This is a genomic window from Hyphomonas sp. UBA3195 (assembly GCF_002366485.1).
In the GTDB taxonomy this organism is placed as follows: Bacteria; Pseudomonadota; Alphaproteobacteria; order Caulobacterales; family Hyphomonadaceae; genus Hyphomonas.
The window spans coordinates 30,453-87,961 of record NZ_DEXB01000028.1; the positions used below are offsets into that span (position 1 = coordinate 30,453).

Below are 57,509 nucleotides of genomic sequence, written 5' to 3' on the forward strand. Positions count from 1 at the left end.
GAATATGGCGGCGCGGGCCTCGGCCTGACCGAAGCCGCGCTGATGATGCAGACCGTCACGCGCACCGGCGCGGGCTATTCCGGCGCCTCGGCCATCCATCTCAACATTTTCGGGCCGAAGCCCCTGGAGCGCTTCGGCAATCCGGAACAGAAGCGCGAAAACCTGCCCAAGATCATCTCTGGCGAGGAGAAGATGTGCTTTGCCGTGACCGAGCCGAATTCCGGCCTCGACACGTCCAGCCTCGAAACCAAGGCCGAGCGCACGAACACCGGCTACACGATCAATGGACGCAAGATCTGGACGACTGGCGCCCAGCGCGCCGACAAGATCCTGATCATCGCGCGCACCACGCCCAAGGACCAGTGCGCCAAGCCGTATCTCGGCCTCTCCCTGTTCTACACAGACCTCGACCCGAACAAGATCGAGCGCCAGCCGATCCCGAAAATGGGCCGCAAGGCGGTCGAGTGCAACATGCTCTATATTGATGGGCTCGAAGTGCCGAAAGACCACCTGATCGGCGAAGAAGGCGAAGGCTTCAAATACCTGCTTCAGGGCCTGAACCCCGAGCGTGTCCTGTTCGCGGTGGAATCCATCGGCCTCGGCTTTTCCGCGCTGGAGCGGGCCGCGACCTATGCGAAAGAGCGCGTCGTCTTTGGCCGCCCGATTGGCCAGAATCAGGGCATCCAGCATCCGCTGGCAAAATCCTGGGCCGAACTCTCCGCCGCCGAACTGCTCGCCTACAAGGCGGCAGGACTCTACGATGCCGGGCAGGATTGCGGCGCCGAGGCCAATTCCGCGAAATACCTTGGCACCGAAGCTGGCTTCCGCGCCTGCGAGACCGCCGTGCTGACTCATGGCGGCATGGGCTACGCGAAAGAATACCATGTCGAGCGCATGATGCGCGAAGCCATGCTCGCCCGCATCGCCCCGGTCAGCCGCGAAATGATCCTCAACTTCATCGCCGAACGCGTGCTGGGCCTGCCGAAGAGTTACTAATTGATCCGGGGAGACCACCCGGCCTGTCCCCGGCCCTTTAACGTCAAAACCCCTGACCTGCCGCGCAGGTCAGGGGTTTTTTCTACGCCCTATCCAACCGGACTTGGCGCCGTGGCAGGATTGGCTGCATGGACACGCTGTTTGCCCCTGTCGGCCCGCTCAAGCCGCATCTGGAACCCTACCGGTTCTGGATCTGGCTGCAGACGGTCGCCCTGCGCCTGTATGTGCGGGCGCTGAAGGGCCGGGGCGTTCCGTTCATGACGGTCATCGACCATCGCGGCACCGTGTATCTTCAATGGATCGGCGACGCGCCGCATGAGCGCGAACCGGACCCGCTGGCCTTCACATGGTCAAAGGCTTTCCGCCTTGCAATCGGCGATCTGGACTCCGCCCATCCCGGCGAACACCGTGACCATGTGCGACTTGATGCGGGCGAACCAAGCTGCCAGATGCCGTTCAGCCAAAGCTACGCCCTGCCCGGTCCGGACCCCTGACCGCACCACCTTTCACGAAAATACAAACTCCCCCGAAGCGCCCTCACAGGCGTCGCACCTGCTGGCGCGGCCAGCCTACATGTTGTCGGCCTTGGTCATGTGCTGGAAGAATTCTTCCTTACTGTTGGTACGCGGATAAGGCTCGGCGGGCACCGGCTTACCCAGGAAGGCGCAGAGTGGTTCCCAGCCATCCTTGGCCGAATGGACCAGAAGGCGCTCGGCGGGAATGGTCGCCTTCACTTCGGCTTCGTGCGCGTTGAAGGCGGCGATCAGGCTGTCCTTGTCTTTCGCGCCGCCAAAGCTGCGCTCCAGCACTTTTGTCACCATCTTGAACCATTCGGTCGCTTGCGGCGGCCATGTGTCCGGCGCCCAGACGGTGGCGAGAATGGTCTCGGATATGCTGCTGTACCAGCTCTCGGCGGAACGCGTCGAAAGGATGATCTTCGCGTCCGGATAGGCCTCGGCCGTCTCCTGCCAGAAGGCCGCGGTTGGCCAGTCCACGGCGGAATTGTACCCGTCATAGATGGCGCCGAAGTCTGGTGTGCCCGCCAGCGCAGCATTCCAGAGCGGAACCTGTGCCTCGCCATTCTCGATGACCTCGATCATGTGATGGCACGGCCCGAAGCCAAGTTGCTCGAGCGCCAGTTTGAGCGACATCGTGCCTGTGCGCCCGAAACCGGCGCTGATTACGGATAGTGTCATTGAATTTGTTCCCTTCACAGCCTTTCAGGCGTCCCTGCTGTTTCCATAGCATGACCATGAGGCGGGCGGTAACAAGAAATTTGCCTTGCAGGGCGAAGTCGATCAGGCGACCACCTGGGTCGGGACCGACAGCATGGATCCCATGCCGTCGAACTTCAGCTCGCCGGTCAGGTAAGGCAGCATCTTCTCGGCAATCAGGGGCTTGGTGAAGATATAGCCTTGGACCAGATGGCACCCGGCCGAGCGCACATGGTCCAGTTCCTCGCGGGTCTCCACGCCTTCCGCCACACAGGCAATCGACAGCGACCGGCAGAGGCGGCTGATCGTCCGGACAAGGCCAAAGCTTTTCTGATTGTGGTCGATTGACGAAATGAAGCTTCGATCGATCTTCACAATATCGAATTCCAATTCCTGCAAGTACCGCAGGGACGAGAAGCCCGTGCCGAAATCATCCAGCGCGATCTTCACACCCAGTTCCCGGAATTTCAGCAGGTTGTTGTGAACTTCGGTGAAATCCGTCAGCAAAGAGGATTCGGTCACCTCAATCGAAATGCGCTGGCGCAGGCTCGGCGGCTGGCGGATCAGCATCGAGGCAAGCAGGTCCGTACACTGCCGGCTGTTCACATCCTGCGCAGACAGGTTCACCGCAATCCGCGCCGTTTCCGGCCAAACCTTCAGTTGGGCAATCACCTTGCGGAAGACTGCCAGAGTCATTTCCTGGGTCATGCCGGCTTTCTCGGCAATCGGCACGAACTCGCCCGGCGGCACCATACCAATTTCCGGACTGTCCCAGCGCGCCAGTGCCTCGCAACGCCGAATGGCCCCATCGCGCGTGTCGATGATCGGCTGGAAAACCAGATGAATTTCCTTGTCGAGATCCGCATTCTTGAAGGCTTGATGCACAAGCACTTCGCGGCGTTTGCTGGCGGCATGATGAGACGAAAACTCGACCACGGGGCCGGACGTCGCTTCCTTGGCGCGGAACAGGGCAAAATCCGCCTGCTCAAGCAGGTCTTTTGCCGAGGCGACATCAAAGCTGCGCGAAGACATGCCGACCGAGGCCGATACGCGGCTGATATCTCCACTCGGCAGGACAACCGGGTGACTGATCGAAGCGACCAGTTCCAGCGAGAACTTCATGGCTTCCTCGCGCGATGTGTTCCACGGCAGGACGTACGCGAACTCATCCCCGCCAAGGCGCGCGACCGAACCACCATAGCGGGCCGCCGCTGCCTTCATGCGGTTTGCTGTTTCCACCAGCATGGCATCCCCTGCCGAATGTCCGAACACGTCATTCAAAGGCTTGAAGCCGTCCAGGTCGACCAGTCCGACAATCGGCAATTCCCCATTCGGGCTGCGCTCGAAGAAAAGGTTTATCTGCTCGAAGAAGCGGCGGCGGTTCGGCAGGCCGGTCAGGGTATCTGACAAGGCCAGGAAGCGATTGGATTCCGCCAGGCCCGAAGCCCGCTCATTCTCAGAGACCAGCTCATTGTGCAGCATCACCGATTCCGCGATGCGCTGCTTGTAAGTCAGGGACACTTTCAGGAATGCCGCATACGACACCGCCATCGGCACGGCCATATAGCCATAGTAAAACGGATCATGGCGCACGAAGACGAAGCAGAATATCAGCAACGTCCCCGACAAGCCAGCTGCCACAATACGCGGGCGCGGCATTGAGCACATCATGCCAACCGGGCCGATCAGGCCGGTAAACAGAGCCAATTGCGCTTCCTGCCGACCGATCGCGTAGGGCCACAATAGAGCAATCCAGCCTCCGATGACCGCAAAGATGATCAGCGAGCCAATTTCTATCACCACGAAATCACGCTGGGCGCGCAGGGGATCTGTGAATTCAGCCTGTGAATCGCGCCAGTGATTGATCCGCAGGATACTCCCTACGATGAACAGGCATGGCAGGCCGAGTGTCAGGTATAACGGCGCATGGTTCAGGAAGCTCATCCCGAGCGACAGCGACGCGACACACAACATCGCGTAGAGCGCTGACAAATTTCTCGAGGTCGCGCGCATTTGCTCCATGACGACCGCTTCTTCGAGCGTTCGCGCGTTCTGGAGCATTGTACGGTAATGCTTGATGTCGGATATACTTCGCATATCAGCCTGTTCTGTTCTGCGGTAACCAATAGCGACAGTTCCATAAAGCCCGGTTTAGTGGGGAAATGATTCCACTACTTTCCATTAACCATGTCTTCATTCCCATTTCGGGCCATCAAGTTGCGTCTGGGCTCTTGCAATTCCCGCATTCGCTGGCAAACAGCATCACATGACCGACACGCTCCCAGACCGCCTCGCCCTTGATCCAGACAGCAAGTTTCACGATGCAGATTTGCTGCAACGCGAAATCGGTGTCCGCTTCAATGGAACCGAGAAAACCAATGTCGAGGAGTATTGTGTATCTGAAGGCTGGATCCGCGTTGCGGCTGGCAAGGCGCTTGATCGCAAGGGCAAGCCTCTCACGCTGAAGCTAAAAGGCGATGTCGAAGTCTGGCTCAAGGATCAGCCCGAGGGCTGAGGCCGCCTTCAGGCTTTCCACTTTCCCACATCCCGGACTCCGCATAGACTCCCGCTCGGGAGGAAATCGTCATGCCGTATCTGATTGCCGGGCTGGTTGTGTTCTTTGGGGTCCACCTGTTTTCCGCGTTTCGAAGCCGAAAACCGGGAGAGGATCTGAAACAACGCATAGGCTACGGCCCCTATATGGGGCTCTACAGCCTGATTTCGTTGATCGGATTGGTCCTGATTATCTATGGCTATGACGCAGCGCGCTGGATGGGATCGCTCTATTTCGCGCCCAGTTGGGGCTCACACGTCAACATGGCGCTGATGCTGCCAGCCTTGATCTTTCTCGTCGCTGCCAACCTGCCGACAGGCCGGATCAAGAAAGCCCTGAAGCACCCCATGTTGGTGGCGGTGAAGCTCTGGGCGCTTGGTCACCTTCTGGCCAATGGCGAGTGGAACTCGATCATCCTGTTCGGCAGCTTCCTCGCCTATGCCGTGATCGACCGGATCGCAGTGAAGAAGCGCGGCGACAATGGCCCGCCGGCTGATGTGGCGGTGTCCAATAAGGGAGACATTGGCGCACTGGTGATCGGGACCGGCGTGTATGTCGCGTTCGTCTTCCACCTGCATCAATGGCTGATCGGCGTGCCTGTCGTGCCGGGAGTGTAGTCACATGGATGCGCAATGCGCTTGCGGCGCCCTGAAAGTCACACTGCCTGACGATATCACGCCGGCCGTTGTCGCCTGTCACTGTGCCGCGTGCCAGCGTCGCACCGGCTCCCCCTTCGGAGTGGGGGCATATTACCTGCTCACTGCTTTGACCATTACAGGCAAGGCTACCCCCTGGACACGCGAAGCTGACAGCGGGGGTACCTTCACGACCTATTTTTGTCCCACTTGCGGGTCTACCGTCTACTGGGTCACGGAAAAGCACCCGGAAGCAGCAGGTATCGCCGTAGGGGCGATCGCAGATCCGCGCTTTCCCGGGCCGATCCGCTCGGTCTGGGAAGAAACCCGGCATGAGTGGGTGGACATACCCACCGCCCTGCAGCACTTCCCCAAAGGCCGCAGCTGATCCGGCAGCGCCGGAGCGACCGTTCACATGCGCTTGCCCGCCGGTCTGAGGCAGGCTAAGTCGCTGGCCATGTCGAAACAAACTCGTATTTCCCGAAAAACCGTCAAGGATATCGCCGCCGCCAAAGGGGGTGAACCGCTCGTCTGCCTGACGGCCTATGACGCGCCAATGGCCGAGATCATGGACCCGCATGCCGACCTGATCCTCGTTGGCGACAGCGTCGGCATGGTGGTCCATGGCCTGCCCTCGACCGTTGGCGTGACGATGGAGATGATGATCCTGCACGGTCAGGCCGTGATGCGCGGCAGCCAGCAGGCCTTCGTCGTCGTCGATATGCCCTTTGGCAGCTACGAGACGAGCGAAGATCAGGCCTTTTTGAATGCCGCCCGCATCATGAAGGAAACCGGCTGTCAGGCGGTCAAGATCGAGAGCGGCGCCTATGCCGCTACCCAGATCGCCCATCTTGTGGAGCGTGGCATTCCGGTGATGGGCCATGTCGGCCTGCGCCCGCAGGCGGTGAATGTCGATGGTGGCTTCCGCGCCAAGGGCCGCACCGAATCCGAACGCGACATCGTGCTGAACGAGGCGCGCGCTGCAGACGAAGCGGGCGCATTTGCCATTGTCATCGAAGGCGTTGCGCGCGATCTCGCCGACGAGATTACCAAGGCCGTCAGCTGCCCCACAATCGGCATCGGCGCGTCCGCCAGCTGCGATGGCCAGGTACTGGTCACACAGGACATGTTGGGCCTGTTCGACTGGGCGCCGAAATTCGTGCGCCGTTACGCCGACCTCCGCAGCGAGATCGACACCGCCCTCGGCCAGTTTGCTGTCGACGTCCGGTCCCGCGAATTCCCCGGCGAAGCCGAGACCTATTCCCTGCGAAAACCTGAGGCGAAACAGCCCTGACACGTTGCAGCTGGGCGCAGGCGCGTCTAGGTTCCCCCCGAAGTCAGATTACCCGATCGGAGCGCCACGTTGAGCGACATTTTTGACGAAGTCGATGAAAGCCTGCGCCAGGACAAGATGGAAGGCCTGTGGACACGCTACAGGCCCTTTATCTATGGCGCGGCAGCGCTGCTCATCGGGGCGGTGGCCCTGAATGAATTCGTGTTGCGCCCACAGGCTGAACAGGCCCGGGCAGAACGCGCGCTCGCCTTCGAGAACGCCCTGACCCTGCTGGAAGAAGACAATTACGTCGAGGCCGAAGCCGCGTTCCGTGAATTGGCCGAAGGCAGTGGCAAGATCGCACCTTTGGCAGCGCAATACCTGGCGCAAACCCAATATGAGGGCGGCGGCGACGCCAATGGCGCAACCCGCACCCTATCGGCCGTGGCTGCCGTGGAAGGCAGCCCGTATGAGCGCCTGTCCATCCTGAAGACGGCGTATTTCTCGGTCGACACCCAGTCCATGGCAGACCTTGAAGCGACGCTCGGCAGCCTGGTCGAGGATGAAGGCCCGCTCGGCGCGCTTGCCCGTGAACTGATCGCGGCGAAAGCTTTCGAGAGCGGCGACATTGCCCGCGCCCGGACCGAGTTCAACCGTCTCCGCTTTGATGCGGCTGCGCCCGAAGGCGTGAAGCGCCGCGCCGAGATCGCCCTTGCTGCGATCCCGCCAGCGCCAGCTGAAGAAACGACCGCAAGCGACACTGAGACACCAGTTGAGGGCGAAGCGCCCGCTGAAACTGCCGATATCGAGGAGACCGGCCAATGAGGCTTTCACGCCCACTCAAGCTGACCGCAACCGCAACGGCGTTCATCGCCCTGACGGCCTGCAGCAGCATTCCGTTCTTCGGCAATTCCGGCAATGACGACAAGGAACAGCTCGACAAGGCTGGCCGCGTCACGATGGTGCTCGCGGAGGAAGCGGTTGAGGCCAAGCCTGAGCTGGCCACGGAATCCATCGAACTGTTGCCTCCCACGGATATGGCATCCTGGCCGGAAGCAGGCGGGACCCCCGCCAAGGCACCAGGCCACGTCAACGCAGCGCCTGACCTGAAAATCGCCTGGCGCAATTCGGTCGGCAAAGGCTCCAGCAACAAGTCTGCCGTGACCACGCCACCGGTCGCCAGCGAGACTGCCATCTACACGCTGGATGCGGACCAGACGATCTATTCGACGGAAATCTCCAGCGGCCGCACGCTCTGGAAAAAGGAACTCAAAGGCCTGACCAAGCGCGACAAGACCGCGCTCGGCGGCGGCCTTGCCGTGACAGATGATACGCTGATCGTCGCAAGTGGCTTTGGCTATGTCACACGCGTCAGCGCCGAAGACGGGACCGAATTGTGGAAGCGCGAGCTTGGCGTGCCCATGACGGGTGCCCCCACCGTCAAGGACGGCACGATCTTTGTCGCCTCCAACAATAATGAAGTGTTCGCGCTGGACCTTGAGACCGGCGAGACCGATTGGAGCGATCAGGCAATTGCGGAATCCGCCCGCGTCCTCGGCAGCCCAAGCCCGGCCGCCATCGAAGACTTCGTGATCGCGCCTTACTCCTCTGGTGAGATCATTGCCTATCTCGCGAATAATGGCCGTCGCCTCTGGACGGATGCCATTTCGCAGGCCGGCCGCTTCACACCGATTTCCGAGATCAACGATATCGGCTCACGCCCGGTTCTGGCCGGTGGCCTCGTCTTCGCGTCGAGCCAGTCCGGCATCACGGTCGCGATTGACGGGCGCAGCGGCAATCGCGTCTGGGCGCGCCCCATCGGCTCGACCCAAGCCCCAGCGCTCAGCGGGAAATTCCTGTTTGTCATCGGCACCAATGCCACGCTGGCGGCGCTGGATGCTGGCTCAGGCGACGCCTATTGGGTCACCGAGCTGCCGCAGTACAAGAACGAGAAGAAAAAGAAGAAACGTATCAGCTATTCCGGTCCGCTTCTTGCGTCGGGACGCATCCTGATCGTTTCGTCCTATGGCGAGCTGCTCGCCTTTGATCCGCAGACGGGCGAACAGACCGCGTCTCTGGATATCAAGGACACGACTTACATCGAACCCATCGCCGTGCAGGGAAAAGTCTTCCTGCTGACCGATGAAGCAAAACTGGTTGCGATTCAGTAGCAGGCTGCGCCGGGCTGGCGCGCCTCGCCTGAACGCATAGGAGCGGGCCCCGCCATGCCTTTGAAACTCGCCATCGTCGGACGCCCCAATGTGGGCAAGTCGACCCTGTTCAACCGCCTCGTCGGCAAGAAGATCGCGCTGGTCGATGACCAGCCGGGTGTGACGCGTGACCGGAAGCAGGCGGAAGGGCGTCTTGCCTCCCTGCCATTGGTCCTGATCGACACAGCGGGCTATGAGACCTCCTATGACGACAGTCTCGAATCCCGCATGCGCCAACAGACCGAGGCCGCCATTGCCGAGGCTGAACTGGCCCTCTTCCTGATTGATGCCCGTGTCGGCGTCACCCCGGAAGACGAGAACTTTGCCGCCTTGCTGCGCAAGGCCAATATCCCGATCGTTCTGGCGGCCAACAAGGCTGAAGGCAAACAGGGCACGGTCGGCGTGATGGATGCCTGGTCGCTGGGCCTGGGTGAACCGATTGGCTTGTCTGCCGAGCATGGCGAGGGCATGGCCGAACTTTACGAAGCCATTCGTCAGGCACTGGGCGAGGAAGCGTTCGAGCTCGCCCTGCAGGAGGCCGAACTGGATTATGATCCCCGCGCCGCCGAGGACATCATCGAGAAGCTGGCCCATATCGATATCGACGATTTCTCTGTGTCCGATGATGATCTCGTCGCTGCCATTGAAGCGGCGGATGTCGACGTTGAACCCGAGCCACAAAAAGACGACAAGCCGATCAAACTGGCCATTGTCGGCCGCCCGAATGCCGGCAAGTCCACGCTGATCAACCAGCTGCTACAATCGGACCGCCTGCTGACCGGTCCCGAAGCCGGCATCACGCGCGACTCCATCTCTATTGACTGGGAATGGGAAGGCCGCCGCATCCGCCTGGTCGATACCGCTGGCCTGCGCCGCAAGAACAAGGTGCAGGAGCGCCTTGAACGGATGTCGACTGGCGAGACGATCCGCTCGCTGAAATATGCAGATATCATTGCCCTCGTCATGGACGCACACGAGGCGATGGAAAAACAGGACCTGCTGATTGCCGACCTCGCCCTGCGCGAAGGCCGCGGCGTCGTGCTGGTCATTTCCAAATGGGACACGGTGAAAAAGCCGGATGAAGCCGCCAAACATATCCGGGATCTTGCCAACCGGCTGATGCCGAATGCTGGCGGTGCACCCGTCGTGTTCCTGTCCGGCCTGACTGGTCGGCATACGGACAGGCTGATGCCAGCCGTGGTCAAGGTCTATCAGGATTGGACCGCACGCGTGAAGACGGGCGATCTGAACCGCTGGCTGCGCCACACGGTTGAGCGCCATCCGCCGCCAAGCGTTCAGGGCAAGCGCATCAAGCCACGCTACATGGCCCAGATGAAGGCGCGTCCGCCGACCTTCGTGCTCATCGCCTCGCGCGGTGACCAGATGCCGGAAACCTACAAGCGCTATCTGATCAACAATCTGCGCGATGCCTTTGACATGCATGGCGTGCCGATCCGCCTGTTCGTCCGGCAGGGCAAGAACCCCTATGCTGACAAGGCCGACGGCGCGCGCAAGCCCCAAGGCAAGAGCCCTTATCGCGGCAAGCCGATCAAGAAGGGCTAGCGCGCTCGCACACATATCCGTGACTGGAAACGACTGGCGTACCTGCCTAGGGTCGCCCCGATCAATGCGGAGACTCAAATGTACCAGATGCAGGATGTGGTGAAAACCTATTACGGCGAGACGCTGACAAGCTCGTCGGACCTGAAGACCGATGCCTGCACGACGGAGTCTCGTCCAGCGGCGCATGTCTCGGCCGCCCTCGCCGCCGTCCATGATGATGTGGCCGCGAAGTATTATGGGTGTGGCCTCGCCATCCCGGCCGCGCTGGAAGGTTTGAAAGTGCTGGACCTTGGCAGCGGGGCCGGACGCGACGTGTTCGCCCTGGCCAAGCTGGTTGGCCCGACCGGCCACGTCACCGGGGTCGACATGACGGATGAGCAGCTGGACGTCGCCCGCGCACATGAGGCCTGGCACGCCGAGCAATTTGGCTACGACTCGCCCAATACGCGCTTTGTGAAAGGCGAACTGGAAAAGCTGGGCGAGCTTGATCTTGAGCCCAATTCCTTTGACCTCATCATCTCCAATTGCGTCATCAATCTCTGCACGGACAAGCCGGAAGTCTTCCGGCAGACCCACCGCCTGCTGAAACCCGGCGGCGAGCTCTATTTCTCGGACGTCTATGCCGACCGGCGGATCCCGCAGGAGTTGATTGATGATCCGGTCCTGTATGGCGAATGCCTGTCGGGGGCGCTCTACTGGAACGATTATGAAGCCATCGCGATGGCGGCTGGCTTTGCCGATCCGCGCGTCGTCAACCATCGCCGCCTTGCCATCATAGATCCGAAATTGAAGGCAAAGGTCGAGCCGATCCGCTTTGCCTCGGTCACAGCACGCCTGATGAAGCTCGACGGTCTGGAGACGGCCTGCGAGGATTACGGCCAGGCTGTCATCTACAAGGGCGGCGTCGAAGGCATGGAGCGCGTCTTCATTCTGGATGCTGAGCACGAGATTGAAGCCGGTCGCGTCTTCCCGGTCTGCGGCAACACGCTCGCCATGCTCATGGAAACCCGCTTTGCGCCATTCTTCGAGGTGGTCGGCGACGGCAAGATCCATTTCGGCGTCTTCCCCGGCTGCGCCGCGCCGGACGTATTTGCAGAGACGCAAGACGCCAGCGGCCCCGCGCCGGTGGGCGGCTGCTGCTAGCGCGCCCTACTCTGTCGGGTCGACATTGCCGCGGAGGGATTTGATCTCGCCTCGGCGTTTCTTTGTGGCGATGCGGCGTTTGACGCTGCCATAGGTCGGCTTGGTCTTGATGCGCCGTTTCGGGCGACGGCTGGCACGAAGGATCATCTCGGCAAGCCGCTTGCGCGCAGATTCCCGGTTGAGCGCCTGGCTCCGATGCTCCGAAGCCTCCAGCATCAGTCGGCCATCCTTGGTTATCCGGTTGGCATACAGTTTGGCGAAGCGCGCCTTCACATCAGGTGGCAGAGATGACGCTTCGACGTGCCAGGTCAGCTGTACCGCAGTCGACACCTTGTTGACGTTCTGCCCGCCTGGCCCGGACGCGCGCACGAATGCCTCCGACACTTCCCATGCAGGCAGTGTCAGTTCGTCATTTATGCGGATGTCGCCGAATTCAGCCATGGAGTTTCCTTAACACGGTGTTCAGCCAGAGTTCAGCCCCGCAGGCCTAGCCTGACTGTCATAAGCCCGCAGGATGCGGGAAATGGCTGCCCCGGAAACGGTTTCCAAGGGGCCAATCTTCGGAGGCTTTGCCCGATATGAAGCTGTTCAAGACACTCACCACATTGGTGGCCACAACGGCCACGATCGGACTTCTTGCCGCTCCCGCTGCCTATGCAGAACGGGGACGCGGCGATCACAATCGCGGCGGCGGTTATCATGATGGCGGCCATCGCGGTGGAGACCGGGGACACCGGGACAATGGTCGACGCGACAATGGGCACCGCGGTGACCATAATCGTGGCAATCGAGGCTATAATAATGGCCACAATAATAGAGGCCATTACAATCGCGGCCACCATGCCCCGCGCCGCGACTACCGCCCCGCGCCGCGCCATGTCTATCGCGCGCCCGCGCGTTCGCATCGCCATTATGCACCGCCCCGTCACAATTATGTGCGCTACAGCCGGGCTTATGGTCCCTATTATCGTCGTGGCTACCAACCGCGCTACCATGTCGGTGGCTGGTATCGCCCGCACCAGCATACGGTCTATATCCGCGACTATCACACCTACGGCCTCTACGCGCCGCCACCGGGACACTACTGGGCGCGGGACCATCATAGCGGAGATGCGATTCTCGCCTCCGTCGCAACGGGGGCCATCATCGGACTGGTTGTCGGCGCGCTGGCCTATGATTGACACATGATCAGCGTATGAAAACTGAACGCGCCCGGGCCCAAGGTCCGGGCGTTTTTTGTGCGTCATGAAACAGTCATTCAAAAAAGCCGCGAAGTTAACTTTGTAATGGCGCAAATCATGCTTAACTTTGATTCGTCCGGAACGGTTCTGGACAAAGTTCGTGCCTGTTGCACGCTTGAAAGGAGGTGATTCATGTCGAGTGAGAAAACCAGAGGGATCAACAAGTTTATATCCTGTGGTGCCCGGCCGGAGCAGCCTCCTGTCGGCGCATAGAGATATTTGAAGGCACGCTGAAACGCTGCCAGACTTGTTGGGTCCCGAGGACTCACGGAAGCCGCCCCAGAGGGCGGCTTCTTTGTTTATGGAAACGGCATGAACGCTCCGACTTACCTTTTGCCTGAAACAACGCTATTTGCTGGAAAAACACCTGAGCGGAGAGACCCAGATGAACGTGCTGACCCACAAGACTTCCGGCTGGACCATCGGCACCGGCAAACCGCTTTCAGTGATTGCGGGCCTCAACGTCCTCGAAGACGAGGGCCTTTCCCTTGAAGTTGGCACCGAGCTGAAGCGCGTTTGCGAACAATTGGGTCTGCCCTATGTCTTCAAGGCCAGCTTCGACAAGGCGAACCGTTCCTCGATCAAGTCGTTTCGCGGCCCCGGGCTTGAGAATGGCCTGAAAATGCTGGCCAGCGTAAAGGCCAAGCTCGGCGTGCCGATCTGCACCGATCTGCATGAAGCCGGTCAGGCCGAAGCCGTCGCAGAGGTGGCCGACATCGTCCAGATCCCGGCTTTCCTGTGCCGCCAGACTGATCTGGTTGTCGCCACCGCCAAGGCCACTGCCGCAGCGGGCGGGATCATCCAGGTCAAGAAAGCCCAGTTCATCGCACCGTGGGATACAAAGAACATCGTCTCCAAGATCGGTGAAGCTGCAGATGTCGGCGTGATCCTGTGCGAGCGCGGCTCCAGCTTTGGCTACAACAATCTCGTCGTCGACATGCTCGGCATTCCCGAGATGCAGAAGCTCGGCTGCCCGGTGACCATCGACGCGACCCATGCTGTCCAGCTTCCAGGCGCCGACCCGCGCACGGGCGGCGCGTCCACCGGCGGGCGACGCGACGGCGTGGCCATCATCGCCAAGTCGGCCATTGCCGCCGGCGCGGATGGCGTCTTCCTCGAATTCCATACCGACCCGGACAAGGCCCTGTGCGATGGACCGAGCTGCCTGCCGATCTCGTCGGCCGAAGGCCTGCTCAGCACATTGAAATCCCTGCATGAGATCGTGAACGCGTGATCAGGGAGGCTGTAGCATCAGACCGGGAGGCTCTTGCTACCATCCTCTATCGGGCGAGCCGTGACGTGTTCCCGCTGGCTGGCATCGAACGCGTTGATGCCGCCGAGTTTGACCGCCAAACGGCTGGCGAGAGCATTTTGGTTGCAGAAAAGGATGACCGACCGGTCGGCTTTTCGAGCGTCTGGGACCCCGACCACTTCCTGCATCATTTCTTCATCGACCCGGCCTATCACCGCCACGGCATTGGGCGGTCGCTGATGGTTGCTACAATGATGCGCTATGGCAGCGCGCTCTCACTGAAGTGCAATACATCCAACACCACTGCCCGCACGTTTTACCGTGCAATGGGCTGGATCGAGACGGACGAACCTGGCGGCACCAGCGAAGGGATTGGTGACTGGATCTGGATCCGAACACCCGCCGCCGCATCCGCGCTCGGCCTGTTGCCCGAAGGCCCTGACGCATGACCCGCCTTATCGCCTTCAACAAACCGTTCAATGTGCTCTCCCAATTCACCGACAAGAGTACGCTGGCGAGTTCGCGTGAGACGCTATCGGACTATATGGACGTCCCACGTGTCTATCCCGCTGGCCGGCTCGACCGGGATAGTGAGGGCCTGTTACTCCTGACCGATGACGGCAAGCTGCAGGCCCGCATTTCCGATCCGAAAGCCAAGATGGCCAAGGTCTACTGGGCCCAGATCGAGGGTATTCCGGATGACAAGGCATTGCAGGCCCTCCGCTCCGGAGTAGACCTGAATGATGGTCGCACCGCTCCTGCAAAGGTGAGACGGATGGACGAGCCAGGAGATCTCTGGCCGCGCGACCCGCCAATCCGGTTTCGAAAATCGGTACCAGATTGCTGGATCGAACTGACCATTACCGAAGGCCGCAACCGACAGGTCCGGCGCATGACCGCCGCAGTCGGGCATCCAACCTTGCGCCTTGTGCGTGCGCAAATCGGCAACTGGACCCTGAATGGCCTTGCCCCCGGCGAGTGGCGCGACATAAAGGGCTGACCCCCAACCCTTCACAGGCCGCATAACACAGATTAGCAAACGGCACTCCACAGGCCCGGTCGCGACCGGATGAAACAGATGGAGCGCCGCATGGCCCTGACACAATCTTCGAGCTGGTTTGAGCAGAATGCCCCCGACTGGGCGCGCGAGTCCGCAACCTTCATCGGAAACATCTGGAATGATGGCGCTTATGGTCTGACCTATGGCGAGATCACCATCGCTGTTGTGATCATCATGATCGCGCTGATGATCCGCGGCCTGTTCGCACGGCTGATCGTGAAGACCATCATGCGCCTGGCGTCCGGCACCAAGTCGGGCTTTGATGACGCGCTCGTTCAATCCATCGCGACGCCGCTCAAGATCGTCCCGGTCATCATCGGTATCTATATCGCGCTGCAGGTGACCAATATTTCCGGCGAGGCGGAAATCTACGCGACTCGCATTCTGCGCTCGATCATCACGCTTGCCGTATTCTGGACGCTGTCTCGCGCGGTGCATGCCTTCGAATATCTGTTCGCGGGTCTGAGAGACGCCCTGTCGCCCGCCGCCGTCGACTGGATGGTCAAGGCGTTGCAGATCATCTTGATCGTACTGGGTCTCGGCGCCGTGGCGGAGCAATGGGGAATCCAGATCGCGCCCCTGCTGGCCGGCCTTGGCGTGCTCGGCATCGCCGTCGGCCTCGGCGCGCAGGACTTGTTCAAGAACCTTATCTCCGGCTTGCTGATCATTTCAGAGAAGCGTTTCATTCCCGGCGAGTGGGTCAAGGCAGACGGTGTGGTCGAAGGAACGGTCGAGAAGATCAATTTCCGTTCGACCCTTATCCGCCGGTTCGACAAAAGCCCGGTCTATGTTCCCAACAGCGCACTGTCAGATGCGGCCGTGACCAATTTCTCGCGCATGACGCACCGGCGCATCAAATGGGTGGTCGGCGTGGAATATCGCACGACCGTGGACCAGCTGAAATATATCCGCGACGAAATCGAGGCCTGGCTCTGGAATGATGACCGGTTCGCCAAGCCGCCGGAAGCCGCATTGTTCGTGCGTGTGGACAGCTTCAATGCCAGCTCCATCGACTTCCTGATCTACACTTTCACCCACACGAAGAATTGGGGCGAGTGGCTGGAGATCAAGGAAGAGTTCGCCGTCGCCGTGATGGACATTATCGAAAAGGCGGGCACGGGCTTCGCCTTTCCGAGCCGCACCATCTACCTTCAGGAAACCGACCCGCCGGAAATCATGGCTCCGCCCGCGCGCAGCGAAGGCGTCGCACGGGCGCAAGCCGCCAAGGAAGGCATGCTCCAGGTCGGCGGGATTGGCGAAGCCAGCGACGATGGCTAATCGGGTCGCGGCTTACTTCACCCATACGCCAGGTGCATTGGTGCGATAGCCGAGCGCGCGATAGGCCGCATCGATCAGGCTTTGCGCGCGGTCATTCACGAGAATGCCGCTGCCCATCTGGTTCATCGTGTAGCTGAAGGCGAGGCCCGCTTCGGGATCGGCGAAACCGATGGAGCCGCCTGCGCCGACATGGCCGAAGGCCTGCTCGCCCATGATGACGCTGGTGCCGGGGCCGAGGTTCAGCTCGCGATTATCCATGGACTTCATGAAGCCCGGGCCGAACCGGGTCGGGACCAGAAGCGTCGCATCTCGTTGCGTCGCTGTTGTCACCATGCTCATGGCCTTCAGGCGATCAGGCGAGACGAGCGTGCCGTCATCGGTTGCCAATGGCGTATACATCGCCACCTGTCCGCGCGCGTTCGAGAGGCCGCCCCCGCCGCCGATTTCAGCGGCTTGCGACTTGCGGTTATTGAAGTCCCAGCCGCCATTGTTCATGAAGCTCTTGTGCTGGATGGATTCCGGCTCGGTCACCAGCTTGATGGCAAACTCGGTTGGAACATCGTCCGGCTTCGGCGCATACGGAATGATCGGCGCGATGTGAACGTCTTCGGTCTCAGGCAGGCCCAGCCAGAAGCGCGCGCCGGTCTTGTCGGCCACTTCCTCGCGGAAGAAGGTGCCGAGCGACTTGCCGGACACGCGGCGGACCAGTTCGCCCACCGTCCAGCCGAAATTGATCATGTGGTAGCCATTGCGTGTGCCCGGTTCCCAGAAGGCTTCCTCATCTTCCAGTCGCTGGATCATGTAGTCCCAGTCCTCGAACCCGCCTGGCCGGACCGGGTCGCGCAGGGTCGGCAGCGCGCTTTCATGGTTCAGCATCATGCGAACCGTGGTCTTCTCTTTGCCGTTCTTGGCAAACTTCGGCCAGTAGTCGGCGACCAGCGCCTCGGGATTCAGCTCACCCCGGTCGATCAGGATATGGGCGCACAGCGCGGTGGCGGCCTTGGAACAGGAAAAGACGATGGAGATCGTATCCTCACGCCAGGCATCACCAGTTTCCGGGTTCGCCATGCCGCCCCAGAGGTCCACCTGCGTTTCGCCATTCACTGACAGGCAGACCGAGGCGCCAACCTCTCCACGCTCTGCAAAGTTGCGTTCGAATTCTTCCTTCACGGCGGCGAATTTTGACTCGCACGCCCCGCCAATGGATCCTGACATGTGTTCCCTCCCGAGGATTTTATTGATGCCAGTGTGATGCGCCCTCCCCACGGGAAGGCAAGCCCTATGGCAGGGCCGGGAGGTAGCGTTTCTTCAGGCGCGCCGCGCCAAGCAAAGCTGCCAGAGCGCAGATCTGGACAACCATCACCACAATCCGATTGTCTTCAAACCCGTTGGAGAGAATGAAGTAGCTGGCCGTAAAGACCGCCACGACATGGCCGCTATACACGAACAGGGAATTCCGGCCGACCATTACCAGAGGCGGGAATCTCAACACAGAATCCACCACAGCCCGCGCCCACATAAGGGGCTTTGCCAAGTCTTCCCGGTTCAGCAGGAAGTAGAAGATATACGAGATCGCAGCGAGACTGATCAGGCCGATGCCAGACACATTCCGGCGCTTTGGCTCAACCAGCCATTCAGGCGACCCAAGCATGCCTCGCCCGGCTTCCGCAACTGCAAAGGCCACTGTGATGGCAAGCGCCGCGTAGAAGACCGGATAGCTCGTGGGCAGAATGCTGGATTTGAAATGGTCCCAGCCTTCCGTCTTGTACCGGTAGCCGAGATAGAATCCGCCATAGAAAATGACCGCGTAGGACAAGGGATTGAAGATACCCGTCAGAGACAGGAAAGGCCGCGTGTCGAAAACATGCGCGAAGATCCAGCCCAATACCGCTTGATCGAAACCCGCCGCAGCAACCAGCCAGCAGGCCGCAAGAATTCCGAAGAACAGGCGCGTCCGCGTTGTCTCCAGCAACCAAAGCCCGACCGGAATGAACAGCATCAGCATCATGTAAAGGATCAGAATGCCGAGATAGAGCGGCTGCTTGGCGAAGGTGAAAACCTGAAGGCTCTGCACGAACAGCGGTGTTTCGAGGTCTGGTACATATTGGGAATCCAGCCGCATCGGCCAGGCCGACACAAACAGGTACAGCATCGAGAGTGCGACGATGATCTGATAGAGATAGACCCAGCGTAGCCGCTTCAAAACGGCCAGTTCGCAGGCGACCATACCGCCTTTGAAGAAGGGCCGAAGATAGCTCAGCGCGCAGACAAAACCGGACAAGAGAACAAAAAACTCGCCATCCCAGACAGGCGAGAAATTCCCGTGATGAAACCGGATCACAGGCGTCCAGTGCGTGAAATTGAAGTGTGCGATGAACATGGCAATGAGCAAATAGCCCCGCGCCCCATCGATATGCACTAACCGCGCCGCCTTCTGCGCTGGCGCCGTGGTGGCCGATCCCGTCGTCAAAATCGCATCGGTCATCTCGTCACCTCTAGACCATGCTTGCCGTAGCGTTACTCCTAGTGGACCATTGTGACAATCCGAACGCGATCAGCGAATTTCCTTCGAAAACAGCATGTTCCTGCACAAGGTTTATGCGACTTCGGCCACCGTCTTGAGATCGCAGGCAAAGAAATGCCCGCAACAGGACGTTGCGGGCATTTCTGAAATCGTACTGCCAGTATTCTATGCCGGCTCTTCAGCAGAGCCTTTCTTGGCGACAGGCTTCTTCTTCGGCTTCTCGGCAACATATTTGAAGGCGAGCTTTTCCTCATCCTTCTTGTCGATGTCGATCTTGACCACGCCGCCCTTCTGGAGCGAGCCGAACAGGAGTTCTTCCGCCATCGGCTTCTTGACGTGTTCCTGGATCGTCCGCGCCAGCGGCCGGGCGCCCATGTCGGCGTCGAAGCCGCGCTTGGCGAGCCAGTCGCGTGCAGGCTTGGTGATCTCGATGGAGACGTTGCGATCTTCCAGCTGGACTTCGAGCTGAAGAATGAACTTCTCGACCACACGATCAATGATCTCTGGCGTCAGGCCGCCGAAAGTGATCGTCGCATCAAGACGGTTACGGAATTCCGGCGTGAACAGACGCTTGAGTGCCTCTTCCTGCTCGTCGTCCTTCTTGCCACGGCCAAAGCCGATGGAGTTCTTCGAGGCATCGGACGCCCCGGCATTCGTTGTCATGATCAGGATGACATTCCGAAAGTCTACCTTGCGGCCATTGGCGTCCGTCAGTGTGCCATTGTCCATGACCTGAAGCAGGATGTTGAACAGGTCCGGATGCGCCTTCTCGATTTCGTCGAGCAGCAGCACGCAGTGCGGATGCTGGTCGACGCCATCGGTCAGCAGGCCGCCCTCATCATAGCCGACATAGCCCGGAGGCGCGCCGATGAGACGAGAAACGGTGTGACGCTCCATATATTCCGACATGTCGAAGCGCAGCATCTCGACGCCCATGATGGAGGCGAGTTGTTTGGCAACTTCGGTCTTGCCGACGCCGGTTGGACCGGTGAACAGGTACGAGCCAATTGGCTTGTTCGGTTCACGCAGGCCGGCACGCGCGAGTTTGATGGCTGCCGAAAGCGCCGTGATGGCATCGTTCTGGCCAAACACGACCCGCTGCAAATCGGTCTCCAGTGATTTGAGCGCGGCTGCATCGTCGGTCGAAACCTGTTTGGGGGGGATGCGGGCGATCTTGGCCACGACTGCCTCGATATCCTTCTGCCCCACCGTCTTCTTGCGTTTCGACGTAGGCAACAACCACTGCGCGGCGCCAGCCTCGTCGATCACATCAATCGCCTTGTCCGGCAATTTGCGGTCGGTGATGTAGCGATCTGCGAGTTCAACTGCCGATTTGATGGCATCATTCGTGTAGCGCAGGCCGTGGAAATCCTCGAAGCGGGACTTAAGACCCGTGAGAATCTTGATCGTATCCGGAACAGTTGGCTCAACCACATCGATCTTGCGGAACCGGCGCGACAGGGCCCGGTCCTTTTCAAAATGCTGTTTGTATTCCTTGAAGGTGGTCGACCCCATGCAACGCAGGCCACCGGACTGAAGCGCAGGCTTCAGCAGATTTGACGCATCCATCGCGCCGCCGGAGGTCGCCCCAGCGCCGATAATGGTGTGGATCTCATCAATGAACAGGATAGCTTTTTCCTGCTGCTCCAATTCCTTCATCACGGATTTGAGGCGTTCCTCGAAATCACCGCGATAGCGCGTACCGGCCAACAGGGCGCCCATGTCGAGCGACCAGATAACAGCCTCGTCCAGAATTTCAGGGGCTTCACCATCGACAATCTTCTTGGCCAGGCCTTCGGCGATCGCCGTCTTGCCCACACCGGGATCGCCGACGAGGATCGGATTGTTCTTGCTGCGACGGCAGAGCACTTCAATGCAGCGGTTCACTTCCATGTCCCGGCCGATCAGCGGATCGATCTTGCCGGAGCGCGCCTTGTCATTCAGATTCACACAGTAAGCGTCGAGCGCCTCATGACCCTGCTTGACCGGCTCTTCTTCCGAAGCCTCCGCACCGCGTGGACTGGATGGGCGCGACATGCCCGGCTGCTTGGCCACGCCATGCGAGATGAAATTCACCGCGTCATAACGGGTCATGTCCTGCTCCTGCAGGAAGTAGGCAGCGTGACTTTCACGTTCAGAGAAGATCGAGACCAGCACATTCGCGCCGGTAACTTCGTCGCGGCCCGAGCTCTCAACGTGAAGAATGGCGCGTTGGACAACACGCTGGAACGCAGCGGTCGGCTGAACGCGGCCTTCGCCTTCATCCACTGTCAGGCTGGAAAGCTCTTCGTCAATGTATCGGCTGAGGTCGGCGCTGAGGGCGTCAATGTTGACCTTGCAGGCGCCCATCACTTCGCGGGCATGCTCATCTTCCGTCAGCGCCAGAAGCAAATGTTCCAGTGTGGCGTATTCATGATCACGCTCTGATGCGAACGTCAGGGCCTTTTCGAGTGCGGTCTCTAGGGAGGGGGACAAACGTGGCAAGTGACTGGCCTTCCGGAGTGAGTGTTTCTAGTCGTCTTTCTCCATGACACATTGGAGAGGATGTTCATGGCGTTTGGCAAGGTCCAATACCTGCGCGACCTTTGTTTCGGCCACTTCATAAGTATAGACACCGCACAACCCCACGCCCTTTTGGTGGACATGAAGCATGATGCGCGTGGCCTGTTCCCGGGAACGATTGAAGAAATGTTCCAGGACGTAGACGACAAACTCCATCGGCGTGTAATCGTCATTCAACAGAAGCACACGGTAGAGCGACGGCTTCTTGGTCCGTACGCGCGTTTGCGTGGACAGACCGAAATTCGTCCCATCATCATCGCCAGCCTGCCCGCCCCCTGGTGGGTCGCCGGGTCCGGGCCGATTTAGCCGTATTGGATCCGTGCTGGAATGGTTCAGGTCACCGCTCATAGTTACCAAGATATACGTTCTTGCCCGACTTTGAAGAGCGGATACGCGGCAAAAGCACAATCTGCCTGAATTCAGGTCACCTGGAGACTGGCGAGGAGGTCATTCACACGCTTCGCATTCGCGCCCATATCGCTATAGCCCACGCGGGATGCAGAATAGACTGCGAGCGTGGATTTCCCGTCTGAAGGCAGGATGGCGATATCCACATCATCCTTGAATTTGAACAGTTTCGACACCGCGATGAAGCTGATGCGACCCGCCTGGGCGTCGAGCGCCTTCAGCCTCCAGTCCTTGCGCATGGCCACAAGGGCCTCGACCTGGCTGAACAGACTGTCTGTGCTGCAGAAGAAAATCGGGCCTTCTTCGTCCGGGCTAGCCTGGTCAGCAAAGCCCGCCGGTGCGACCAGATACGTGTTCGGCGACTTGGGCCGCTGAAGGGTTTGGAAATCGAGAAAATCGCTCATGCACAACTGTAGGAGCAAGCGCAACGGATTCGCCAGCGCATTCTGCATCTGACATTGAACAAAGTCCGGGCAAAAAAAGAACCGGGCCAAACAGGCCCGGCTCAAATTATCTACGCCACTCTACGCCCCAGAGCCCGCTAGCCTGGCCGGGAAACAAGAAAGCGCTTACTTGGGTGCGAAAGCCATGAACGGCTTCGTCGCGTCGCGCCAAGCAGACATGCAGAGTTCAGCCTGTGCGCTGACTTCGGACGTGTAAGCCGAGAGAAGGTTCTTGGCGAAGCCGGACTGTATTTCCATTGCTTCGCGTGGATCCTTTGCGCCGGTCAGCGACTGCGTGGCTTCGACACCCTGTTCGAGCGTGCGAGCAAAGAAGTCCATGTTGCGGGCGCCAATCGTGCGCATCATTTCCGAAGAAGATGCTGCTTGTTCTGCGAGGGCTTTCATGCCGCCTTCCGCATAACCACCGAACTTGCCTGCGAGACCTGTCATTTGTTCCATGCCTTCATCAATCATTTTTGTTGCCGAATCTGCCACACGCGCTTCCGCTTTGGCTTTCGGAGAAGACTTGGGAGTGGTCTTTTTTGTTGTCGCCATGGGGAGGATCCTTTTCACGCTGGATACCCTAACGTAGCGTAAAATCCGAGCAATTGCAACAATTATTGTGCGGCGCAGCATTTTTAAATTCGCATGAAAATTGCAAGGCTTGAAACCTGATTACAGATTTGTGAGGCTGGGGCCTGCGTTAAGATGTGGTCAACCGATTTGACGGACTCTAGTTTAATCCTCGGGTGCCGGGGTTAACTCATTTTTGGAGAGAACATGATGCGGCTCGCACTACCACCTGTCCTGAAAGCACTCACTATAGCGGTGGCGCTGATGGCGGCAGGCCTGTTTGCCCAATCTGCTCACGCCGAAAAGTACGCCTCCATCGTGATCGATGCGGATACTCATGAAGTACTTCATGCCCGCAATGCCGATGAAGCGCGTTATCCGGCCTCCCTCACCAAGGTCATGACCCTCTACATGCTGTTTGACGCGCTGAAGACCGGCGAGGTCACCCTGGATGAGCGGCTCGTTGTCTCGCGCCACGCGGCGAGCCAACCCCCTTCAAACCTCAAGCTTCGCACCGGCTCGACCATGACAGTTCGCGACGCAATTGGCGCGCTGGTCAGCAAATCGGCCAATGATGTCGCTGTGGTTGTGGCTGAGCGTCTCGGGCGCACCGAAAGCCGCTTTGCCCAATTGATGACTGTGAAGGCCAAATCGCTCGGAATGAACCATACCCGCTTCATGAACGCGTCGGGCCTGCCCAACACACAGCAGCTGACGACCGCGCGTGACCTTGCCATCCTGGCCGATGCGATGCTCACCGATCATGCTGACTATTATCATTACTTCTCGTCCAGCAGCTTCCAGTGGGCTGGACGTACCTACAAGAACCATAATGAGTTGCTCGGCAAAGTAGACGGCGTCGACGGCATCAAGACTGGCTATACCCGCGCCTCCGGATTCAACCTGATGACGTCTGCCAAGCGCGATGGCAGCCGCATTATTGCGATCATGCTGGGCGGGAACACGTCCCGGTCTCGCAACGCGCATGTCGAGGATCTTGTTGAAGCTGCATTTACGACGCTCACCGATCCTGCGCATGACACACAGCTCGCCTTTGCCGGCGTCCTGCAGCCTGTACACCCGAACGATGCTGCAGAACCAATGCTGAATGGAAAACGCATCAGCGTGATCATTGCGGAAGGTGGCGGTGACGCAGATGACGACAAACTGGTCGTGGCTGAAACGGCACCTGCTCCAGCGCCAACGCCAGAGATTGTCGAACACACAAAGATGGAAACTCCGGTTGAGCCGTTTGTGCAGCCCAAGACCCACATCATGAGCGTATCGGAATACGAAGCGCGCCAGATGCAGATCGCGAAGTAACGCCTGAGTTCACGGTTCCAATCTGAAACGCAGCCCTTGCAAGCCCAGGCGGGCTGACCCAGAAGGCTTTCCAGCCATCAGGAGCGAACAGACGTGACCCGTGAAAGCGACATCGATATTGCGCGCAATGTAATTCGCATTGAACGCGAAGCCCTTGAGCAACTGGAAGCCGGTCTGGACACGGCCATCGAAAAGGCCGCTGACCTCATCATGGCCACGGATCGGCACATCATTGTGGCCGGCGTGGGCAAGTCGGGACATATCGGCCAGAAGATCGCGGCCAGTCTCGCATCGACGGGCACGCCCTCATTCTTCCTCCATCCGACCGAAGCCAGTCATGGTGACCTGGGAATGATCGTTCCAGGCTCAGTCGTGATCGCGATATCCTATTCGGGCGAGAGCCGCGAACTGGTCGATCTGATCCGCTATTGCCGCACCAATTCGGTACCCCTGATCGGCATGTCACGCGCGGCAGAGTCGACGCTTGGTCGGGGGTCGGATGTATTGCTGACGCTGCCAACCGTTGCGGAAGCCTGCCCCAACGGGCTCGCGCCAACATCCTCAACGACCATGGCGCTCGCACTTGGTGATGCGTTGACCATAGTCCTGATGGCGCGACGAGGCTTTTCACGGGAAGAGTTCGGGTTCCGTCATCCGGGGGGGAAACTTGGCCGCTCCCTCCAGACTGCCGGCGACTATGTGGCGGATCGCACAGACGATATACCATCGGTCAGCGAAACCGCGGCTGTCGAAGACGTCATTCTGGCCATCTCGGAAGGCCGCAAGGGATGCGTGGCCGTACTGGATGCGACTGGCGTGATTGTGGGAATGGTCACCGACGGCGACTTGCGACGTGCCATGCTGGCAGGAAAGCTGACCGGAAATGCCGCCGCGATCATGACGCCATCGCCCCGCACGATTTCACTCGACGAGCGCATGTCCGCAGTCATCAAGAGATTGACCGAGCATCGCATCTCCAACGCATTCGTTGTGCAAGATGGACGCCCGGTCGGGATTGTCGACATGAAAGACCTTCTCGCCGAAGGCTATGTCTGATTGGCCTACTTGGTCAGTTCGAACCGGATATTTACTTGGGCCGAATAGCCAATTTCACCGCCTGAAATCGGCGTGGATGCCATATCGGCAGATTCGTGCATCGCCATCATCCTGCCCATCGGTGCAGGCGAAGGTTCATTCCCGCCACTTTCGGAGATGTTGACGATGCGCGACACGCGCATGCCGACAGCTTCAGCGTAGAGTTCAGCGCGCGCAGTTGCGTCCGCAACGGCCTTGCGCCGCGCTTCGTCACGCGCATCACTGGCATCTTCAAGCGCGAAATTCAGGCCCGAGAACGTGTTACCGCCTGCGACAACGAGGCTATCAAGCGTTTCACCCAAACCATCCAGATTGGTCACTTTGACGGTCAGCTGGTTTGACGCCGAATAACCACGCAGAACCTGTTTGCCGTTGCGACGCCCATTGGCATCGGTTTCCTCGACATAGTCGTAAACCGGATTGAGAGAGATGTTCGACGTCTGCATGTCCTTGTCGGCGACGCCTGCGGACTTCAGCGCGTTCATCATGCTGGTCATCGCCTCAGCCTGCGCCGCCATTGCAGCAACTGCGGTCTTGGCTTCCTCGTTTACACCGGCCGTGATGTAGGCAATGTCCGGCGCGCGCTTCACATTGGCGGTCGCGGAAATATCCAACGTGGTTTCGGGCTGGATCGAATTGGGGTGGTAGGTCATCTGGCTCGTCCCGGTTGGAACCGATTGGGACGGCATCTGCGCACAGGCAGATAGGGTTCCTGCCAGGGCGATGGCGCTGGATGCGATGAACAGATTCCGGAAAGTGCGCATGTTGTCTCCTCGGTTTATTGATCGAGACCGATGGCTACCAGCGCATTGTGTCAAACTCGCGTCAGGCGGCTCCGACTTCGCGTTGCGGATACCCTTCCGGATTGCCGCTTTGCCAGGCCCATTGATCTCGGCACATGTCTTCCAACGTCAAACGAGTCTTCCAGCCAAGAAGTTCCATCGCATAGGAGGGATCAGCCCAATAGGCAGGTAAATCGCCAGCACGGCGTTCGGCGAAATTGAGCGGGATCTCCCGACCGCTCGCCTGTTCAAACGCTTTCACCACATCCAGGACCGAATAGCCGTTCCCGGACCCGAGATTGACTGTGAAACTGTCCGGACTTTCCAGCAGTTTCTCAAGCGCAACGATGTGTGCTTCGGCGAGGTCGACGACGTGGATATAGTCGCGCACACCCGTGCCGTCCGGCGTATCGTAATCATTGCCGAACACGTTGAGATGGGGGCGACGCCCCACCGCCACCTGGGCAACGAACGGCATCAGATTGTTCGGCACCCCGTTCGGATCCTCGCCGATCAGACCGGTGGGATGCGCACCAATCGGGTTGAAGTAGCGCAGGATGCCCGCATTGATACCTGCGCCCGATGCGACGAGGTCATTCAGCATCAGCTCAACCGCATATTTGGTCATGCCATAGGGATTGGTGGGCGCCAGCGGATGGTCTTCAGTATAAGGCAGCGAAACCGGTGTGCCATAGACAGTGGCAGACGACGAAAACACGATATGTCCGACACCCGTCTGTTTCATGGCGTCGAGCAGGCTGAGTGAGCCCTGAACATTATTGCTGTAATAATCGAGCGGGTTGGCAGTCGATTCCCCAACGGCCTTCAGGCCGGCGAAGTGAATCACGGCCTCGCATTCGTGCTCGCGCAGAGCACCTATCATGGCCTCGGTGTCGCGAATGTCTGCTTCGATGACCGGCACATCATTTGCGCCCGTAATCTGACAAATCCGATCGATGGCGGCCATGCTGGAATTGACGAAATTGTCTACAATTACCGGCGTATATCCTCGGTTCAGCAACTCGACACATGTGTGCGAGCCGATATATCCAGCCCCCCCCGGCACGAGAATCCGCTTTGAGTTGCCTTGCATGAATTTTGACATCCCTGACTTGTCCCCAACTCCATCGTGTAGGTCGTGTCCAATGATCATGCAAACGATCTGCCACATTTACGCACGTAATTCGCAAGAGCGTGGCAGACAGCACATTGCCTTGCCAAAGAAGCACGCTAAAACGGGCCGCTGGGGCCTGTAGCTCAGTTGGTTAGAGCGGACCGCTCATAACGGTTTGGTCGCGGGTTCAAATCCTGCCGGGCCCACCATTTTCCTGTGAGAGCGCCTTTGCGCACAACCTGCTTCGGCGGAGCAGATTGAAGCTGGAAATTCTCAAAGCGCCCGCAAATGCGGGATCAGCCCAGCATCGCCCGGACTTCTTCGTCAAAATACGCAATCGTCGGCTTCAAGCCTTCCTCCAGCGCAATCGTCGGTTCCCAGTCGAGCGTATCGCGCGCACGGGTGATGTCCGGCTGGCGCTGACGGGGGTCATCTTGCGGTAGCGGCTTGTGCACCAGCTTGGATCGCGCACCGGTCATCTCGATGATTTTCTCGGCGAGTTGGCGGATCGTGAACTCGCCGGGATTGCCGAGATTGATCGGACCGGTCACGTCGTCGCTCGTATTCATCAGTCGGATCAGGCCTTCAACAAGATCCGAAACATAGCAGAAGCTGCGGGTTTGTTCGCCATCGCCGTAAAGCGTGATGTCTTCGCCCTTCAGCGCCTGAACGATGAAGTTGGAAACCACACGCCCGTCATTCGGATGCATGCGCGGTCCATACGTGTTGAAGATACGCGCGACTTTGATCTGGACCTTGTGCTGTCGATAATAATCGAAGAACAGCGTCTCCGCACAGCGTTTGCCTTCGTCATAACAGGCACGCGGCCCCAGCGGGTTCACATTGCCCCAATAGTCTTCCGTCTGGGGGTGGATCTCCGGATCGCCATACACTTCGGACGTCGAGGCTTGAAGAATTTTGGCCCGCGTCCGTTTGGCCAGGCCCAGCATGTTGATCGCGCCATGCACGCTGGTCTTGGTCGTCTGAACCGGATCGAACTGGTAATGCACCGGACTCGCCGGGCAGGCCATGTTGTAGATCTGGTCCACTTCGACAAAGAGCGGCACGGTCACGTCATGGCGCATCACTTCGAAACGGGGATTGTCGAGCAGATGCGCTACGTTGGTGCGCCGACCGGTGAAGAAGTTGTCCACGCAGAGCACTTCAGCCCCGGTATCCAGCAGGCGCTCGCACAGGAAGGAGCCGATAAAGCCGGCACCGCCGGTGACGAGAATTCGGGGGACATAATGCATCCCCCAGCGATCCCTGCTTTTCCCTATGGGGTCAAGACTCTTAGACATTTCCGGGCCTTGTGACAGACTGCTCATGGGAGGCCTGACAGATGAACCCTTTTGACCGCATCGTGGATTTCGCCGCGCAGCATCATGGAGATCGCGCCGCTGTTCTTGAGATGTCGCAGAATGCCCATCAGGCAAAATCCCTGAAGAAAATACCCGACGACCGGTATCTCGCCACGATGACGCGCTGCGTGTTCAATGCCGGCTTCAACTGGAAAGTCATTGATGCGAAATGGGACGGGTTTGAACTGGCCTTCGAGGGCTTCGATCCAAATAGGCTCGCCTTCTTTGGCGACGAGATGCTGGGGCAGCTCGTGTCGGACACGCGTATCGTGCGCAATGGCCAGAAGATCAAGGCGACGCTTGAGAATGCGAAATTCGTGGCGGACACCGCCAAAGCGCATGGCAGCTTCGGCGCGTTCCTCTCTGCCTGGCCCGCTGACGACCAGGCCGGGCTTCTCAGCTACCTGAACACAAACGGCTCACGCCTTGGCGGAGCGACGGGGCAGTATTTCCTGCGCTTCTCGGGCTGGGATGCCTGGATCACGTCTGGGGATGTCTGCCGCGCCCTGGTACGGGAGGAGGTGCTGGATAAGCCAGAGGCCAAATCCAAATCCGCGATGAAGAAAGTGCAGGTAGCCTTCAATCACTGGCATGCCGAGAGCGGCCTGCCTTATGCCCAGATCAGCCGCATTCTGGCGCTCAGCGTCGGCTAGACCTGCGCCTTCTGGCGAAAATAGTCGAGCGATCCACGATGGATCAGCGCATCGCCTGGCACGGTTTCATGAGCCTCTATGTCGGGCTTGTTTTTCACCTCATCATAGACGCCGCCGAAATCCTGGTAGCAGGCGTCGAGCAAGGCATCGAAGCTGTCGATCACGAAATAGGTCTGCTGAAAGTCGTCGATGATGTATTTGGTGCGCATGATACGCTGCAGGTCGAAGGCGACCCGGTTGGGGCTGTCATCCTCAAGCGCAAACACGGTCTCGTTGGGGCTTGAGAGAATACCGGCGCCATAGATGCGCAGACCGCCCGCTTCGCGGATCAGGCCGAACTCGACCGTGTACCAGTAGAGCCGCGCAAGATTGTGCAACTGGCCGAGTTGCATGGCCCGCTGTCCGCCTTTGCCATAGGCTTCCATGAAATCAGCGAATACTGGGTCAGCCAGCATCGGCACATGACCGAAAATATCGTGAAAAATATCCGGCTCCTGGAGGTAGTCGAACTCCGCCTCGGGTCGGATAAAGGCCCCGGCCGGAAACCGGCGATTGGCGAGATGGTCAAAGAAAATCTCATCCGGCACCAATTCCGCCACAGGCACAACGCGCCATCCCGTGATCTTTTCCAGCTTGTCCGACAGTTCAGCCATGTTCGGAATACCTGACGCGGACAGTTCAAGCTCTGCCATTGCTTTCAGGGCCACTTCCGAGGCCCGGCCTTTTGCAATCTCTCGCTGACGCAGGAACAACCGATCCCAGCGGTCGTGCTCTGCCGCGCTGTAGGTATCCCACGCCTGATCGATCGTGAAATCAGCGGCGCGCGGAGCGTCATGGTAGCGATTCTTGGCAGGTGAAGTTGTCATGGTCGGACTGTACAGCAAATCAATATATAGTTCCATATGAAACTATATATCCCTCTCTTGAGCTGCTTCCAGCACTCGGGTCGACGGCGTTAAGGGAACATGCCAGTAAGGTTTCGGGAATGAAGTGGGGCGTACAATTGTAATCGGTATGACAGAATCAATTTCCCCCGCAAGCGCCGCGCCGAAGCCCTTCAAGTCTTCAGCGATCAGCTTCTCTGTGATCATTGTGAACTATAATGGGGGCGCGTATTTGCAGGCCGCCGTCGATTCGCTGAAGACCCAGACGCTTCAGGACTTTGAGCTGATTGTCATCGACAATGCATCGACCGACGGATCGCCAGATACGTTGGATCTCTCTGGTATCGCACAAGCCAGACTCACAAAGAATTCGGACAATGTCGGTTTTGCGGTGGCCAACAACCAGGCGGCAAATCTGGCGCGCGGGCAATGGCTCGTATTGCTCAATCCGGACGCCACAGCGTCCGCCAACTGGCTGGAGAAGCTTCAAGCCGCCTCCCGGCGCTATGCGGGCTGCCGTGTGTTCGCCTCGACCCAATACTGCCTCGACGACCCGGATATGCTGGACGGCGCGGGCGATGCGTATTTGATCTTCGGCATTCCTTGGCGGGGTGGCTTCGGCCATCCGGCTTCCAAGCTACCCGATACGGGCTTCTGCTTCAGTCCATGCGGCGCTGCGGCAATGTATGACCGGGAACTTTTCCTGCGTATCGGCGGCTTTGACGAACGCTTTTTCTGTTATTGCGAAGATGTCGACATCGGCTTCCGCCTGCAGCTTGAAGGGGAGCCATGCGTCTTCCTCAAGGATGCGGTTGTGCACCATGCGGGCAGTGCCATTTCTGGTCGCCACAGCGCCTTTTCATCCTATCACGGAACACGCAACCGCATCTGGACCTATGCGAAGAATATGCCGACTCCTTTGCTGGTCCTAACTGCTCCGGTTCATCTCGTTCTGTCGGTGTATCTCATTTTCCGGAGTGCCATGATCGGATGTTTCAAACCCACACTACGTGGAACCTGGCACGGCGTGCGAGATCTACCGGCGATCCTGTCAGACCCACGCTGGCGTGTTCGGAAGAGAAAGCGTTCGATGATGGATCTTCTCCGCACGATGACGTGGAATCCACTACGCATGAACCAGAGACTGCCTCATGTCCGGCCCCTGCCTTCTGACGCGGATCAACCCCTGATCGCCCGAGAAGCACACTAGAACAGGCGACAGACTCCGTCAGTCACCCTCAACCGCACCGCCTTGATGGACGAAGTCATACAAGGCTTCTGCAATCCGCAGATCTTCCTCAGTCTTGATGACATGACCTGCCATCTTGTTGACGGGAAACACGCCTCGTCGGCCCGCATATGTCGCGCAGCCGCCGGACTCTTTTGCGGCGAGGAATGTCGCAGAGCGCCACCCTGTGATAGACCAGGAAACCTTCCGAACAGGATCGAGATCCTGCGAGTTCGTCTTCTCGGAAAACGTGAAGTTCACAGGCTCATCATGGTAGAGGCATTCCAGTTGATCATCGACCACGCTGAGCAGCACGTCGACATCGGTTTCAATCATTGCACTTACAAAGTCGCGCACCTCAGCGGTTGTCAGCAATGGCGCAATCGAGTGTACCTGGAACACGCGATCACAGGGATTGGCCTTCAGGAACTCTGTCACGAAGTCTTCACTCGTTGCGTTGTTGGATCCAAGCTCCTCCGGGCGCTGATGGAACTCAACACCCTCGGCTTGCGCAATCGGCCCGAAGTCCGGATGTTCGGAATTCACGATGATGCGGTCGAAGACACCCGCCTCGCGGCATTTCCGGATCGCGTGCACGATCAACGGAACGCCTTTCAACGGTGCCAGGTTCTTCTTTTGCAGACGCTGGCTGCCCATACGGGCGGGGATCATCGCGATATTGGTCATGCGGCAACAAGCCTTTCGGTTTAGCGCAAATAGTCTGGAATATGGCTCAATGCAGGTTGGGCGTTTTCCAGCCCTTCAATCGCAGCCATACCCATCATGAAAATGGCTTCTTCAGCGCTACCGCCAATATGGCCTGTAGCGATGAAGTTCGGCAGTCGCAGCAGGTCCATGTCCGTCGGGGGTTCCGGTTCAAACACGTCAAACGCAGCCGCCGCAATGTTCTCATTGTGCAACGCGCGCTTCAGCGCTGCCTCGTCCACCAATCCGCCACGCGCCGTATTGACCAGTACCGCATCAGTCCGCATGCGAGCCAGGCGATCGGCATTGATGATCATCGACGTGGCAGGTGTGAACGGCACGTGCAGCGAAAGGACTTCACTGGTCTCGACCAGTTCATCCAGTGAAACGCTTTTCACGCCAGTTTCCTCACAGAATTCCGACAGGTCGCGAATATCATGCGCCTGGACTTCGCAGCCAAGCGCCAGCATGAGCCGCGCCACTTCCTTACCAACATGTCCGCACCCCAGCAGGCCCACTTTGCGGCCTTGCAACTGACGACCCTTGATCTGACGAAATTCACCCCCCACGATTTCCATATGTGACCTCACAACATGGCGCAGGCTTGCTATGCTGAGTGCAATCACAAGCTCCGCGACAGACCGGCGATTCACGCCGCCTGTCCAGCCAACGTGGACTCCGTGAGCTTCACACGCATGCAGGTCCACATTGTTCAGGCCTACGCCATATTTGCCGATGACTTTCAAATCAGGCAGCCGCGCAAGGATGTCATCGGTGATCTTCTCGAGCGCGACTACGACGTGGGACTTGCCCTGCAGAAAGGCGACGAGTTCATCACCCGCCAAGGTGCGCCCGGTGTCGTTCAAAGTGACGTCGCTGTAGCGGCGATTGAGTTCAGCGGCCAGCTTTTCATGCGCGGAAAAGGAACGCGATAGCACGGCGACGGAGGCAGTGTTGTTCATTGAAATTTTCTCCTGTCCCGAGATGCGTATCCCGCTTACGAACCGGCTGCGAAATGCAACTCGGCCTCCCCAAGACCGTCGACACTTGCCACAATTCTGGCAGGCCCATCAAGGCCCACACGCGGGGCCAGCGCCCCAAGCAGGATTACGTCGCCGCGCCGATGTTCCCATCCTCTCGCTGCCATGCGATTCACATGATCGGTGAGCAATTCAGACGGCAACGCAACCAGCTGCCTGACATCACCCTCCTCCTTCACGACACCGTCCACAATCAGCCGACCCATGCGATCAAGATCATCGAGACTATCGGCGCCCTCTACGCCCTCTCCGGCAACCGCATAACCTGCTGCACCATTGTCCGCGACCAGCGCCAGGCCGCCATGAATTGCCAGCGCAGAGAAGCGGGTTTCGGGAACCTCGATCGCGGCAATGGTCCGCGCCACCGCATCCAGCACCTCAGCGCGCGTATATCCACCGGGCTTCAGCGGCAGGTCAGCCCCCAGGACGACCGCCAGTTCACATTCCGCGCCCGGCTGCCTGAAGTCGGTCATGGGCCGAGTGTCACCCGACGAGATCATGTTCGTCGAGGGGATCAGTCCCGAGAAAGGCCGGGCCAGCCCAAGACCGTCGCGCGACCCCTGATTGCTTGCGCCCAGCTTCCAATGGCCGCCTTTCAGTCCCAACGCCCTCAGATAGGAGTCCTGCACGCCTTCGGCGGACTCGTAATCGGCGGGCAACTGGTCTGTTGGGAGGGAGCAGATGGCGCCCGTTCGGGCTGCTGAAACCAGTGCGTCGGAAAGATTTTCGAAGTGTTTCATGAAATCAGAATGCCCGAATGAGTCATGCCGTTTGCTCCTGCATTACGCCTTGTTCTAGGGGAGCAACTACCCTATCAAAAGCCCCTCAGGTCAGGGAACACCTCACGGCTTCGAATTCCGTACCGAATTGATACGCGAGTAGATAATCCAGCTATGTCCATCGTGATCAATTACGAACTCTTGCTGGCGAGCGCCAAGGCAAGCGGCGACTTCCTCCGCTCACGATTCGCAGACGCCGCAATAGACACCGCGCTGGCGCGAGATGTGAAACTTGCCGAAGATCGCCATTCAGAAGAAATGGTGGCCGCCGGACTGCTTTCCGATAGTCCGTGGGGCGTCATGTCTGAAGAGGGTGGATGGCTCCGAGAGCCAGCGAGCCCGGATGAACCCTATTGGGTAATCGACCCCTTGGATGGAAGCTACAATTTCATGCGCGGAATCCCCTTGTGCGCTGTTTCCATTGCGCTTTGTCAGGGAATGACGCCGCTAGCAGGCGCGGTATATGATTTTGTCCGGGACGAACTTGTCCACACGAATGAGACAGCCGGGCTGTATCGCAACGGCGAACGCATTGACCGCGCGGCCCTTGGCGGCCCGTTGTCCCTCTCAACAGGTATCCCCGCCGCCACACGCTCCAATGCCGAAGCCGCGGCAAAGAATGCCGAGTCACTGAACGCCTGGGGCAAGGTACGGATGATCGGCTCGGCCGCCCTGTCCCTCTCATGGGTCGCTCAGGGGAAACTGGACGGATACAAAGAAACAGGAATCAGGTGGTGGGATGTCGCCGGCGGCCTCGCATTGGTGCGGGCCTCTGGCGGAAATTTCACCGTCGCAAACGACGATATATGGTCACCGCTGGAAGTCTCGGCCAATGGCCGTTAGCGACGCCCAGCGTAGAGTTTTAGGAGTGAAACAATGTCAATGAATGTTGGAATTTGCGGATTCGGCAAAATGGGACAAATTCGTGCCGATGCGATCGAAACGCACGGCTTCGCCCAGATCAAATCCGTCTTCGACGTCAACATCCCCGATGACTGCAAATACCCGGTCGCCAATTCCATTGACGAGATCATCGAAGACCCGGACATCGACATTGTCTTTCTTTGCCTGCCCAACTATTTCAACAAGCCAAAAACGATCATGGCACTGAAGGCTGGCAAGCACGTCTTCTGCGAAAAGCCCCCCGCTTTCAGCGCTCAGGATGTGCGCGATATTCAGGAAGTCGAACGCGCCAGCGGCAAAGTACTGATGTACGGTTTCAATCACCGTCAGCACGGTGCAATCGACAAGATGAAGAGCATCGTGGACTCCCGCAAGTTCGGCTCCATTCTCTGGATGCGTAGCCGCTACGGCAAAAGTGTGGATGGTGACTATCTGAACACATGGCGGGCCAAGAAGGAACTGGCTGGCGGCGGCATTCTGCTGGATCAGGGCATCCACATGCTCGACCTCCTGCTCTACCTGACCGGCAAGCCGTTCGACGAAGTTCACGCCATGGTCTCCAACATGTACTGGAAAACCCCCGGCATCGAAGACAATGTCTTTGCGATCATGCGCAACACGCAAACGGGCGTCACTGCGTCGGTCCACTCCACCATGACGCAATGGAGACACCTGTTCTCGCTCGAAGTCTTCATGGAGCGCGGCTATATGGTGCTGAACGGTTTGAAGACGTCGTCAGGGACCTATGGCGACGAGATCCTTACCATCGCTCAGAACCGCACAACGGCGCCAGCGGCAACATGGGAAGACGAAGAACGCCTGACCTTCCACATCGACCAGTCATGGGCACGGGAGATCGAGCTCTTCTTTGACAGCGTCCAGAACGGTGCCCCGGTTAAATTCGGGTCCTCTGATCAAGCCCTTGAAGTCATGTCCCTGATAGACATGATTTACGAGCATGATCTGCATCAGGCACCAAACCTCGCCGACCAACTCAACATGACCGTCAAGGAACTGACCTAGCCCGGACGCTCCGGCTTCGGCGTCTTTTCTGCCGCTTTCAGCATCTGATGGAGGGTGTCGATCAGTACGGCGTGGATTTCGGCGGTTTCCACCAGTCTCTGAATCCACTCACCCATTGTGAGCGGTCCGTTGACGGGATCATAGGTTGCCTCGTTCGGCATCGAGGTCAGATGGCGTTTGTCTTTCCAGTGCCGGGCGTAACCGTCCAGTGTGAGCGGGTCATGTGAACCGCCGATACGCGCCACAAACCGGCGCGCTGGCTCGTGATGGCGGGCAATTGCCGCTGCCGGGGGAACATGCCGGTCTGGCGTGCGCGCATCCCACTTGTCGATATCTACACGTCCGTCGATCGCCTGATCCAGCACATAACAGCTCAACAATGCGTTATCATCATATAGAGCCTCGGCGTTGATCGTGCCGGCGCCCTTGTCACCGCCGGTTGGCGACCCGGCAACGATGCCGCCGGCAAGAACATTCAACCGCGCCGAGGGACTTGATGTCCCTATCCCGACCTGGCCATCCGCATCGATGGTCATGCGCGCAGAGCCCGCCGTGTAGAACTGCGTGTTGTCGCCAGTGCGTGCGAACAGGATCGGACCATTGCCAGTTGAAGTGGTGGTGTCATCCTGCATCTGAAACACAATGGTCGGATCGGTTCCCTCGAGCTTGAAGGCAACATTCGCCAAGCCCGCATTGACATGGAAAGGTGTCGCTGGCGCATCCGTCCCGATACCGACGAAGCCGGTATCCTTGTCGACCGAAATTGCATCCCGCCACACGCTTCCATCATTGCTGACCTTTATGTGGAAATCGTCATCACCCGTCAGACCAATCTCCGCGCGCCCTGATGCGTCCGATTGCATGAGAAGAGAGGCAGTCGCGGCCGGGGCACTCTTGTTGACGTTTAAGCGACAATCCCCGTTACCGGGTGTGACGTCATCATGCTGCAACAGGACAGAGTCAGATTTCACAGACAGGCGATTGGAAAGGTCGGCTATCGTGTTGATCCCCAATACCGGGCTCTCTTCCGATGGCGCGGCGCCCGCCATAACCACCCAGTCAGCGCCATTGAAAACGCGCATCATCGCTTCATCCAGAATGTAAGCCCGCATACCCGCCAGTGCCGGGAATACGGCCCATGCACCATCCTGGAATGTGGCGATTGTATTCACGGCATAGCCGGACCAGTTCTCGCCCGTCGCGCTGGCAGGAATGATGTAGGCCTCACCGTCCAAAGGCGCCTCGGGCTGGATCGAAATTGCTTTCGATTGCACGCACAGCTGAACCATCTGGTCCAGCTTGCGGAACGCCTCGTTTACGGTGACATGTTTCTGGGCCTGATTGGGTATCAGGTATGGCAGACCAAGACGTGCAGACTCGTCCATGGGGAGCTCCTTTTATTTGAACTTTTTGGACATCAGTGTATCTCACGCTTGCATTCAGGCGGATAACTTCCGCTAATTCCACTCAACGAGAATCAGAGCTGCTGAGCCAGATAGGTTACGATATCAACAGCTCGCCTCAGCAGTCCGACAAGTTTCGCGCTGAGTTATGAAACACGCCTAAGGGGATTGATATCGTGCAGACATACAGGCCTGACATCGACGGCCTCCGGACCATCGCGGTATTGTCAGTAATACTTTTTCACGTCGGATATTCGCAATTTGGCGGTGGCTTCGTCGGAGTCGACATATTTTTCACGATCAGCGGATATCTCATCACGAAGATTATCGTTGAAGAAAAATGTGAAACGGGAAAGTTTGACTTTTTTCGCTTCTACATGCGTAGAGCGCGGCGTTTGCTGCCGACTCTACTCCTCGTGGTCGCGGCGACCCTTCTGGTGGGATTTTTTATGTTCCCCAAGGATCTGACGCAGGATCTGGGAGGGTCGGCAGTTTACAGTTTGCTTAGCATTTCAAATATCTATTTTTGGCTCAATAGCGGCTATTTTGATGCAGGCGCAAACCTCAGACCCCTTTTGCACACGTGGTCACTTGCAGTCGAAGAACAATTTTATCTTGTTTGGCCCGCTCTACTAGTTGGGACGCTTTCATTAGCAGCGTCGGGAAGGAAAGCGCTCTTAATAGTGCTGCTATTCGTGGGATGCGGTTCATTTCTTGCCGGGGAACTGCTGCTCAACGGGTGGGGTCCCACCTACATCCAACAATTAGCTATCGACGCTGAGACCACGACGTTTTTTCTCGCCCCCTTTCGTATGTATGAGTTCATCCTCGGGGGGTTAGTTCTTTGGCTCCCCAAGCTTGGCCCAAAACGCTCGCTACTGTCCGATCTGATTGCCCTCACGGGCATCGGTCTGATGGCCTACGGTATATTCTTTGTTACCGAGGAAAGTAAATTCCCTTCGTACAATGCTCTTGTTCCGTGCCTGGGAACCGCACTCGTCATTTGGGCTCAAAATGGCAGGTTCATACCGGTCGCACTAGGGATCGGCCCCATGGCATACCTTGGCCGAATTAGCTACACGCTCTATCTGATCCACTGGCCGGCTACTGTCTACTATGGTTTTTGGCGTGCGGGTCCACTCGAGAATGCTGATCGAATCGCAGTTCTGGCAGTTACTTTCGTATTGTCAGCAACAGTGTACCACCTGCTGGAAAAACCACTTCGCAGACCCACGCCTAAGCGACAACAGCTAAATCGTAGTGCTTTCGGACTCGTGTGTTGTTTTGTTGGTTTGATATTGATGCTTCCCAGCGCGAGCCTCTATCGCGGTGCAGCAAGTGCCTCAAATCTCGCCCTTCTGGAGACCCCTTCGGAAATTGGAGAAGAAGCACAACACTCAGTACAGAACGACAATTTCGCGGTGGACAATAATGAAAAATGGACTCCATTGAACGCAAACACCGTCAATCGTTCGGCTATGCAGAGATTGTACCCACACCCGTGCATATGGGATGAAGATATGGTCTCTTTCAGACAGGTAGATGGAGAATGGCTTTGCAATGATAGAGCACCTATTCAGATACTAACCATTGGCAACTCTCACGAGCGCGCTGGCTATTCCTACATAAGGAATGTTTTCAGCGAGGAGTTCCGCGCATCCGAATTCGGAATCACCTACGCCTCCACTCATTCTCGCGGCATTGACGAGGACGGGAAAATTATCAGATGCAACTTTCATAAACTGAAGGACCTGCCATTCCGCTCCAGTGTATCTGAGTGCAAATGGATAGTGGCACAACTTGCAGATCAACAAGCTATCGCGTCTGACTACGACGTAGTTGTCGTCAGCGCACTTCGTCCAAATGACTGGGGGAAAATATATTTGGACTACGCTGCTCAACTACAAAAAAACAACCCTCAGCTCAGAGTTGTAGTGATCGGCAGTCTCGTCAGTATAGGAGACTATCGTTGCATAGATCTGGTTAATCAGAAGAAAGATCTTAGGGCGTGTTCAAACAACGACTTGGTGGAGTACTACTCCCCCAACGAAGAAGATGAAATCCGCTCCAATTGGCCGGACTTAGAGTTTTTCTACGTAGACCAGCGTAAGTTGCTTTGTGGGAATGGCGATTTCGAATCCTGTGATATCTATGAAGACGGAATTCCAATTTTCTTTGATGGTAGCCACTTAAATTGGTTAGCTACAATCAAGTTGGTAAGGCTATCAGAAGAAACAAGGCTACGAGACAGGCTGAAGCACTACATATTAGGCCGTCATTAGACCGCTCTTGCGGCAGATATCCAATCTGCCCAGCATAGACCGGAGCAGGCAATTCACGAGCGCAAGCCGCGCCGCTTCAGTAGTGGCGGGATTACTTCATGAAAGAATTGGCGCCATGACAACAGACGCAACTTTCTGAGTCGCGTTCCTGCCGATCCCTTGACTAGATCATGCTTGATTCCCAGCCCACGCGACGGCCGGTCGAATATGGCCAAGTTCACATGGCCCACGCCCAGTTTCCATAGCTTGATGCTCAATGCATGCTCATTGAGTATGTTGCGCACCTTGTTCTTGAAGAGCGGAAAGGTTGTTTCGCTCAGGACATAGCCCCGTTTGTCTCCTCGTCGCCAGACCTTGGTCTGGTGCGTGTAGAGAAACTCCTGATAGTTCTGCGAAAGCGGAGCGCTCTCCCGAAACGGCTTTTCAGGACAATAGCGCGTGAATACTTCGTTTGCCGTCGAGAAACTGGTCACAGGATAAAGCTTCTCGAATACGGATCTGGGCACCATGAAGAAGGTCGTGCACAACCATTTCCGACAGGCCTGCCCGCCGATACGCATTGGCTGGGCCAGCGTATCGAGCGGATCCGGATTGACTCGAGAGAATGTATCTACCCATCCCAACACGGTTTTCTGTGCTGGCAGTTGGCGGATAATGTCGGCGTCGATCGCTTCCAGCGCCTCCAGCGGCTTCGAATTGGCCAGGGCATCATTGACCATCAATACGACGTCGAACGTTTCCGGCAGCCTCGCCCGAACTTCGCGCCAGCCGCGATCCCAGCCGGTAAACTCATGAGCTGTATTATCGCCGCCGACCGCAAAGGCGCGGCATGGCCAGCCCTCAGTCGATGCTGATTGCCACTCGCGTTGTTCGTTCGCATTGTCGATCTCAACAACCGTGAACTCTATGCCTTCTCGCGCCTTAAAGAAATCTCCGAGAACCGCACGCACGCCTTTGGTTTTCTCGGGGTCGAATGTCAAGAACAGGACAAGTACCCTGAAGGCACGATCCCCTGCACCCTGCAGACGGTCGTCGTGGCTGGGCACACCATCAGCGCTCATTGAACAATACCGTGAACATACTCAACTATTCTTCGTCTCTTGAACTACCGCAGCAATCTGAGAGACGGAAATTGCCTCTTTCTCCCGAAGGCGGGCCAACACTTCCGGTAGCAGTTCCTGCGCTTGCGGTGAGAGCATGAGATGCTTGAGGAATCCTGGGTTACGCCGAATGGCCAGCGTAAGCGCTTTCCTGTTCTCGAACATCAGCTTCGCCATCGCCCGGTCTTCCAGAAGAAGAGAAAGATTGTGATGAGACAAAATTGCCTGACCGAACAGTTTCCTCAGGACAGGCACACGGCGAAATGTTCCAGCAAGCAAGCGGACGAAGTTCTGCTTGACCCTGTGCTTCAGCGACGGCGTACCGCGGCGCGCGACTGGTTTCCTGGTCGCTTGGTCGATAGCGACGAGCGTTTTGCGTGTTGCCTGCAACTCGTCTTCGGAGGTCACGTTCGCCTTGGGTGCATACTCGGCCTCGCGTCCGAGTAGATCGTCGATCAGGCGGACATAAGCATCAAAGCCCAAGCTGGAATAATCATGCTGCCGGATTTCGGACTGACGTGCAGGCAGATTGTCGAGCACATCGGAGATAATGGGCGCAAGCTCTTCTGGCTCGTCCATTGACGCATAAATCAGCTTGTCCCCGCTGACCTCTCTCAACACAGGAAGATCGTACACGACACACGGCACGCCACAATAGAGCGCCTCGACCGGTGGATACCCGAACCCCTCGAACCTCGACAGAAAGAGCATCAAATCTGCTTCGTATAGCAGTTTGAACTTCTCGACATCAGTCACACGATGCTGGAAGCGGACCTCCACATCGTGCTCTTCGCCCCATGTATGGTAAGCAGAAGCAACGGATTCATCCATCGTCGCTGTGCCGACAATAAATGTCAGCCGACATCCCGACAGGGCGGGTCCGGCATGATCGAGCAATTCCATGCCACCCTTGTATCCGAAAGCGCCGCCAAAACGCGTGATACAGATGACAGATCGGCGATCCTCGGACTTTACCGCAAGGGATTTGGCTTCTGCAGCGGCCAGGTCATTGATGGGTGGGTTGATGTGGTGAAAGCGGGCGCCTGTACCTGCAAAATACTCTTCCGCATGCGTCTCACCTTCCAGTGTCGACGCGAGAACCACATCCAAATGCGGCCCAATAGCCTTCCATGCGTCCCACGGCTTCTGGTTTGTGCCGTGCTCTGCCGTCTTCGCAATCCAGTTCGGGGTCTCGAAACTCAGCATTCCGAGCTTCGCCTTGTTTGCAACGGAAATGTCCAGCGCCCGCCGGAACACTTTCACTGGCGGATGCTTGTGCGGAATAATCCAGACAAAATCCCATGGCCCATCGGGCGTGTCCGAAAAATCCCGCGTCAGTCGCAACACAAACCGATCTCCGAAGTCGAAATCTTCGAAGTCGTCAATGAAGATCGGCGTATTGTTCGTCCAAAACGTGACCTGATGACCAAGCGCCGCAAACGCCTGTGCCATCATCCATGCATGGTAGCGCCCACCTGAATAGGCGCCTTGAGGCATGATGCTGCAAATAAGGATTTTCATGCCAGCCCCTGAACAAGCACGTGCGGACAAGCCTACTCTTCAGCCGACTTTTTCTTGCGCCGAAGCCAGATACTGGCCCCCTGGTTCTTCAGGCACAATGGCATGCGCTCCTCGAAGAACTCGCGGTGGAACCTCTGCATGAATGTATTCGTGTACACGATTTCGAAGTCGCTGTTGAATTCGAGAAACGCCCGAAGGAGATAGGTCTCCGTCCACCAGCGGCCCTGATACACCCAATGCTCGGGATATTCGAACGGATAGTGGATGTCGTGGAAATGGACGTACACCCCCTCATTGATGTGCGGGAGTATCTCGAAGAACATGTGGTTCACATCACTGCCCACGCGAGAGACGTGCGTCGAATCGACAAACAGAATGTCGTTTTCCTGCAGCGAGGTGAAGACTTCGATATCGACATCCTGAACCCGCTTTTCGATGATTTCACGGGTCTCGAGATCGGACGGACGCACCAGCGACTTCAACAATTGCGGATACGGTTCAACGAAACGGATATCGATATCACCATTGAAGAACGCGTCATTGGTATCGAGCATACAGCACGAGGAATACCCGGACCCGACCTCAACGATGCGCTTGGGTTTGACGCGACGCATCATGCTGTAAAGCGAGATGGCATCGGAGTAGGAGTAGCCCCCATTCAGGAAGCCGTAGCGCATCTTGTCAGAAGGCTCGTCGCCAAATGGAATATCGTCATAGAAGGACGCAAACTCTTCAAGCACGGCCAATTGCTTGTCTTCGTTCAGACCGATGCCCGGCAGGGTACGCCGATCACGATTGAAGATTCGCGCTTCGTCGGCCTTGATGTCTTCAATGTTGGCGACCGGAGAATAGAAATGCCCAAGTGCGCGCCATAGCGGGCTCTTCTCGTCATCGGCACCGACCTTGTTGATCTTGTCTTTCAACGAGCGGACTATCTTTTTCAATGCAGCATTTTCCTTCTGCAGCACTTCAAGTTCATCCTTGTTGTCTTGTACATCCGTCACTGGATTACCCCACTTGGTTCAAGCCTCAGGAACGTGCGCTTGCCATCATCTCGTCGAGCAGGATGGCAGCACTTTTTCCTATACGTGTCGTCTCATAGTCTTCGCGCGCTTTGCGGCGAGCAGCAATTGCAAAAGCTGCTTTTGCCGCGTCATTCGCCAGTATGCTTCGAACGGCGTCGGCCATGTCAGCTGCGCTGAAATCATCCAGCACAATCCCGGCATCATCCAGCACGAATTCGGCCGCGCCGCCTGAACCCTTGAAACAGATAATCGGCGCGCCAAACGCAGCCATTTCCATGACCGAGCGTGGAAAGGGGTCATCGCGCGATGTCATCAATCCAATTTCAAACAGTTTCAAATATGGATAGGGGTTCTTGCGCGCGCCCGGGAAGACGACCCGACCGGAGAATCCCGCATCTTCCACTTTCTTCAACATATCCTGCCGCATACCGCCATCACCGATCCAGACGAAGTAGACGGGCCGTCCCTTCGGTTCGGAACGCAGGACATCCAGGGCGGTATCGACGAAGTAATCGACCCCCTTCCGGCTATCGACTGACCCCAGACCGCCAATGATGACAGCATCTTCAGGCAGCGCGAGTTCCTTGCGCATCTCGCCGACGGTCAGATCTTCAGCCTTCTTGTCGAAAACTTCCGGCTCCATGGAGCCGGGCACGATCCCGATGCGCTCATGTGCGATGGAGAATGTATCTTTCAGATAATTCCGAACAAATTCGGAAACGGCGAAATATTTGTAATCCGGCTGCTTGAACGCATTCAATTGCACCTGATTGTACAGCGCGATCGTCGTCCATAATTCCCGCACATGGATAAGCGTCGGTGCCTTCATGCCTAGCTTGGCCAGCAAGTCCCCGTTCACAGTCGTGTTGGAATACACAAGATCAGGCTTGAACTGACGCAGTTTCAGCCGCAGGCGCTGTTCATGTCGCCACTGGCGGAATTTTCGCCGCCGAACGTCTTCTGGCAGAGGCGGTCGTTTCGCCCCTTCCGGGCGCATATCGGCCGGATCCAGAAAATGCTGGTAGTAGACATGAGTTGGCGCGAGTTTTTCAAACTCACTGCGCAGCGGACCTTCCTTGCGCATCAGAACCTGGAATTTCCAGTCCCGATTGGCGGCAAAATGCTTCATCAGCGTAAGCAGGCTTATGGGCGCGCCACTCATCGTGCCGTGATGCGATATGAACAGGATGCGTTTCTTTTCGGTCATGTCTACTTTTTGAAAATGCTGTCAAAATCGGTTCGGGGAAATGCATCAAGGAAGCTGTTGACGCCGGCATTGTAGATTTCGCGGCCAGCCTGCTTGTAGGCGTCGGCGGCCACTTCATAAGCCTTGTCCTGAAGTGAGGTGTTTGGCACGCCGATCACGTCTCCGATCTGGTAATAATCGGGGTTCATGTGGCACTGCCGAACGAGTTCGTAGTTCTCCTTGGTCACCTCGATCTTGCCGGGTGGAAAATTCTTGGCCAGCGCACCATAACTGTGATCGACGCCAATCAGGTAGACCGGATTGCAGCCCAGATAGTAGGCCAGCTGCAACGCGATGTAAGTGATGGTCGAGCCCAGATACACGATGTTGGAAAAGTCACGGGAGAACTGGATTCCCATTTCGTCGAAATAGTACGGGTCGCCCCGGCGCGCGTTGAAAAACAGCGTGTCGCCGAAATTCTTGAAACAGTACGCGTTGTAGATCGCCGCCATTTTGGTCGGCCCCACAACATTGTGGATTTCCTTGCGGCGCAACTCGGTCTGCTCTGTATCTTCGAACAGGAGATATTTGGTGTGGAAGCCCCACTCGTCGAACATCTGGTAGATGCCATTGGCCCCGAACGTGATCTGGTCTCGCAGCGGCGTCAGGTCCATTTCCTTCAGGCTCGGACCATTCCCGATAATGAATCCCGGCTTGCCCTGGTGCTTGTTGCGCATGTGGCGCAGCGTGGTCTGGAATCCCGGCCGGCGATAAAACCCGAACTTGCCAGCGCCGTTACGGCCCGGCTTGATCTGGTCAAAGAAATTCATACGCGCCCGCACGAGACGCAAATAGCCGGCGGCCTTTTCCTTTTCAGGAAACCTGTTGGTCCAAACAATCATCTAGGGCGTCCCTAACTTCTACTATGTTCCCTGCAACAGGGAACCTTCACTTGCGGACATGAATCGATCTTTGAAATGCGGATTCAGTCCCGCCCCCCAATTATACCTAATACTTCCGGATGGTTTTTGAGAGCTCTGGATACGACCATCTGAGCGCCATCAAGAGTAAGATGCGACCCATCCCAAACAGCCAACTGACGATCATTCATGAAAAAATCGCACATATTTTCAGAACATAACGTCTCAACTCGCGAAATATATTTTACGTCGGGAATCGCCTGAATTCGAGCTCTCGACAAATCGTCCTGACGCGCCGCACTTCTGTAAAAGCGCTCGTACGCCAATCTGTTTATATCATCGACGGTACTACCCGACCTGATCAAATCCAGAGCTTCAGCATGAAATTTTGACGTAAAACTCACGCTGCGCCCCATGAAGATGATCGGCAAAGCTTCACCAGCCTGATTCTTGCGTCTCAGCAGCGCAACGAAATCTTCAATCCCATCCATGTCCTCTGCAACGCACCAATTGGCGATGAAGAGAATATCCGCTGTCTTCAACATATCATTTGCCGTCAGCTCAGATAGCGGCTTGGCGCATTTCGTGCCTTTCCAAGATTCAGGAGATTGGGTCGACATGACCCAACAAGCTTCTTCGACATGCTGCATTCGGATTTCGTGTGTCGCCGACAATAGCTGCGACAATCCATTTGAGATGTCTCGCGCATGACTGTCGCCGATAACGAGAATTCTTGGCTTTTCACTCGAGAAGTGAGCCTTCCGCGTATTTTGGTTGCTATAGGCAACCGTTTGCACCTGAAGCTCTTTCAAATCCAGGATATCCATATTGGCGGCCGGACCGTAACGCCATGACCAACCTGTATTCGCCCACATGCTTGCGCCCGAATACATCGCAACGGCAGCACAACCGAGACAAACGGCAGCGAATGCTCCTCCCGATAGCGTGTTGCCATCCACCTTCTCAGGTCTGCGGTACGGCTTCTCTATAAAGAAGTACATCGCCACAGCAGCGCCGATCGAAACCGCGCAGATGGCCACGCCTTCAAGAACAGAGATTGGGACGCGCTTCTGATACTGATAAAAAACAAAAACCGGCCAATGAACCAGGTAAAGCGAATAGCTGATCAGGCCAATTCCCACCGACAGCCGATTTCGGAGAAGTGCTCCCACAAGCCCAGCCTTGTCCCCACTATAAATAATGAGGACGGTGCCGACACAGGGCAGAAGGGCGTTGTAGCTCGGGAACAGCGTGTCTTCCGTGTAAACCAGAACACTGTAGGAAATCATCACGAGTCCTATGAGCGTTGCCGCTGCATGGAAGAGTGCGCTTCCCGGACGCTTTCGGACACCCCAGACAAGAACACCGCCTATTACAAATTCGAATACCCGGAACGGTGTCAGGAAGAAGATAGATGCACGTTCTTCACTGAACCAACCCGTCGTAAACGGCAAAGCCTGATTGAGAACGCGACTATCTTGAGAGGCGACATCCAAATTCAAGAGGAAGCTCAACAGTCCTAACGCAATCAAGACTGCGAAGGTCCAGCGAGTTCCGGTCTTCTTCAGGAGAAGAACCAGGATGGCCGGCCAGAAGATATAGTACTGCTCTTCAACACTGAGAGACCACGTATGGAGCAACGGCTTTATCTGCGCATCGACGTCGAAGTAGCCGCTCTCATTCCAAAAGAATATGTTTGACAAGCTCGCGACCGCATGAATTAGCGCACCGCCAAATCGCTCCAAATCCGTCGGCGAAAACCAGATCACCGCAGCGATGCTCGTCACAAACAAGGTCGCAAACATGGCTGGGAACAGCCGTCTGGCACGTCTCATATAAAATCTGGAAAACCGAAATTCGCCTGTGGCCTCAAATTCATTGTAGATCAGCCGCGTGATAAGGAATCCACTGATCACAAAGAATACGTCCACCCCAACGAATCCGCCAGCAAACGTGGAGAACCCTACGTGGTAAAATAGAACACTTAGGACAGCGATCGCCCTTAGACCGTCAATATCGGGTCGGTATTGCGACGTGCTTTCGCTGGCTCGCGCCGGGTGCGGTTCCGCAGTCAAATCAGCCCCCCAAATGACAATCTACATGATTCACAGCACACGGCACCGAGTATCTCACCCTGCATCGGGCACGTCAGTGGCGCCTGCTCCGACTTGCGAACCAGTTTTGCGAAACCCGATATACGCAACTGTGGCCACCTCTACCTTGGATCAACGCCCCCAAACCTGTCTGAGGTCAGAGCCCATTCCGGCCAGCGTTAAGGCGTGTCACTGAGTTAATCAAGTACGCCTCCCAGCAGCCCAGAAATTCGCTCAAAGGTGACAATTTTTGACCAGATACTCAGGAGCCAAAGGTACCCGCAACGGCAATTCCAGTTCACAAGCAGGCGAGCCTGAACCGTCCCTGCATTGCCGCCAGGAACCAATCGGGGTAGACGAGCGCGAAGCCGAAGTGAGAAGCGGGACGACAGGATGAGTGCCTTCGAAAAGGTCGAACACACTGCGCCGCCACCGGCCTCCCCCCGTAGTGTCGGATACACATTCGCAGCCGTTTCCGCGATCGCGGCCGTCCTGCTGCGCAACCATGTTCAGCTATCATTGGCCCTAGCGGGCGCAGCCCTGTTGTTTGCGCTCGTCGCCTTCGTCGCGCCGCGTTGGCTGAAGGGACTCGCATATTTGTGGGGCTTGCTTGCACTGGGTCTGGCCAAGATCGTCAACCCGCTTGTGATGGGCATCATGTACTACGGCTTCATTACGCCCTACGGCCTGCTCTTGCGTATGGGGCGCGATCCATTGCGCATTCACAAGAGGCCCCAAACCGGCTCATACTGGTGCGAATCGACGGATCCTCAGGACCGGGCCGCAATGGAGAGACAGTTCTGAGATGAAAGAGATTCTGAAAGAGCTGGCGTTGTACTTTTCGCAACGCAGGAAATTCTGGTTGTTGCCTGTATTCCTGTTCGTTTTGCTGATTGGCGGGGCGCTGGTGTTTGCACAAGGCTCACCATTAGCCCCGTTCATCTACTCCCTGTTCTAAGTGATGCCGACTTATATCCTGGGCATTTCAGCCTACTTCCATGACAGCGCGGCCGTTCTGCTGTGTGACGGCAAGATCGTCGCAGCCGCCCAGGAAGAACGTTTCACCCGGGTCAAACATGATGCCGGCTTTCCGTCAAATGCGACGCGCTATTGTCTCGACGAAGCGGGCATCGAACTCAGCGACGTGCAACACATCGCCTATTTCGAGAAACCGCTGCTCAAGTTTGAACGCCTGATCGAGACCTACCTGACCAGCGCGCCGCGCGGTCGCAAGACATTTGCGATCGCCATGCCGAGCTGGATCAAGGGAAAGCTCTTCCAGAAGTCGAACATGGCAAAGATATTCCGGGATGATTTCAACGATCCTGATGCGGGCAACCGCATGGTGTTTGCCCAGCATCATGACAGTCACGCGGCATCGGCATTTTATCCCTCGCCTTTCGACGAAGCGATTGTCCTGACAATGGACGGGGTCGGCGAATGGGCCACCACGTCGGTCTCTGTCGGCAGAGGCAAGGAATTACAGCGCATTCGGGAGATCCGCTTCCCACACTCATTGGGCCTGCTCTATTCCGCGCTCACGGGGTATCTCGGTTTCAAGGTCAATTCCGGCGAATACAAGGTTATGGGGCTCGCACCATATGGCGAGCCGCGATTTGCAGACCTCATGGAAGAGAAGCTGATCTCCATTGCCGATGATGGCAGCTTCTGGCTGGACATGCGCTATTTCGACTATGTCACCGGCCTGCGAATGACCAACAAGGCTTTCCATGACCTGTTTGGTGAGCCTGCGCGCACGTCTGAGAGCCAGCTGACGCAGTTCCACTTCGACATGGCTGCATCGATCCAGAAAGTGACAGAGAATGTGATGCTGCGCATGACCCGCGCGCTACACGCTGAGTTCGCTATCGACAATCTCTGCATGGCCGGCGGCGTCGCCCTCAATTGTGTTGCCAATGGCAAAATCCTGCGGGACGGCCACTTCAAGAATATCTGGGTCCAGCCCGCAGCAGGTGATGCCGGCGGCGCGCTCGGCGCGGCCTTGCTGGCCCACCATCGATATCTGGACACCGATCGCCTCCCAACGGGTGACGGCGATGCCATGAGCGGCGCCTATCTCGGCCCGGACTATTCGCAGGAAGATATCAACGCAGCCTTGACCTCAGCCGGCGCTGCATTCGAGGTCGTGGACGAGGACACGATGATCCAAACCACCGCCAAAGCGCTGGATAGCGGTATGGCAATTGGCTGGTTTCAGGGGCGTATGGAATTTGGCCCTCGCGCATTGGGCGGCCGGTCGATCATTGCCGACCCACGAAATCCCGAAACCCAGCGCAACCTGAACCTGAAGATCAAGTTTCGCGAAAGTTTCCGCCCCTTTGCCCCGTCCGTACTGGCCGAAGATGCAGCAGACTATTTCGACCTGAGCAGCGACAGTCCATACATGCTGCTCGTCGCGGATGTTGTCGATCGACTGCGCGTACAGCCTGAGTCAGACAGCTCCTCCAAACAGGGCACCGATCGCGTGAACGACATCCGCTCGACGCTCCCGGCAATAACCCATCTTGATTATTCCGCGCGCGTGCAAACGGTGCATGCCGAGACGAACCCGCTCTACCACAAGCTGCTCAGCGCGTTTAAGCAAAGGACCGGCTGCGCAGTTGTTGTGAACACCAGTTTCAATGTTCGCGGGGAGCCCATTGTGGAATCTCCTGGCGACGCATTCCGCTGCCTGATGGGAACGGAGATGGATCTACTGGTCTGCGGCCGCGCCATACTGCGCAAGTCGGATCAGGATCCTGCCCTCGTGCTTGACTACAAGAACGCTTTCGATCTCGATTGACACGATCACCAAAGACAACACCGAGCGGTGCCTGAGACATGAACGAACAACCACTTTCGGAAACACCGCATAGCGTTGTCTTGAGCCGTCAGGCAAAGATCGTGCTCGGTATCCTCACAATCTTGGCAACGCTGATTCTGTTGTTGGCTACCGACCTGATGGCGAGAGCGTATCTGGGCGCAAAGGGTGCACCTCAATACTCACTGGTCTGGCAGTCTTCCGACAAGCAGGGCAAAAAGGAAACCGTCGTAGACCGTCGGTTGTCGCAGGGACTGAACGTACTCGACCCGCAACTTGGATATGCGCGACCGGCAGGCGGCCCTACGTCTGAGCCCGCTTGGCGCCGGCCCGGTTTCCGGACGTCAGGCGACGAGACGAGTGGCGCTGCGCTGCGCTTGGTTGTGCTCGGTGGCAGTACGAGCGATCCCTACTATGAGAGCGATTGGGGGGCCTGGAGCGAAACCCTTTTCACGCGCCTCAATGAAGGCCCGACAGGACCTGCGGTCGTCTACAATGGCGCGGTATCCGGATACTCGACCAATCAGGAACTGCTAAAGCTTATTCGCGATGTCCCGGCGCTTGCGCCAGATGTTGTGGTCTCACTCAGCGGCGTCAATGATCTGAACTTCTCACACAGCCTGCGCGAGCACCCCATGGTCAGCCCCTATCAGCTCGTGATGCTCAGAACACTCGCCGGCAAAGGACACCAATCGCCACGTTTCATGCCGAACCTGTTGGCCGCCATGAGATCAGGCGGCGAGAAAGACACTCAGCTCGCCGTGACAGCAGGTTCTAGCTACGAAATGACAGATGCAGAAATGTGGCGCCGCAACGTTGAGCTGATGAATGCGGCCAGCGCGCAAATGGGCGCACGCTTCCATGTATTCCTGCAGCCAGCCATGGGAATCGAACCAGGTTACATACCGACAGATTCGGAAGCTGAGCTTTACGCCGCAATGCTCAGCTCAAAACCTGACTACGCTGAAAAAGCGGTAGCTTTTTACACGGCAGCACGCCGCCATTGCGAAGAACTTATGTACTGCACGGACATCAGCGACGTATTTGCGGGAAAAACAGACCTTTACCACGATCCCCGCCACCCCAACCATCAGGGAAACAAGCTGATTGGCGATACGGTATTCGAAACACTTTTTGTGCTGGATTCTTCACCGGCACTTGCCGAATCCGCCCTAGGCCAGACACCAGAACAATAGCTCTGGTATCTGAAATTTTTGCCGATCAATTCGGCGGATACTCGGCCTTGCCGATGATCATGTCGATAACGGCCATCATCCAGAACTGGTGAACCGTCTCGACGATATTGTAGGCGTGACTGTCAGCCCAGAGGTTTACATCTCCGAGTTTGCGAAGCGGGTTTTCCGGGTTCATTGCGGAACACGTCGTAACGGAAATCCCCATTTTGCGAGCCTGCTCGACGGCATTGAGAATGTTCTTTGAGCCACCGGACGAACTGATCGCAACCAGCGTATCTTCTGGTTTGCCCTGAATGCGCAAAGCGTGGGCAATCCAGTTCTCAAATCCGTAATCATTGGAGAGACAGGTGATTTGGGCACCATCATTGAAACATGCCGCCGGAATGTGGCCGTTCTTGCCAAGATCAATCGCGAGATGCGATGCAATTCCCGCAGACCCGCCATTGCCGATGAAGATCACCTTGCCACCTGCGTTTTTCGACCGGACCCACAGGTCTCGCACCTGCCCCAATTGCTCGAATACCGCGTCATTGGGGCGCGCGAAGGTTTCCAATCTGCCGAAATAGTCGTTCAGGAACTGGGTATCTGCAGCCACGATAGTCTCACTTTCAATCTGTAAGTTGCGCCCCCAGAAGAGGTCAGGGCTCGTCCGGGCCAGCGATAGGCCGTGTCCCTCAAATTATCAAGTATGATGGCCGACTGCCACAGCGCTTGAACACTTCAATCACCAGCGGCGCCTGAACACACGCAGCCGCCTGACCTGCTAGCAGATTGAAACGGGGATCGGAGGCGTCTAGCGTGCAGGTGCTTTCGCCCTGACCGATTCGCCAAAAGATCGCTTTGAGTTCATGTGTATTATTCCTGATCATGAACAGCCCTTATCCATGATCATGCGCCGCTATCTCGCCGATCTCACAAGCCAACCTGTTCTTCTCAGTACCAAAGTGGTCGCCCAATGATCAGCTGGTCCCGCCACTTTCCCAAATGGAAGTACCCACTGGGGTATCTGCGCCTGCGCGATGCCCGCCAGCGTTATTTTGACCGCATCGGCCTGAAACGGGATGCACGCGGTCTTCGCATTGGCATCGTGCCGGGTGACGAGCGCAAGCTGGCGGCACTGAAGAATTCGGGCAAGGGCCGCCGTGCCTTCGTGCTGGGCAATGGCCCCAGCCTTCGCGATATGGACCTTTCCGCGCTGAAGAACGAAATCACGATCGCCTCAAACGGCGCCTACAAGGCGTTTCAGGAATGGGGCTTTACCCCGGACTACCTGTTATTCGAGGACATTGAGCAAACCGAAATTCGTGGTCAGGATATTCGAAACATATATGGTCCGCTGAAGATTGCCGCCATCTACAATGCGCATGGGATCGCACGCCCCTGGAACGACCTTCTGTTCATGAATGCGCGGCTTGCCGACGAAGCCTATTGGACGGATCCCGGCATTCAGTTTTCGCGTGACTTTTCTCATTCGGTCTACCTTGGATCCACAATCAGTTACATCGCGCTCCAACTCGCCTACCATCTTGGCTGCGATCCGGTTTATCTGATCGGCGTAGACATGGACTATGGACCGCTGGCTGAACAATTCCCGCCGGGTAAGATCCACGTGTCGGAAGAGAATATCGATCTGGTGAATCAGGCGCATTTCACGAAAGACTACTACCAGGTCGGGGATGTCATCGGCATACCAAATTTCGACCTGCAAAATCAGGCCTTTGGCGTTGCCCGCACGGCATTTGAAGACGCAGGGCGCCGCATATACAATGCGGGTATCGGGGGAAAGCTGGACGTGTTCGACAGGGTCGACTTTCACTCACTGTTCCCTGACAAGTCATAGCCATGCGCATTCTCATGATTTCCCATGCTGCCGATCGTACCGGCGCCCCGATCAGTGCGCTGCAATTGGCACGGGAGATGATATCGCTGGGCCATGAGTTGACGATCATCCTGCGGCGCGATGGCGAGTTGGGCGAGGCCTATCGCGAAACGGCCCCAACCCATATCTGGCGCGATTCACCGCAATTCGACCTGTCCGACGGATTGAGCACAGCCCTGCGATTCGACCCACTCTTGGCAATAAAATGCGTGCGCTCGCCGGACAGACCCTATTGTCTCGGACGGCAAGATCGGCAGCGCACCACAAGACTCCGACAGGAGATCCGGAACTGGAAGCCCGACATCATCTACGCAAATACAACGCATTGCGGCGATGTCGTTGACGAGCTTGATCTCGACACCCCAATCGTCACGCACGTGCGTGAAATGGGGCCGACAATCCGCGCGCTTGATGCGCGGCGTCTCAAGAGCACGATGAACAAGACGGACATGTTTCTGTGCGCGTCCCGCAGCGTCATGAAGGACCTGTCGCAGGACTTCTCCGTGCCGGACGCAAAACTGCGGGTCGAACCTCCGGCCGTTAAAATAACCCCGGAGCAAATGGCCGTCGCTGATGCAGCGCGGGGCGACGTGAATGACGACCTGAAACTGGGCGATCCGGACACACTCATTATTGGCGCTGGAAGCCTGATCCCTCGCAAGGGACCTGACCTGTTCGTCGAGGCTGCCAAAACAGCCCTCGACAGGCATGACGGCGCTGGCCGGCTGGTCTTTGCATGGCTCGGCGATGGCGAGATGATGCAAAACCTCAAGCACACCGTCCATGAGGCTGGCATTGAATCAGATGTGCTGTTTCCAGGCGTCAAAGCTCGCCCATATGCTTACTTTCGCAGAGCGTCCGCCGTGCTGATAACTTCGCGCGAGGACCCCTATCCGCGCGTCGCCATCGAGGCTGGCATGCTTGGGGTGCCTGTGCTGGCCTTTGCGGATGGGGGCGGCGCTGCTGACCTCGTGCGGAATTATGAAGCCGGACATCTCATTGCCGACTTCGACGCAAAGGCAATGGGCCGCGACGTCAGCGCCCTGGTGACGGCCAGCAGGACCGTTGATGAGAACTTGTCAAAGCGCGTATCGCGGGGGCATAACCCGTCAGCAAGTGCGTCACGGATCGTGGCGCTGTTTGAATCTGTGGCGAGCACAGCCCATCAGACGGAACCACACAAAAAGGCCACAAAACCTTGAATTCTATTTTATTTTTCATGTTTGACCGCCTTGCCTGCGACTCCAAACCAGCGAAAAATACCCGAAACCGGACCAAAGTCCGGTGTCCGCATTTCGAGCCGTAAAAATACATCGGCCCATTGCGTCAATGACGATAATGGAGACGAAGGAGTAGTGCAGTTGAGTTCAGCGGCTTTCAGCAAGGCAAAGCAGACCCTCGCCGACATGTTCGGCGGAGTCTCCAGCGCACCACGACAGGGTTGGAACCTTGCCGCCCGAGATATTCGCATCGAATATGTTCACACGAAGATGGGCCTGTTCTGGGCTTTTATCGAGCCCCTCGCAATCGCTGGCGTTTTCATCGCCCTGCGCAGCAGTGGGTCGCTGGAAGTCAGCGGGCTCAACATGCCGTTTTCCCTCTTTGCTGTCAGTGGCATCCTGATCTGGCAAACATTCTTCGACGGCATGATGATGTCCCTGACATCGCTTCAGCGCGCGAGTGGACTTATCGGCAATTATGCCATGCCGCCTGAAAGCCTGATGATGGCCATGGTGTTCAGATCCCTGTTCCTGCTCTGCATGCGAGTCCCAATCGTGCTCGGCCTCGCGGCCGCTCAGGGATTGCTGGAATGGCAGAATGCGTTGCTGTTTATTGCCATGTCGCCAATCTGCGCCCTCGGCGGAGTCGCGGTAGGTCTGTTTTTTGCGCCATTTACGCTCGTTTCCGGCGACTTGAAGCTGGCCGTTGGCGTAATTGCCCGGCCGATGCTGTACCTCTCGGGCGCGGTCTTCCCGCTCACCGGAGGGCTCGCCATTTTCAAGCATGGCAATCCGGTTGCTCTGACGATCGAGGAATTGCGCTTTTGCCTGCTCTCGCCCAGCCTGTCCCACATCCTGCCGCTTTTTTATGTTGCCCTCGGCATCATGGCGCTCTTCTGCGTTAGCTGGTTCGCTTATCATCGTACCATGAGAGCTTATGTCTGACGTGAGTACGCAACGCCCCATCATCTCCGCCTCGCAGATCGGCCGTAGTTTTCCCAGACGACGGCAGAACAATGTGTCGCGCAATTTCAACGACATATTGGGCAACATCTTCTGCTTCCCTCCAAAGCATGACCGCGATGAAGAAGAATTCTGGGCCCTGCGTGATGTGAGCCTGGATATACGTCCCGGAGATGCCGTGGGCGTGATCGGCCGAAACGGCAGCGGGAAGACAACGCTCATGAAGCTGCTGTCCGGTCTTCTTGCGCCGACAAAGGGTCACGTCTCAATCAATGGCGAGATCCAGGCGCTGATCAATCTGGGGGCGGGATTCAATCAACGGCTAAGTGGTCGTGAAAACATTCTCAACGGCATGCGCATGCGCGGAATCAGTCCAAAGCGCAGTCCAGAGCTTGTGGAACAGATCATAGACTTTGCCGAGGTCGGCGCCTTTATTGATGGACCAGTGGAAACCTATAGCTCCGGCATGAAATCGCGGCTTGGTTTCGCCCTCTGCATATTTCTGCGACCCGATCTCATTGTGATCGATGAAGCCTTGTCCGTGGGAGACCTGGCCTTCCAGAACAAATGCAAGCTGCACTTGCAGGCCATGAAACAGCAGGGAGTTGCCATGCTGCTGGTGTCACACTCGATGACCAGCATCCGGCAGTTCTGCGACCGTGCACTCTGGATTCATGCGGGCGAACTGCAGGCTGATGGTCCGGTTGACCAGGTGACGGCGCAATATCTCGAATTCATTGATCAGGAGATGTCGCGCAATGAAGAGCCAGCAGCGGCCCTGACCGAGGCCAGCCCCCCGATGCAGCACGCTCCTACACAGCCTGCCCGGCCCCTTTCGGCAAAAGTCGCGCAGCGTTGGAGCAATCTGACGCCGAAGGACAACAAGGTCATCGACGATCCCGACAAGAGCTTCCTAGCCCAGAACCCACAGCTTCAGTGGAAACGACCAACCATTTCCGAAAATCAGGTCGAAGAGCTTTATGGTGGGCACATAGAACCTACCGGCTTTCAGGATTTCCGCGCTGTCGTGCTTTCGGAGGGACAGCCGACCAATGCGCTTCAGGTAAACAAGCCATTCGCCATTGAATTCGGCTTCACGCCACAACGACCAATCAACGACTTGAACGTCTCTCTCGTCTTCCACACAAAGGACGGCAAACGCCTTTCAACCATCTCCACCTTGAACGGTGATCTGTTGAAGCAGAATGGCGACAGCAGGGTCCTGTGTCGTGTGAATATTGCCGACATTCCATTTGCCGCCGGGTATTATGTTGTCACGATATCCATCCACGAAGGCAATGCATATCTGTGGCGCGACGCGATCCTTGAACTCAAAGTATCACCCAATCGCTTTATGGTGTGGAACCCGATCAGCATGCAGTATCAATACAATATCTTCAAAGTGTCGAATTAACGCCCCAAATTCTACGGGCGGGTCAGATACACTGCCGCCATTCCTCATCGCAAATAGCCAAAGCGCCCGATTATGAAGAGACTGATTTCCACACTCTGCCGACTGCTGTTGAAAAGCAGCAGGTTCAGGCAACTCCTTCTGGCTGAAGTCAAACGCACGACATCTGCTGAGGAAAAATCTGATCTTTTGAGCGCGTTCGTCGATGATTCGCCGGAGCTCCTCGATGGCGTGGCCAGCCGACCCAGTATGCGCGATCGATTTCTTGCCCTGCCCTGGATACGGGAAAGGCTTGGCAGAGATGTCGAGTTCCTGATCAATTCAGTCTTGGCCGACAAGAATCGCAATGCGTTCTTCGCGGATGGCCGTATCCGGACCATTGCATCAAAGCAGAGTGGCATCCGCGACAAGTTTGGCAAGGATGTCCGTTTTCTTGTGCAATCGGCTTTATCCGCAGAAAATCGAAAAGCCTTCTTCGGAAATGGGGAAATTCAGGCCGCCGCAACCGCGACCACATCCATCCGTCGCACGCTTGGAAATGACGTTCGATTCCTCACCGAATTTGCCTTGAGCGAAGAGAACCAAAAAACCTTCTTCGGCAAGGAAGAAGTCCAAGCCGCAGCTACTGCGACCACGTCAATCCGAAGCGCGCTCGGAAACGATCTCCGCT

Annotated in this window: 55 protein-coding genes and 1 tRNA gene; 32 read left to right on the top strand and 24 right to left on the bottom strand. The window is 57.3% G+C overall.

Annotated elements, in window-relative coordinates; genetic code table 11:
* Together B2344_RS08760 and B2344_RS08765 are read left to right on the top strand one after the other, a co-directional pair.
* A partial coding sequence (locus B2344_RS08760) for an acyl-CoA dehydrogenase family protein (protein ID WP_290485030.1) occupies nucleotides 1-996 on the top strand: 996 nt, incomplete at its 5' end.
* A gap of 128 nt (nucleotides 997-1,124) precedes the next feature.
* Nucleotides 1,125-1,490, top strand: a complete 366-nt coding sequence (locus B2344_RS08765) for a hypothetical protein (RefSeq protein WP_290485031.1) — start codon at nucleotides 1,125-1,127, stop codon at nucleotides 1,488-1,490.
* 75 nt (nucleotides 1,491-1,565) lie between these two features.
* Here B2344_RS08765 and B2344_RS08770 read toward each other — a convergent pair whose 3' ends face one another.
* Together B2344_RS08770 and B2344_RS08775 are read right to left on the bottom strand one after the other, a co-directional pair.
* Nucleotides 1,566-2,192, bottom strand: coding sequence for a sulfotransferase family protein (locus B2344_RS08770; protein ID WP_290482342.1), 627 nt, complete (start codon nucleotides 2,190-2,192; stop codon nucleotides 1,566-1,568).
* A gap of 102 nt (nucleotides 2,193-2,294) precedes the next feature.
* A complete protein-coding gene (locus B2344_RS08775; RefSeq protein WP_290482343.1) occupies nucleotides 2,295-4,307 on the bottom strand; it encodes a putative bifunctional diguanylate cyclase/phosphodiesterase in 2,013 nt (670 codons plus the stop codon).
* Nucleotides 4,308-4,476: 169 nt separating this feature from the next.
* Here B2344_RS08775 and B2344_RS08780 point away from each other — a divergent pair, with 169 nt between their 5' ends.
* The 8 genes from B2344_RS08780 to B2344_RS08815 all read left to right on the top strand — a co-directional run bounded on the left by B2344_RS08780 (nucleotide 4,477) and on the right by B2344_RS08815 (nucleotide 11,588).
* Nucleotides 4,477-4,725: a DUF3297 family protein gene (locus tag B2344_RS08780; protein WP_290485032.1), complete on the top strand. Its 249-nt coding sequence runs from the start codon at nucleotides 4,477-4,479 to the stop codon at nucleotides 4,723-4,725.
* Between the two features lie 71 nt (nucleotides 4,726-4,796).
* Nucleotides 4,797-5,381 (top strand): NnrU family protein, encoded by a 585-nt coding sequence (locus tag B2344_RS08785; RefSeq protein ID WP_290481144.1) that lies wholly within the window; start codon nucleotides 4,797-4,799, stop codon nucleotides 5,379-5,381.
* 4 nt (nucleotides 5,382-5,385) lie between these two features.
* Nucleotides 5,386-5,787: a GFA family protein gene (locus B2344_RS08790; protein WP_290485033.1), complete on the top strand. Its 402-nt coding sequence runs from the start codon at nucleotides 5,386-5,388 to the stop codon at nucleotides 5,785-5,787.
* A gap of 69 nt (nucleotides 5,788-5,856) precedes the next feature.
* Nucleotides 5,857-6,693, top strand: coding sequence for a 3-methyl-2-oxobutanoate hydroxymethyltransferase (gene panB, locus B2344_RS08795; protein ID WP_206993252.1), 837 nt, complete (start codon nucleotides 5,857-5,859; stop codon nucleotides 6,691-6,693).
* A 69-nt stretch (nucleotides 6,694-6,762) separates the two neighbouring features.
* The gene (locus tag B2344_RS08800; RefSeq protein WP_290482344.1) at nucleotides 6,763-7,497 is read left to right on the top strand and encodes a hypothetical protein; all 735 of its coding nucleotides are present in this window, start codon (nucleotides 6,763-6,765) and stop codon (nucleotides 7,495-7,497) included.
* Nucleotides 7,494-8,843: a PQQ-like beta-propeller repeat protein gene (locus B2344_RS08805; protein ID WP_290485034.1), complete on the top strand. Its 1,350-nt coding sequence runs from the start codon at nucleotides 7,494-7,496 to the stop codon at nucleotides 8,841-8,843. The genes B2344_RS08800 and B2344_RS08805 overlap by 4 nt, the downstream gene beginning before the upstream one ends.
* Nucleotides 8,844-8,897: 54 nt before the next feature.
* Nucleotides 8,898-10,445: a ribosome biogenesis GTPase Der gene (gene der / locus B2344_RS08810; RefSeq protein ID WP_206991107.1), complete on the top strand. Its 1,548-nt coding sequence runs from the start codon at nucleotides 8,898-8,900 to the stop codon at nucleotides 10,443-10,445.
* A gap of 87 nt (nucleotides 10,446-10,532) precedes the next feature.
* Nucleotides 10,533-11,588: a methyltransferase domain-containing protein gene (locus B2344_RS08815; protein ID WP_349679789.1), complete on the top strand. Its 1,056-nt coding sequence runs from the start codon at nucleotides 10,533-10,535 to the stop codon at nucleotides 11,586-11,588.
* A 6-nt stretch (nucleotides 11,589-11,594) separates the two neighbouring features.
* On the opposite strand, the gene arfB is transcribed toward B2344_RS08815, so the two are convergent.
* A complete protein-coding gene (arfB, locus tag B2344_RS08820) occupies nucleotides 11,595-12,029 on the bottom strand; it encodes an alternative ribosome rescue aminoacyl-tRNA hydrolase ArfB (protein WP_206991108.1) in 435 nt (144 codons plus the stop codon).
* A gap of 137 nt (nucleotides 12,030-12,166) precedes the next feature.
* Between arfB and B2344_RS08825 the strand changes: the two genes are divergently transcribed.
* From B2344_RS08825 to B2344_RS08845, 5 genes are all read left to right on the top strand, one after another.
* Entirely contained in the window at nucleotides 12,167-12,769 is a 603-nt protein-coding gene (locus B2344_RS08825; protein WP_290479780.1) for an RcnB family protein, read from the top strand.
* Between the two features lie 445 nt (nucleotides 12,770-13,214).
* A complete protein-coding gene (kdsA, locus tag B2344_RS08830; protein ID WP_290501811.1) occupies nucleotides 13,215-14,063 on the top strand; it encodes a 3-deoxy-8-phosphooctulonate synthase in 849 nt (282 codons plus the stop codon).
* Nucleotides 14,060-14,530, top strand: coding sequence for a GNAT family N-acetyltransferase (locus B2344_RS08835; RefSeq protein WP_051607448.1), 471 nt, complete (start codon nucleotides 14,060-14,062; stop codon nucleotides 14,528-14,530). The genes kdsA and B2344_RS08835 overlap by 4 nt, the downstream gene beginning before the upstream one ends.
* Nucleotides 14,527-15,081: a pseudouridine synthase gene (locus B2344_RS08840; protein WP_290485037.1), complete on the top strand. Its 555-nt coding sequence runs from the start codon at nucleotides 14,527-14,529 to the stop codon at nucleotides 15,079-15,081. Before B2344_RS08835 ends, B2344_RS08840 begins: the two co-directional genes overlap by 4 nt.
* A gap of 90 nt (nucleotides 15,082-15,171) precedes the next feature.
* Entirely contained in the window at nucleotides 15,172-16,419 is a 1,248-nt protein-coding gene (locus tag B2344_RS08845; protein ID WP_290482790.1) for a mechanosensitive ion channel family protein, read from the top strand.
* A gap of 12 nt (nucleotides 16,420-16,431) precedes the next feature.
* Here the strand turns inward: B2344_RS08845 and B2344_RS08850 are convergent, their stop codons facing one another.
* The 6 genes from B2344_RS08850 to B2344_RS08875 form a co-directional block, all read right to left on the bottom strand.
* On the bottom strand, nucleotides 16,432-17,634 hold the full coding sequence (locus B2344_RS08850) for a serine hydrolase domain-containing protein (RefSeq protein WP_290485038.1): 1,203 nt from the start codon (nucleotides 17,632-17,634) through the stop codon (nucleotides 16,432-16,434).
* Between the two features lie 64 nt (nucleotides 17,635-17,698).
* Nucleotides 17,699-18,904, bottom strand: coding sequence for an OpgC domain-containing protein (opgC, locus tag B2344_RS08855; protein ID WP_290485039.1), 1,206 nt, complete (start codon nucleotides 18,902-18,904; stop codon nucleotides 17,699-17,701).
* Nucleotides 18,905-19,108: 204 nt separating this feature from the next.
* The gene (gene clpA / locus B2344_RS08860) at nucleotides 19,109-21,427 is read right to left on the bottom strand and encodes an ATP-dependent Clp protease ATP-binding subunit ClpA (protein ID WP_034810967.1); all 2,319 of its coding nucleotides are present in this window, start codon (nucleotides 21,425-21,427) and stop codon (nucleotides 19,109-19,111) included.
* Nucleotides 21,428-21,454: 27 nt separating this feature from the next.
* The gene (gene clpS / locus B2344_RS08865) at nucleotides 21,455-21,853 is read right to left on the bottom strand and encodes an ATP-dependent Clp protease adapter ClpS (protein ID WP_206991115.1); all 399 of its coding nucleotides are present in this window, start codon (nucleotides 21,851-21,853) and stop codon (nucleotides 21,455-21,457) included.
* Between the two features lie 71 nt (nucleotides 21,854-21,924).
* Nucleotides 21,925-22,317 (bottom strand): DUF1499 domain-containing protein, encoded by a 393-nt coding sequence (locus B2344_RS08870; protein ID WP_206991116.1) that lies wholly within the window; start codon nucleotides 22,315-22,317, stop codon nucleotides 21,925-21,927.
* Between the two features lie 165 nt (nucleotides 22,318-22,482).
* The gene (locus B2344_RS08875; RefSeq protein ID WP_206991117.1) at nucleotides 22,483-22,911 is read right to left on the bottom strand and encodes a phasin family protein; all 429 of its coding nucleotides are present in this window, start codon (nucleotides 22,909-22,911) and stop codon (nucleotides 22,483-22,485) included.
* Nucleotides 22,912-23,136: 225 nt separating this feature from the next.
* On the opposite strand from B2344_RS08875, the gene B2344_RS08880 reads away from it, so the two are divergent.
* Nucleotides 23,137-24,252 (top strand): D-alanyl-D-alanine carboxypeptidase family protein, encoded by a 1,116-nt coding sequence (locus tag B2344_RS08880; RefSeq protein WP_242517370.1) that lies wholly within the window; start codon nucleotides 23,137-23,139, stop codon nucleotides 24,250-24,252.
* A 93-nt stretch (nucleotides 24,253-24,345) separates the two neighbouring features.
* The gene (locus B2344_RS08885; RefSeq protein ID WP_290482795.1) at nucleotides 24,346-25,308 is read left to right on the top strand and encodes a KpsF/GutQ family sugar-phosphate isomerase; all 963 of its coding nucleotides are present in this window, start codon (nucleotides 24,346-24,348) and stop codon (nucleotides 25,306-25,308) included.
* Between the two features lie 5 nt (nucleotides 25,309-25,313).
* On the opposite strand, the gene B2344_RS08890 is transcribed toward B2344_RS08885, so the two are convergent.
* Together B2344_RS08890 and galE are read right to left on the bottom strand one after the other, a co-directional pair.
* Nucleotides 25,314-26,111 (bottom strand): SIMPL domain-containing protein, encoded by a 798-nt coding sequence (locus B2344_RS08890; RefSeq protein ID WP_290485040.1) that lies wholly within the window; start codon nucleotides 26,109-26,111, stop codon nucleotides 25,314-25,316.
* A 61-nt stretch (nucleotides 26,112-26,172) separates the two neighbouring features.
* Nucleotides 26,173-27,234: a UDP-glucose 4-epimerase GalE gene (gene galE / locus B2344_RS08895; protein ID WP_290482796.1), complete on the bottom strand. Its 1,062-nt coding sequence runs from the start codon at nucleotides 27,232-27,234 to the stop codon at nucleotides 26,173-26,175.
* Between the two features lie 141 nt (nucleotides 27,235-27,375).
* Here galE and B2344_RS08900 point away from each other — a divergent pair.
* Nucleotides 27,376-27,452: transfer RNA gene (locus tag B2344_RS08900), tRNA-Ile, on the top strand.
* A gap of 87 nt (nucleotides 27,453-27,539) precedes the next feature.
* Here B2344_RS08900 and B2344_RS08905 read toward each other — a convergent pair.
* Nucleotides 27,540-28,496: a UDP-glucuronic acid decarboxylase family protein gene (locus tag B2344_RS08905; RefSeq protein WP_034810955.1), complete on the bottom strand. Its 957-nt coding sequence runs from the start codon at nucleotides 28,494-28,496 to the stop codon at nucleotides 27,540-27,542.
* 89 nt (nucleotides 28,497-28,585) lie between these two features.
* On the opposite strand from B2344_RS08905, the gene B2344_RS08910 reads away from it, so the two are divergent.
* Nucleotides 28,586-29,257 (top strand): DNA-3-methyladenine glycosylase I, encoded by a 672-nt coding sequence (locus B2344_RS08910; protein ID WP_290485041.1) that lies wholly within the window; start codon nucleotides 28,586-28,588, stop codon nucleotides 29,255-29,257.
* Here B2344_RS08910 and phhA read toward each other — a convergent pair.
* Nucleotides 29,254-30,123 (bottom strand): phenylalanine 4-monooxygenase, encoded by an 870-nt coding sequence (gene phhA, locus B2344_RS08915; RefSeq protein ID WP_290485042.1) that lies wholly within the window; start codon nucleotides 30,121-30,123, stop codon nucleotides 29,254-29,256. The two genes, B2344_RS08910 and phhA, sit on opposite strands and share 4 nt — an antisense overlap.
* Nucleotides 30,124-30,271: 148 nt before the next feature.
* Here phhA and B2344_RS08920 point away from each other — a divergent pair, with 148 nt between their 5' ends.
* On the top strand, nucleotides 30,272-31,351 hold the full coding sequence (locus B2344_RS08920) for a glycosyltransferase family 2 protein (protein ID WP_290485043.1): 1,080 nt from the start codon (nucleotides 30,272-30,274) through the stop codon (nucleotides 31,349-31,351).
* Between the two features lie 18 nt (nucleotides 31,352-31,369).
* Here B2344_RS08920 and B2344_RS08925 read toward each other — a convergent pair whose 3' ends face one another.
* From B2344_RS08925 to B2344_RS08935, 3 genes are read right to left on the bottom strand one after another with little or no spacing between them, the layout of a single operon-like run.
* Entirely contained in the window at nucleotides 31,370-32,056 is a 687-nt protein-coding gene (locus B2344_RS08925; RefSeq protein ID WP_290482800.1) for a cytidylyltransferase domain-containing protein, read from the bottom strand.
* 20 nt (nucleotides 32,057-32,076) lie between these two features.
* Nucleotides 32,077-33,036: a phosphoglycerate dehydrogenase gene (locus B2344_RS08930; protein ID WP_290482801.1), complete on the bottom strand. Its 960-nt coding sequence runs from the start codon at nucleotides 33,034-33,036 to the stop codon at nucleotides 32,077-32,079.
* A 35-nt stretch (nucleotides 33,037-33,071) separates the two neighbouring features.
* Nucleotides 33,072-33,854 carry a 2-keto-4-pentenoate hydratase gene (locus B2344_RS08935; RefSeq protein WP_290482802.1) on the bottom strand — a complete coding sequence of 261 codons (783 nt, stop codon included), beginning with the start codon at nucleotides 33,852-33,854 and terminating at the stop codon, nucleotides 33,072-33,074.
* 153 nt (nucleotides 33,855-34,007) lie between these two features.
* Here B2344_RS08935 and B2344_RS08940 point away from each other — a divergent pair, with 153 nt between their 5' ends.
* Both B2344_RS08940 and B2344_RS08945 read left to right on the top strand, forming a co-directional pair.
* Entirely contained in the window at nucleotides 34,008-34,736 is a 729-nt protein-coding gene (locus tag B2344_RS08940; protein WP_290482803.1) for an inositol monophosphatase family protein, read from the top strand.
* Between the two features lie 33 nt (nucleotides 34,737-34,769).
* Nucleotides 34,770-35,819, top strand: coding sequence for a Gfo/Idh/MocA family protein (locus B2344_RS08945; RefSeq protein ID WP_198019709.1), 1,050 nt, complete (start codon nucleotides 34,770-34,772; stop codon nucleotides 35,817-35,819).
* On the opposite strand, the gene B2344_RS08950 is transcribed toward B2344_RS08945, so the two are convergent.
* Nucleotides 35,816-37,204, bottom strand: a complete 1,389-nt coding sequence (locus B2344_RS08950; RefSeq protein WP_290485044.1) for a DUF2793 domain-containing protein — start codon at nucleotides 37,202-37,204, stop codon at nucleotides 35,816-35,818. The genes B2344_RS08945 and B2344_RS08950 overlap by 4 nt on opposite strands.
* A 194-nt stretch (nucleotides 37,205-37,398) precedes the next feature.
* Here B2344_RS08950 and B2344_RS08955 point away from each other — a divergent pair, with 194 nt between their 5' ends.
* On the top strand, nucleotides 37,399-39,504 hold the full coding sequence (locus B2344_RS08955; protein WP_290485045.1) for an acyltransferase family protein: 2,106 nt from the start codon (nucleotides 37,399-37,401) through the stop codon (nucleotides 39,502-39,504).
* A gap of 53 nt (nucleotides 39,505-39,557) precedes the next feature.
* Here B2344_RS08955 and B2344_RS08960 read toward each other — a convergent pair whose 3' ends face one another.
* From B2344_RS08960 to B2344_RS08985, 6 genes are all read right to left on the bottom strand, one after another.
* On the bottom strand, nucleotides 39,558-40,565 hold the full coding sequence (locus B2344_RS08960; protein WP_290485046.1) for a hypothetical protein: 1,008 nt from the start codon (nucleotides 40,563-40,565) through the stop codon (nucleotides 39,558-39,560).
* Nucleotides 40,566-40,586: 21 nt separating this feature from the next.
* On the bottom strand, nucleotides 40,587-42,125 hold the full coding sequence (locus tag B2344_RS08965) for a glycosyltransferase (protein WP_290483219.1): 1,539 nt from the start codon (nucleotides 42,123-42,125) through the stop codon (nucleotides 40,587-40,589).
* 32 nt (nucleotides 42,126-42,157) lie between these two features.
* Nucleotides 42,158-43,129 (bottom strand): class I SAM-dependent methyltransferase, encoded by a 972-nt coding sequence (locus B2344_RS08970; protein WP_290485047.1) that lies wholly within the window; start codon nucleotides 43,127-43,129, stop codon nucleotides 42,158-42,160.
* Nucleotides 43,130-43,154: 25 nt separating this feature from the next.
* Nucleotides 43,155-44,357, bottom strand: coding sequence for a glycosyltransferase (locus tag B2344_RS08975; RefSeq protein WP_290485048.1), 1,203 nt, complete (start codon nucleotides 44,355-44,357; stop codon nucleotides 43,155-43,157).
* A gap of 2 nt (nucleotides 44,358-44,359) precedes the next feature.
* Nucleotides 44,360-45,238 carry a 6-hydroxymethylpterin diphosphokinase MptE-like protein gene (locus B2344_RS08980; RefSeq protein WP_290485049.1) on the bottom strand — a complete coding sequence of 293 codons (879 nt, stop codon included), beginning with the start codon at nucleotides 45,236-45,238 and terminating at the stop codon, nucleotides 44,360-44,362.
* A gap of 83 nt (nucleotides 45,239-45,321) precedes the next feature.
* On the bottom strand, nucleotides 45,322-47,331 hold the full coding sequence (locus tag B2344_RS08985) for an acyltransferase family protein (protein ID WP_290483221.1): 2,010 nt from the start codon (nucleotides 47,329-47,331) through the stop codon (nucleotides 45,322-45,324).
* A 411-nt stretch (nucleotides 47,332-47,742) separates the two neighbouring features.
* Between B2344_RS08985 and B2344_RS08990 the strand changes: the two genes are divergently transcribed.
* The 4 genes from B2344_RS08990 to B2344_RS09005 are packed head-to-tail and all read left to right on the top strand — an operon-like array spanning nucleotide 47,743 to nucleotide 51,366.
* Entirely contained in the window at nucleotides 47,743-48,153 is a 411-nt protein-coding gene (locus B2344_RS08990; protein ID WP_051607441.1) for a hypothetical protein, read from the top strand.
* A gap of 1 nt (nucleotide 48,154) precedes the next feature.
* Entirely contained in the window at nucleotides 48,155-48,307 is a 153-nt protein-coding gene (locus B2344_RS08995; protein WP_198019707.1) for a DUF5989 family protein, read from the top strand.
* A 3-nt stretch (nucleotides 48,308-48,310) separates the two neighbouring features.
* The gene (locus B2344_RS09000; RefSeq protein WP_290485050.1) at nucleotides 48,311-50,152 is read left to right on the top strand and encodes a carbamoyltransferase family protein; all 1,842 of its coding nucleotides are present in this window, start codon (nucleotides 48,311-48,313) and stop codon (nucleotides 50,150-50,152) included.
* 38 nt (nucleotides 50,153-50,190) lie between these two features.
* Nucleotides 50,191-51,366 carry an SGNH/GDSL hydrolase family protein gene (locus B2344_RS09005; protein WP_290485051.1) on the top strand — a complete coding sequence of 392 codons (1,176 nt, stop codon included), beginning with the start codon at nucleotides 50,191-50,193 and terminating at the stop codon, nucleotides 51,364-51,366.
* Between the two features lie 25 nt (nucleotides 51,367-51,391).
* On the opposite strand, the gene B2344_RS09010 is transcribed toward B2344_RS09005, so the two are convergent.
* Nucleotides 51,392-51,961 (bottom strand): SIS domain-containing protein, encoded by a 570-nt coding sequence (locus B2344_RS09010; protein ID WP_198019706.1) that lies wholly within the window; start codon nucleotides 51,959-51,961, stop codon nucleotides 51,392-51,394.
* A gap of 360 nt (nucleotides 51,962-52,321) precedes the next feature.
* Here B2344_RS09010 and B2344_RS09015 point away from each other — a divergent pair, with 360 nt between their 5' ends.
* The 5 genes from B2344_RS09015 to B2344_RS09035 form a co-directional block, all read left to right on the top strand.
* Nucleotides 52,322-53,206, top strand: a complete 885-nt coding sequence (locus B2344_RS09015; protein ID WP_290483224.1) for a 6-hydroxymethylpterin diphosphokinase MptE-like protein — start codon at nucleotides 52,322-52,324, stop codon at nucleotides 53,204-53,206.
* 2 nt (nucleotides 53,207-53,208) lie between these two features.
* On the top strand, nucleotides 53,209-54,447 hold the full coding sequence (locus B2344_RS09020) for a glycosyltransferase (protein WP_290483225.1): 1,239 nt from the start codon (nucleotides 53,209-53,211) through the stop codon (nucleotides 54,445-54,447).
* A gap of 159 nt (nucleotides 54,448-54,606) precedes the next feature.
* Entirely contained in the window at nucleotides 54,607-55,410 is an 804-nt protein-coding gene (locus tag B2344_RS09025) for an ABC transporter permease (protein ID WP_156947779.1), read from the top strand.
* Nucleotides 55,403-56,842, top strand: coding sequence for an ABC transporter ATP-binding protein (locus B2344_RS09030; RefSeq protein ID WP_290485052.1), 1,440 nt, complete (start codon nucleotides 55,403-55,405; stop codon nucleotides 56,840-56,842). Before B2344_RS09025 ends, B2344_RS09030 begins: the two co-directional genes overlap by 8 nt.
* A gap of 246 nt (nucleotides 56,843-57,088) precedes the next feature.
* The coding region (locus B2344_RS09035) for a hypothetical protein (protein ID WP_290485053.1) at nucleotides 57,089-57,509 on the top strand (421 nt) is incomplete at its 3' end.

Coding starts and splice junctions, on each gene's coding strand:
- B2344_RS08765 (WP_290485031.1), top strand. CDS start 1,125: ATGGACACGCTGTTTGCCCCTGTCGGCCCGCTCAAGCCGCATCTGGAA.
- B2344_RS08770 (WP_290482342.1), bottom strand. CDS start 2,192: ATGACACTATCCGTAATCAGCGCCGGTTTCGGGCGCACAGGCACGATG.
- B2344_RS08775 (WP_290482343.1), bottom strand. CDS start 4,307: ATGCGAAGTATATCCGACATCAAGCATTACCGTACAATGCTCCAGAAC.
- B2344_RS08780 (WP_290485032.1), top strand. CDS start 4,477: ATGACCGACACGCTCCCAGACCGCCTCGCCCTTGATCCAGACAGCAAG.
- B2344_RS08785 (WP_290481144.1), top strand. CDS start 4,797: ATGCCGTATCTGATTGCCGGGCTGGTTGTGTTCTTTGGGGTCCACCTG.
- B2344_RS08790 (WP_290485033.1), top strand. CDS start 5,386: ATGGATGCGCAATGCGCTTGCGGCGCCCTGAAAGTCACACTGCCTGAC.
- panB (WP_206993252.1), top strand. CDS start 5,857: ATGTCGAAACAAACTCGTATTTCCCGAAAAACCGTCAAGGATATCGCC.
- B2344_RS08805 (WP_290485034.1), top strand. CDS start 7,494: ATGAGGCTTTCACGCCCACTCAAGCTGACCGCAACCGCAACGGCGTTC.
- der (WP_206991107.1), top strand. CDS start 8,898: ATGCCTTTGAAACTCGCCATCGTCGGACGCCCCAATGTGGGCAAGTCG.
- B2344_RS08815 (WP_349679789.1), top strand. CDS start 10,533: ATGCAGGATGTGGTGAAAACCTATTACGGCGAGACGCTGACAAGCTCG.
- arfB (WP_206991108.1), bottom strand. CDS start 12,029: ATGGCTGAATTCGGCGACATCCGCATAAATGACGAACTGACACTGCCT.
- B2344_RS08825 (WP_290479780.1), top strand. CDS start 12,167: ATGAAGCTGTTCAAGACACTCACCACATTGGTGGCCACAACGGCCACG.
- kdsA (WP_290501811.1), top strand. CDS start 13,215: ATGAACGTGCTGACCCACAAGACTTCCGGCTGGACCATCGGCACCGGC.
- B2344_RS08840 (WP_290485037.1), top strand. CDS start 14,527: ATGACCCGCCTTATCGCCTTCAACAAACCGTTCAATGTGCTCTCCCAA.
- B2344_RS08845 (WP_290482790.1), top strand. CDS start 15,172: ATGGCCCTGACACAATCTTCGAGCTGGTTTGAGCAGAATGCCCCCGAC.
- B2344_RS08850 (WP_290485038.1), bottom strand. CDS start 17,634: ATGTCAGGATCCATTGGCGGGGCGTGCGAGTCAAAATTCGCCGCCGTG.
- opgC (WP_290485039.1), bottom strand. CDS start 18,904: ATGACCGATGCGATTTTGACGACGGGATCGGCCACCACGGCGCCAGCG.
- clpS (WP_206991115.1), bottom strand. CDS start 21,853: ATGAGCGGTGACCTGAACCATTCCAGCACGGATCCAATACGGCTAAAT.
- B2344_RS08870 (WP_206991116.1), bottom strand. CDS start 22,317: ATGAGCGATTTTCTCGATTTCCAAACCCTTCAGCGGCCCAAGTCGCCG.
- B2344_RS08875 (WP_206991117.1), bottom strand. CDS start 22,911: ATGGCGACAACAAAAAAGACCACTCCCAAGTCTTCTCCGAAAGCCAAA.
- B2344_RS08880 (WP_242517370.1), top strand. CDS start 23,137: ATGATGCGGCTCGCACTACCACCTGTCCTGAAAGCACTCACTATAGCG.
- B2344_RS08890 (WP_290485040.1), bottom strand. CDS start 26,111: ATGCGCACTTTCCGGAATCTGTTCATCGCATCCAGCGCCATCGCCCTG.
- galE (WP_290482796.1), bottom strand. CDS start 27,234: ATGTCAAAATTCATGCAAGGCAACTCAAAGCGGATTCTCGTGCCGGGG.
- B2344_RS08905 (WP_034810955.1), bottom strand. CDS start 28,496: ATGCATTATGTCCCCCGAATTCTCGTCACCGGCGGTGCCGGCTTTATC.
- B2344_RS08910 (WP_290485041.1), top strand. CDS start 28,586: ATGAACCCTTTTGACCGCATCGTGGATTTCGCCGCGCAGCATCATGGA.
- phhA (WP_290485042.1), bottom strand. CDS start 30,123: ATGACAACTTCACCTGCCAAGAATCGCTACCATGACGCTCCGCGCGCC.
- B2344_RS08920 (WP_290485043.1), top strand. CDS start 30,272: ATGACAGAATCAATTTCCCCCGCAAGCGCCGCGCCGAAGCCCTTCAAG.
- B2344_RS08925 (WP_290482800.1), bottom strand. CDS start 32,056: ATGACCAATATCGCGATGATCCCCGCCCGTATGGGCAGCCAGCGTCTG.
- B2344_RS08930 (WP_290482801.1), bottom strand. CDS start 33,036: ATGAACAACACTGCCTCCGTCGCCGTGCTATCGCGTTCCTTTTCCGCG.
- B2344_RS08935 (WP_290482802.1), bottom strand. CDS start 33,854: ATGAAACACTTCGAAAATCTTTCCGACGCACTGGTTTCAGCAGCCCGA.
- B2344_RS08940 (WP_290482803.1), top strand. CDS start 34,008: ATGTCCATCGTGATCAATTACGAACTCTTGCTGGCGAGCGCCAAGGCA.
- B2344_RS08945 (WP_198019709.1), top strand. CDS start 34,770: ATGTCAATGAATGTTGGAATTTGCGGATTCGGCAAAATGGGACAAATT.
- B2344_RS08950 (WP_290485044.1), bottom strand. CDS start 37,204: ATGGACGAGTCTGCACGTCTTGGTCTGCCATACCTGATACCCAATCAG.
- B2344_RS08960 (WP_290485046.1), bottom strand. CDS start 40,565: ATGAGCGCTGATGGTGTGCCCAGCCACGACGACCGTCTGCAGGGTGCA.
- B2344_RS08965 (WP_290483219.1), bottom strand. CDS start 42,125: ATGAAAATCCTTATTTGCAGCATCATGCCTCAAGGCGCCTATTCAGGT.
- B2344_RS08975 (WP_290485048.1), bottom strand. CDS start 44,357: ATGACCGAAAAGAAACGCATCCTGTTCATATCGCATCACGGCACGATG.
- B2344_RS08980 (WP_290485049.1), bottom strand. CDS start 45,238: ATGATTGTTTGGACCAACAGGTTTCCTGAAAAGGAAAAGGCCGCCGGC.
- B2344_RS08990 (WP_051607441.1), top strand. CDS start 47,743: ATGAGTGCCTTCGAAAAGGTCGAACACACTGCGCCGCCACCGGCCTCC.
- B2344_RS08995 (WP_198019707.1), top strand. CDS start 48,155: ATGAAAGAGATTCTGAAAGAGCTGGCGTTGTACTTTTCGCAACGCAGG.
- B2344_RS09000 (WP_290485050.1), top strand. CDS start 48,311: ATGCCGACTTATATCCTGGGCATTTCAGCCTACTTCCATGACAGCGCG.
- B2344_RS09005 (WP_290485051.1), top strand. CDS start 50,191: ATGAACGAACAACCACTTTCGGAAACACCGCATAGCGTTGTCTTGAGC.
- B2344_RS09015 (WP_290483224.1), top strand. CDS start 52,322: ATGATCAGCTGGTCCCGCCACTTTCCCAAATGGAAGTACCCACTGGGG.
- B2344_RS09020 (WP_290483225.1), top strand. CDS start 53,209: ATGCGCATTCTCATGATTTCCCATGCTGCCGATCGTACCGGCGCCCCG.
- B2344_RS09030 (WP_290485052.1), top strand. CDS start 55,403: ATGTCTGACGTGAGTACGCAACGCCCCATCATCTCCGCCTCGCAGATC.